This is a genomic window from Staphylococcus equorum (assembly GCF_029024965.1).
Lineage (GTDB): Bacteria > Bacillota > Bacilli > Staphylococcales > Staphylococcaceae > Staphylococcus > Staphylococcus equorum.
The window spans coordinates 1,614,801-1,672,471 of record NZ_CP118982.1; the positions used below are offsets into that span (position 1 = coordinate 1,614,801).

Below are 57,671 nucleotides of genomic sequence, written 5' to 3' on the forward strand. Positions count from 1 at the left end.
TGCGATAGCATTAACCGTGACATTCGTCATAGCTAACTCTTGGCTAAGCGCTTTAACAAAACTAATTTGAGCACCTTTCATAGCTGAATAAACAGTCTCCATGCTGGAGCCAGTTTCACCCCATATAGATGAGATAACGATGATTCTACCATTTGTACTTTGTCTTAATTGATCTGCAAAATATCTACTTGTTCTTATAAATTGACGCACATGTATTTGATAACTCGAATCGATCATTTCGTCTGTCATATCCTGTAGTTGTCCATATAAAGCTGAACCACTAGCATAAATTAAACAATCCAAATTTTTTATGAAAGCAAAAGCTTTGTCCAAGTCATTACACTGAGTTAAATCACATTTTACAAATTGTACTGACTTCTGTTCATAGCGTTTTGTTATAGTTTCTATGTTTGATTTATTATAGTGTACGATGACTTCATACCCATCCGTTAATAAACGATCGACAATTGCAGAACCTATTGTACCAGATCCACCCATGACCAAAGCTTTCATTTTATTTCATCTCCAAACGACTATCTACAACTTGCGTTAGATTTAAACATGTATTTGCTGTTTCGTTCACGCTATCTAAAGTGATACTCTCAACAATGTCTAATAAGTCGAATAAACTTACGCCTTCAAAATAAAGTTTTGTGTATTGGTTAGCAATATACTCTGGAGAATTTAAACCTGAGATAAATTCTCCAATAAATTGTTTTTTTAATAAGTTAAAGGCCTCTGCATCACTTAGTTTACCTTGTGTGTTTTCTAATTCCTCTAATAATAGTGCTTTCAATTTATCAGGGTATTGTGTTGCACTCGTGATAACTGAAAAGCTATAGGTTGGTTCTAAAACAAATTGATAACCAAATGTTTCATCTATTAAATCTTGATTGAGCAACGTTTGATAAAAATCTGTCTCTTCACCAAACACCATTTCATAAAATAGTGTCATTTCTAAATCACGTTTAACATAGGCTTCGTTAGGTTCATTTTTTAAAGTTTCGTTTTTAAAACCAAGCATTAACCTTGGGGATTGAAGTTTCATAGATTCTGTTACATTGAATTCATTAACTTCACTTTTTTCATTTAAAGCATCTCTGACAATTTGTGGTTGATTCACTTTATCTCTTTTATTTTCGTGCTCAGCAATGACTTCATAAATGTGCTCTGCATCTACATCACCTACAACAAATAACACCATGTTCGATGGATGGTAGAATGTTTCGTAACATAGATATAAATCATCTTTAGTTATTTCATAAATGCTTTCAACACTGCCTGCAATATCCACACGAATCGGATGTGTTTCATACATAGCTTTTAATGTATTGAACATTAATTTATAACCAGGTTGTTCTTGATACATTTTAATTTCTTCTTCAATGATTCCTTTTTCTTTATCAACCGTCTCTTTAGTAAAATAAGGCGTTTCTACCATTGTTAATAAGCGTTTGATATTGCGGTCTACATTATCGGTAGCACTGAATAGATAGCTTGTTCGATCGAAGCTCGTAAATGCGTTAACTTGAGCATTGTCTTCTGCAAAAGCAGTAAATAAGTCTTCTTCTTCATTTTCAAATAATTTATGTTCTAAAAAGTGTGCCACGCCATCTGGAACTGTGACATATGTATCACTACCATGTGGTTTAAATTTATTATCTAATGAACCAAATTGTGTTGTATAAGTTACGAAGGTTTTTTGAAATCCTTTTTTCGGAATAATAAATAACTTGAGACCATTATTTAACTCCGCTTCATAAACTTTTTCGTCTATTTGTTTATAATATTTTTCATTCATCAGTCATTACCTCCTTTCGTCAAAATGTAAATCGTATCTAATATTGTTTCTTGTGCTAATTGCTGAATATCTGTTCTAGATACATTTTGTATACCTTCAATAAAACTAGTTTCTGACATATCTTCATCAAGTAATATATTATTATTTAATATTTCAATAATACTTTTCGGTCTATCATGAGATTCTTGACGTTGTGAAATAATCACTTTTTTCGCTAGCTCTAATTTATCGTCATCAAACTCACCATGTTGAAATTTTTCAAATTCAGCTATTATTGTATCTTTAGCTATTTCATATTTATCTGCTGAAACGCCACTAAGTACAAACATAAAACCATTTTTAGCATCCATTTGAGAGTGTATCGAATAAGCTAAACTTTGCTTCTCACGTACTTCATTAAATAATACGGAGGAAGGATCTCCACCAAACATGACATTTAACACGACCATAGCAAAGTATTGTGAATCTCCATATTGTGCTGGGAATTTATATCCCATATTTAGTTTGGCTTGATCCACTATATCTGTTTCAATAATTTCTTGTGGTAAATGATGTGATTTTGGCTTTGGCACTGCATGTGATAATTCAAATTGAAAAGGTTTAAGATCAAAATATGATTGAATTTGTGATTTCACTGCTTGCTCATCTACGTTACCTACTACATAAACCGCGCAGTAGTCATCTTTTAGCATAGATTGATATGTATGATATAAATTTTTAGGTGTTATGCCTGATATGTATTCTACTTGCCCTGACGCTATATGGCGATAAGGTTGGTCTCCAAACATATTTTTCAGTAAGTTTAAAAATGCAATTTGTGATTTATTATCAACTATAGCATCTAATTTTTTTGTTAATAACGATTTTTCTTGTGCAACAAAAGTTTCATCAAATTCACCATCTGTAATTAACGGGTTCCAAATCATTTCTTTTAGTAGATCCAAACCCTTTTCAAATAATGGTGTTTGATCTTTTAAATAACGTTCATTTACGATTTCTAAAGATATTGTAATTACATGCTTGTCTTTGAATTTCGAAATAAAACTGTTAACGTATGCACCATATAATTGTGATAAGTGTTGGTTAAATGCTTTATCCGTTGGCCATTGTTTTGTCGCACGAACGAGTACTTTGCTCAATAGTGAACGTGCTGTCATTGTTTCGCTATCTAATGGCGCCATAAATTTCAATGTGATTGTGGTTGTTTTAAATTTTGTTGTTGGCATTACTTTTATATGCAAGTCATTTTGCTGTTTATCTATCTTCAAATTGTCATGCCTCGCTTTCATAATTTTGTTTTTATATTCTATTTCTAACCGTTTTAAATTTTACTAAACTACTTTTGAAATAATTAAAAGAATAAAGTATTGGATTATCATCATTATCATAATGTATTAATTTCAAAAGCATGAGCCCTTCATGCGGTGATGCATCTAGCACATCCGAGATATGAGGTTCATAACTTATGGCCTCTATTTCTGTATTTGCATAGGCAACTTTTTTATTAGCATAAGCTTCAATCGCATTTAATAAAGATTCATCACTGTTTTGATACTGGGCACACGTTAAATCATCAGCAGGCACTTTATCTAAGCAATATACTACTGGTTGTCGATCTGCGAGTCTCACACGCTCTATAATGGTCACAGAAGCTTTATCAGGAATGTTTAATCTTAATGCATCCAATGAAGTAGCCGGTTTTTCATCTAAGCTTATAAATTCTGTTCTAGCGTTAAAGCCTTGTTGCTCTATCATTTGACTAATACTTACAAGTTCACCTAAAGGATAGAAGAATGGGTGCAGTGATTTAACACTCGCACCTTCCTCTAAATTATTAGATAATACTTGCTCTGTAATCAATTCATCCACAGCATCGTAAACGTCATCTGTTTTAACATTTAGTGTTCTAGCCACTGCTAAATTACTTGGCAATGGCTCTCCAGGACTCAATTTACCTTCTTTAATTTGTTGAATCATCCACTCTTTAACTTTATACACAGAAGTAAGTTCCATAATTACACCTCATCACTATCTAAATCCACAAGTATCTGTCTAGGTTTGCTACCTTTTTGTGGTCCAATAACTTGATTCCGTTCTAAATCATCCATCAATCTTGAAGCTCGATTATAACCAATTCTAAACTGTCTTTGTAACAAGGATGTACTTGCTTTTTGTTGTTCAATTATAAATATATATGCTTCATCATAAAGTGAATCTTCACTCTTCATTTCTGATTTTTCAACTGGTGCATCTGGTTCCATTTCTTTAACATAGTTCGCTTTTTGTTGTTCAACCACATAATTAACAATATCTTGTACCTCTTGATCGCTTAAAAATGCACCTTGCACACGTGTTCTCGTAGAACCACCATTTGCAACATATAACATATCACCTTTACCTAGTAACTTGTCTGCACCGCCACTATCTATAATCGTTCTAGAGTCAATTTGTGAACTCACAGCGAAAGCGATTCTTGATGGAATATTATTTTTGATTATACCAGTTATAACATCTACAGATGGGCGTTGCGTTGCAATAATTAAATGAATACCTGCTGCACGTGCCATTTGAGTAATACGTTGGATTGCATTTTCCACATCTTTACCTGCAACCATCATTAGATCTGCTAATTCATCAACAATCACCACTATATACGGTAACTCAGATTTTTTCTCTTCTAGTTCCTTATTTTGTCGTTTAATTGCTTCGTTGTAGCCTTCAATGTTTCTAGTTGAAGAATGTTGGAATAGATCGTAACGTCTTTCCATTTCAGCAACTACTTTTTCTAGTGCTTGTGATGCTTTATGTGGATTTGTCACAACAGGTATAAGCAAATGAGGTATACCATTATATACATTCAACTCTACCATTTTTGGATCAATTAACATAAGTTTTACTTCATGTGGCTTAGCATTAAGTAAAATACTTGTAATAATACCGTTAATACAAACTGACTTACCACTACCAGTTGAACCTGCTACGAGTAAGTGAGGCATTTTATTTAATTCAACTGTAATTGGATCACCCGAAATATCTCTACCTAATCCAACTTCTAATTTGTTTTTAGCAGGAAACTTCTCATCTAATACTTCTTTTAATGAAACAAGCGAGACCTTGTCATTCGGCACTTCTATACCGACAGCTGACCGTCCAGGTATTGGCGCTTCTATACGGATATCTTTCGCAGCAAGTGCTAAAGCAATATCATTATGTAAATTAACGATTTTACTTACTTTCACACCTTGCGCAGGTTGTATTTCATATTGCGTGACTGCTGGACCAATTTTTATTTGAGTCACCCTTGCATTCACACCAAAGTTTTTGAGTGTTGTTTCTAGTAACTGTCCTTTTTTTTGTACTTCTGCCTTAGATGTAGCTTTTTGCTTGGCAGGTTGATTAAGCAAAGAAAGCGGCGGTATTGTATATGCTTCGTTTTCAACTTCACCTGCTTCAGATATGGAATTTGCACCATCTTCATCTAATGGTTGTTCAGATTCATCTATCAACTGATCTAATGAAGCTTGTTCCTCTTTAGAATTTTGTTGTGATGATATTTGTCCATTGGTGTCTTCTTGATTTAGATTACGTTGGCTACGTTTATAATTTTTATTTTCGGTAGGTTGAGCGCTATCATCATCGTTATCACCATGTCCATATATAGGTATGGATTGTTGCTGTTCTGCAGTTAAATTTGAAACTTCAGGTAAATCACTTACATCTTTAACTTCATTATTGGCTTTATCCTGAGTAGCAGCTTGTTGTGCTTGTAATTCAGCTTTTTTCTCTGCTTTCACACGCGCTTTAGCATCTTTCTTAATTCTATTTTGTTTTCTTTTTTCTTTTAAGTTTACTGAAGCATCTTGACCTTTAACTTTCATCTTTTCAAATACGATTTTCGACACATCACGATGACTTTGTTTTAAAAGTAAAATTGCACTTGAAGCCATCAATAAAATTGTCACAATAATAATACCAATAATAGAAATTAAAGGCGTGAATAAAGTTAATAAGTAATATCCTATTAATCCTCCACCAAAATCAGGAAAGTTTGTCTGTTCATAAGCCTTATAGACAAATGACAATACTGGTTCCCGTTGAGCTTGTGCATTATTAGTAAAGTAAAAAAAGATTTGCGTCACTAATAGTAGTGCTAATTGTAATATAAAAGCACCAACTGTACGTCTTGTCTTTGGTAAAGCTTTATAATAAGTAATAAATATTGTACCTATAAATAGTAATATATAAGTTAAGTAACGGCTATTACCAAATAAATAATTCAAGAAACTATCTATCATTGTTCCAATAATACCAAGCTGAAACGCGCCTAGTACAATTAATACAAAGACGATAATAGCAAAAACATATCTTATAGGACTGTCGCTTTGTTTTTTCTTTTTATTTGTTGTTTTTTTTCTTGTATTTGTTGGTTTTCTCTTAGTTGTAGTTCTCTTTTTTGTTTGTGCCACGTTCCACACCTACTTTTCTAACTCTGATTTCAATTTCATTTTAATTATATACCCATTGATTCTTATGTGAATCACTTTTATTTATCGTAAATAATATGTATTTAGCTTTTATTATATAAGTATGATTGTATAATAAAAGTTTATTTGTATTCTATAATAACACAAAAGAGGTAAGACAATATTCGCTTTGAGTGGATTTAAAGGTTGCTTGCATGTCATATTTAAGATATAACAATCAACTGCAATCTACTTTTAAATATGTTTACCTAAGCGTTTGTCTTAACCTCTTTGTTTAGTATGGAAACTATTAAATTTCAGAAATAACTGGAATGATCATTGGACGACGTTTCGTGTTTTCAAATAATAATTTGCTAATTTGATCACGCATACTTTGTTTGATTTCAGACCATTCAATTCGTTTCTCTTGTAGTCCTAGTTCAACGATTTCACGTACTTTTTCTTCAGCTTCATTTAATAAAGCTTCACTTTCTCTAACATAAACGAAACCTCTAGATTGAATTTCTGGTCCGGCTGCAATTCGTCTATTTTTCGGATCAAGTGTTACGACCGCAATAAAGATACCATCTTCTGCTAATAAATGACGATCTCTCAGAACGATATTTCCTACGTCTCCAACACCTATACCATCGATAAGTACATTACCAAAATTTACTTTTTCATTTAAAATCATTTCGTCACCATCATAGTTAACGACATCACCTTTTTCCACAAGGAAGATTTTCTCAGGTTGTACACCTGATTCATTCGCTAATTTTGCATGAGCAATTTGCATTTTAAACTCACCATTTACTGGTATAAAGTATTCTGGTTTCATAATATTAATCATCATCTTCAATTCTTCCATGCAACCATGACTTGAAGTGTGTATTTTTTTACTACTAGGTAAGATTTCTGCACCAGCACGCGCTAATTCATTTAGCGTGTTACCAACGATAACTTCCATACTTGCAGAAGCAGTAATTGCTAGGAAAACAGAATCCCCTTGTTCAATATTCATTATTTTATGTTTCTTTTGAGCCATTTGACTTAATGCTTCTACTGGTTCACCTTGCATACCAGTTGCAATAATAATAACTTCATTTTTAGGATAATTTTCAACTTCATTAATTGGAATTAATAAGTCCTTAGAAATATCAAAATAGCCCATCTTTCTAGCAATATTAAATGAACTCTCTAATGAACGGCCTAGGAAAGAAACTTTTCTATTCAACCTCTGAGCCAAATTCAATACTTGCTGAATGCGGATAAAGTTCGATGCGTAACAAGAAACAATCAATCTGCCTTTTACTTTAGTAAATGCATCATACATATGTGATTCAATTACATTTTCTGGTGTATTATAACCTGGTTTTTCTGCCTCAGTCGAATCACTGATAAGCGCAAACACACCCGCTTCGCCTATTTCAGTCATTTTTTTCAAGTCTGGTGCGTAATGACCTTGTAGACTTTGATCAAATTTAAATTCGCCTGTATAAACGATAGCACCATATGATGTATGAATACATACGCCTAAACTGTCTGGAATACTATGCGTTGTATTGAAAAATGTAATGTTTACTCCTTTAAAACGCATAACTGATTCATTATTCACTGTATAATATCTTACTTTTTTATTAACATTACGTGCTTTCATATTTTCTTTAATTAACGCAATTGTCAGTTTAGAACCATACACAGGCGCATCTACTTGTTCTAATACATATGTGACAGCTCCGATAGCGTGTTCGTGCCCGTGCGTTAAAAATATACCTTTTAATTTATCTTTATTCTCAATCACATATTGAATGTCAGGAATTACAATGTCCACACCTAGCATTTCATCTTCTGGGAACATCAGTCCTGCATCTAACATAAACATTTCATCGTCTACTTCAACGACATACATATTTTTCGCAATTTCTCCAACTCCGCCAAGTGGAATTATACGAATATTTTTATTTTTTTTCTTTATTAAACTCAAAATGTTACCTCCTATTTAAATTCCCGTCCATATATAAACTCATAGTATATTATAAGTTAAAATAGGCTTTATGTACACTATTAAAGTAATTACTATAAATAGTTTGGGATTGATATCAATAAATAAACAATTACTTATAAATCTTCGATATTTTCATATTCACGCTTTTACTACAATAGACACTATGAATTTACCAAAAATTAAACTTTAGTCTTATAAACTTATGTATTCCATTATTCATGGAATGATTCTAACTACTATTTGCATTGGAATTAAATAAAAAAAGAAACCAGTATACTCTAATATGAAAACCGATTAAAATAGAACAGGAAACATTCTATCGTAACGCGATTCATATCATTTACTAGTTTCTAATAAAATTCGATTTTTTATTTTATATTAATTTGATAAAAGTACTTTATGAGACGCATTCACGCGACCTTGTTTATCAATTTCTGTTACTTTTATTTTAAATGTATCTCCAATTTTCAATACATCTTCTACTTTATCAATACGTTCATTTGCAATTTGTGAAATATGAACTAAAGCATCTTTACCAGGGAATAATTCAACAAATGCACCGTATTTTTCGATACGTTTTACTTTGCCTTCATATACTTGGCCAACTTCAGCTTCACGTGTAATGTCTTCTATGATACTACGCGCTTCGGCGATTGCATCTTTATCAACAGCACCTATAAAGATTGTACCATCTTGTTCAATATCAAGTTTCACACCTGTTTGATCAATGATTTCATTGATTTTCTTACCACCAGGACCAATAACATCTCTGATTTTTTCAGGTTTGATTGTCATCGTAACGACTTTAGGTGCAAATGCACTTAACTCACTGCGTGTTGTATCAATTGTCTGTAACATATGATCTAAAATAGCTAAACGACCTTCTCGTGCTTGATCTAAAGCTTCTCTAATAATCTCTTTTGTTAAACCATCAATTTTAATATCCATTTGTATTGCAGTGATGCCTTCAGGCGTACCTGCTACTTTAAAGTCCATGTCACCTAAAGCATCTTCCATACCTTGAATATCCGTTAAAATAGTATAACTATCATCACGTGTTACTAATCCCATAGCAATACCTGCTACTGGAGCTTTAATAGGAACACCTGCATCCATTAACGCTAACGTAGAACCACAAATTGACGCTTGTGAAGATGAACCATTTGATTCTAATACTTCACTCACAATTCTTACAGTATAAGGGAAATCTTTAGTATCTGGAATCACATGACTCAATGCACGTTCACCTAAAGCACCGTGTCCAATTTCACGACGTCCTGGAGAACGAACTGGACCTGTCTCACCAACTGAATAATTAGGGAAATTGTAATGATGCATGAAACGTTTTTGTTGTTCCTCACCAAGACCATCAAGAATTTGATATTCGCTCATTGAACCTAATGTTAACACAGATAGTGCTTGTGTTTGACCTCGTGTAAATAAACCAGAACCATGTACTCGTGGTAAGACGCCAACTTCTGATTCTAGTGGACGAATTTCATTTGATTTACGGCCATCAGGTCTGATTTTTTCTTCAGCGATTAATCTTCTTACTTCTTCTTTTACTAAACTATTTAAAATGCCATGAACATCTTTAATTAGTTCAGCATTATTAGCATCTTCTTCATCAATAAATTCTGCAACGACTTTTTCTTTTAATGTGTCAAGATTGATATCACGTTGTTGTTTGTCAAACGTTAATACAGCTTCTTTTAAACCATTGGCTTCAGTAAGCTGTTTCACTTTGTCTTCAAGCTTTTCGTCTTGTTCAACGGGTGTAAATGGTTTTTTCACTGGTTGGATGTGATCAACAATTTCTTGCTGGAAATTAACTAAACGTTGTATTTCATTATGACCAAAGAAGATTCCCTCAAGCATTTCACTTTCAGTAATTTCACTTGCCCCTGCTTCAACCATATTTACAGCATCTTTGTGTCCAGCTACTTCTAAGTCAAGACGCGACACTTCTTTCTGTGCAACAGTTGGGTTAATCACGTATTCACCATCAACATAACCTACGTTTACACCAGCAATTGGCCCATGGAATGGAATGTCCGAGACACTAAGTGCCATAGATGAACCTATCATTGCTGCCATTTCTGGAGAACAGTCAGGATCAGCACTTAATACGGTATTCATGATTTGTACATCATGTTTATATCCTTTAGGGAAAAGTGGACGAATTGGTCTGTCGATTAAGCGCGCAGTTAATGTTGCTTCGTCACTTGGACGTCCCTCACGTTTTTTAAACCCACCAGGAATTTTACCTGCTGCATACATTTTTTCTTCATAATTTACCATTAATGGGAAAAAGTCAACATCGCGTGGTTCTTTTGAAGCTACTGCAGTAGATAATACTACTGTATCACCATAACGAACTAACACAGCACCGTTAGCTTGTTTAGCAAGTTGCCCTGTTTCAATCGTTAATGATCTATTTGCCCATTCAGTTTTAAAAACTTTTTTCTCTTGAGACATTACGAATCTCCTCTCATATATCTATTAGTTATATCATATCATTTCTCAGAAAAATTTTATATTAGTATATTACTTTTTAAATAATATGCTTTCTAGATTATAAAAAAGGGAAAGGACCCTAAAGGTTCTTTCCCTATCAATATCCATATTAAAATTAACGACGGATACCTAATGATTTAATTAATTCACGGTAACGTTGTACATCTTTGTCACGTAAATAGTTAAGTAAATGTCTACGACGACCTACCATTTTTAATAGTCCACGACGTGAATGGTGATCTTTCGTGTGTTGACGTAAATGTTCGTTTAATGTAGTGATTTCTTCAGTTAACACAGCGATTTGTACTTCTGGTGACCCAGTATCCGCTTCGTGTGTACGATATTCTTTAATTAGTTCATTTTTACGTTCTTGTGAAATTGCCATAGTCAATTTCCTCCTTTTATTTTTATGCGCCTTTAACCGAGCGAACCGTTGGAGACTCGGACTGCCAAGATAAAGGTGCCTTAAATGTGTAAAACACATTCGACTTAAATATTATATGATATTTCGTCTCCAAAATCAACCGATAATAAGTATTTTGCTTTTTCTTTATCTTTATTCATTTGTTCTACTAAAGGATCTATCCCATCAAATTTAATTTCTGGTCTTAAATAATGATGCCAAAATACAGTGACACGCTCGCCGTAAATATTTTCGTTAAAATCAAATAAATTCACTTCTATAACTACTTGTGCTTTAGAAGGATCATGAAATGTAGGTTTTACACCCACATTGGCCACACCTCTATAAACTTTTTTATTTGCCCCGATTTCCATACTAACTGCGTAAACACCATTTTTAGGCAATACATAATCACCACTAGGTTGAACGTTTGCTGTTGGAAATCCAATTGTTCTGCCACGTTTTTCACCTTGTACTACTGTTCCTTTAATGCGGTAGAGATAGTCTAATTCTTCATTAGCCTTTTGCAAGTCGCCTGTTTTAAGCGATTTTCTAATTTCCGTCGTGGAAATTTTTTCGGATTCTATTTCTTGTTTACTTACAACTGTCGTATTAAATTCAGTCATTTCATTTAATATCATCATATTACCTTTTCCAAATTTACCAAATGTAAAATCAAAACCAGCTATTACTTCTTTTACATTATTTTTTATAATATATTCTTCTATAAAAGTTTCAGCGGGTACATTGGCAAATTTTGAAGAAAAGTTAATAACAATACAATAATCTATGCCATAAGACTCTAATATTTCAACTTTATCTTGTATTGGTGTTAAATAATCAGTACGTTTCCGTTCAGGATTTAGAACTACCGAAGGATGAGGATCAAACGTCATCACAGCTTTTTTTAAATTGGATGATTTTGCTTTTTGCTCTAGAGTATCAAATACTTTCGCATGTCCCTTATGCATGCCATCAAAAAAACCAAAAGCCATGGCAACGTCTTCCGTTATATATTGATCTTCTTGAATTGGATGAGCTACTTCTATCACTTTCATGCGTATTTCTCCTTTAGTTAAATACCTTCTTAGGCTTAATTTCGTCATTTTTTTCAGGATGTGGTGCATAAATTGCTAAGACTTTATTGTCTGTAACATCTACTAATGCCACTATCGTATCTATTGCTTCTGTGAATTCTTTTTTATAAAATTTTTGGCCGTTTAAAATTTTGCTTTTTACTATTTCATCTGAAATCAAAATTTGTTTTAAACCTTTTAACCCATATTCTATAGGAAATAACTTTTCTTGTAACGTGTCATGCTCATGTAATTCTGCAACGTCATTGAGTGTGAGACTCTCCTCTAAATCAAACCCACCACTTTGAATTCTAGTTAATTTTGACATATGGGCTGGAAATGCTAAGGCTTTTCCAATATCTGTCGCTAAAGTTCTGATGTATGTTCCTTTGCCACATTCAACTAAAATATCGAAATGGCAACTTTCGTCTTCAAAGCGAAGTTCTGATGTGCGTTTAATTTGTATAATATTAACTTGTCGCTCTGGTCTTTCTACTTCTTCATTATTCCTTGCATATTCGTATAATTTTTTCCCATTCACTTTTACTGATGAGTACATCGGTGGTATTTGAGTAATCGTTCCTTCAAATTGATTCAATATTTGATCAATGTCCTGAGCTATAATTTCATCTTGAGCAATAGTTGTTTGCTCAAGGATTTCACCAGTTTGATCTTCAGTAGTTGTACTGCTTCCAAGTGTAACAGTCGCTTTATAAGATTTTCCCATATCCATGATGTAATCACTAACTTTTGTTGCACCACCAATACATATAGGTAAAACGCCTGATACTTCAGGGTCTAAAGTACCAGTATGTCCAACTTTTTTTGTTTTTAAAATTTTCCTCAATTTAAATACTACATCGTGGCTTGTTAAACCACGTTCTTTATACACAGGCAAAATACCATTATACATTTCCACGCCACCTTTAATGCTCTTTTTTTACATTACTTACATATTAACATGACTCAGCTTACTTTGTGTTACGTAAAAAAGCTGAAACATAAAATCTAAAGAGATTTTGTTCCAGCTTGTTATAATAATTAATCTTTTTTGTGTAAATCTTGAATCATTCTTTCAATTTTATTTCCGTAATCAATTGATTCATCATATTCAAAATTCAATTCAGGAATAATTCGTAATCTCATTCTTGAACCTAGTTCAGATTTAATAAAACCTTTTGCCTTTTCTAACCCTTTAAAAGTATCTTCTTTTTGTTTTTCATTACCTAATACTGTTAAATAGATTGTTGCAATTGATAAATCATTTGTTAATTGCACATCTGTAATCGTTAAAAATCCGATTCTTGGGTCTTTGACTTTGTTATTAGCGATATCCATAATTTCTTGCTTCATCTGTTCGCCAACACGTTCAGCTCTCATATTCATTATATTCACCTCACACGATTTATTTGTCCGGGAAATGTTTCCTTACTTAAAGATTATATGACAGTTCATTTCATAACGTCAAACAAATTTATTATTTCAGTAACTACTATTTTCAAAAGTTTTGTTCGAGTCCTGTACACTTTATATTGTACATTATTAACAAAAAATAAACATTTTATGACACTTAGGCATTATTTTAATTCCTAACTGTTATATTATGAAACATTTTTTCATTAATAGTCAATAAAATCTATTTTAAATTTCTTAAGTGTTTAATATTATGCCCAACTGTTATTTTAAGTGGATTTTCTGACGTACAAATGCATTTCCTTTGTCTATAAATATTTTTTATATAGTTTCACACATTATATAAACTATAATGTTATACTATAAGACAACTTAATAATTAATTTTATTTATTTTAGGAGTTGTAAATGATTGGAAAAACCAGAAAGACTTTTATATATTTATACCCGCTTTTTAAACGGAAAGAAACTCAATAAAGAAGAACTCGCCCAGCGACTAAATGTCAATGTTCGTTCCATACAGCGAGATTTTAGTGATATTAATAATTTTTTATACGAAGATAATGAATGGCATGGCCTTGATGGTGAAATAATATATGATAATAACTTTGAAAAACATTGTTTAAGAATCGACAGATATAAATTTAAAAATAATAGATTACTTAACTTGCTCTTTAGATTGAAAAATTTCACACCGATAATACATGAAGATACTTATAATCTCATTAGAGGGCTGAACGCAAACTCTAATCTTGCTGAAAAAATATTGTCTAACAAACTCTTAAGCCAGTTCAAAGTGACTCGTGAGATGAGCAAAACCACGTTAATTTTTAGACTCCAACTAGCAATTGAAAATAATAACTTTGTTGCAATTCATATAAGTCATGATTTGACTATAAAAGTAATACCTATATATACTAGATATTTTTCAAACAAATATTGGTTTACTTATTTGTATCAAGGAAAGATACAAATATTAAATTTGTCATCAATTATAAATATCGATCAACTTGACGAAGTGTTTGATAAAGCTATTTTTTCAGATATTCAGGCTGTAAAAATACTTATTAAAGATCCTCTTTGGTCCGAAATACAAAGACAGTTCATTATTATTGACACAACTAAAAGTGATTATGGAACTATCGCTAATATTATTATTTCAAAAAAAGAAAGCCTACAAATTGCATATGAATATCCACAGTATATTACAATCATAGAACCTCAATATTATGTAGATGAATTCAAAACACATATCCAGACTATATTTAAAAACTATGACATTTAAAATTAGCCTATACTCGCCTTAGATATCTTCTATGCTGAATATAGGCTTTTTTATAATTTATATTTTAGTGTTGATGTTCTACATCTTTTTGCATTGTGCTAATTTTTCTATAAAAATCTGAATTACCTTTTTCTCGTTTTTCTCTTTGTTCTTTATTCCAATTGTAGTATTCTATTTTACTCAATTCTTGTTTTTTTCTTAAACGTATTTTGTGTTCTTGGTAACTTAGCACATTGCATAAAGTAACATGCCGATTTTGTTTTGAAGCAAGTACAAATAAATGATCAATTAGATAGTCACATAAAGAACTATGAGCAAAGTTCTTTAAAATCGAAATATATAGTTCTTCCTCACTAACAAGATATATACGATGCTTATCATCGTTTAAAAGTTTCAACAACAAATCAAAACTCATTCGCTGAGAAGGTAAGCCATGTTTAAATGTTAAAAAATCTTTAGGTATTCCTGCAGTATGACCCGATTGATAAGGGAAAAAGTTAAGTACCATAACTCTGTTTGGATCAATATTAAAACGTTTTAAAGTCGAAGAAGCGTTATATAAATATTTCATAAACCATCTATGTTTATCGATATAGGGTAAAAACAGTTTCTCTCCATTAAATGTTAATCTACCTTGTATATCCAATAATATTCTTTGGCGATAATCTATCACTACAGATTCTGGTATATCGGGTTCATACATTTTAAAATCATTTTCGGGCTGTTTTTTTAATATAACAATATCTGCTAAATCAGGGTTTCCAAAATATGGTCTAGCTATAGCAGGGTTTATTTCTGCATTTTCAAATAAAATTCTTTGTCTATTTTTATCAATAATTACTTTTCCATTTGCAAAGTCTATCATTTTTTTAAATCTAGGTATTTCAGTAAAGTTATTCCCAAAATGTTCTTTAAAATACGCTAAATCCTGTGGATGTAAAAATGCTGTTGTATCATCATTTTTTATAATTTGTTCTAAAGTATTTTGATCATAAATAGAGTTATATTGCTTTAAATATTCTTGCCAAAATTCATTGATTTCCCTTAAATATTCACTCATCATTTATAACCTCCTATTTCATTTAATTGTAATTAAGTACATAGACAACTAGTGTCAATAAAATAGTTATCCCCAAATTTTACTACAATATTTTTACTTATTCGCAACCAAATAAGTACATATGATGTTGAAAAACATATGTTACCCTTTTAATATAAGATTTAATTGTTGTGAAAATTGTTTCGTTAAGGCGTTTTTTAATTTGATATTTAAAGTAAGCTACATTATTACGAGGTGTTAAAATTTCTATTTCTAGTTGAAGTTGTATAGTTGAGTCGTGTTATATTTTAATCTATAAACTAAATTGTTAGATTTTTATGTAATAATATCATTATACTTATATATTTCACTTTTGGATAGCACTTTAATTCTAATAATTACATTAAAAAATCCACTCATATTTTCAACATAAAATTATAAATTGAAGTGATTATCTGCCATATATACAAATCTGAAGTCAATATAAAAAGCCTCCAAATTATTGGAGGCTTTCTTGTCATTAAATTGGATTAATCTCCAATTACTTATCTTTTTATTTCAACCATTTCGAAAGCTTCGATAATGTCGCCTTCTTTTAAGTCATTGTATTTCTCAACTGTGATACCACATTCGTAACCTTTAGCAACTTCTTTAGCATCATCTTTAAAACGTTTTAGTGTATCTAATTCACCTTCAAATTGTACAATATTGTCTCTAATGACACGAACGCCAGCATTACGCGTGATTTTACCATCAATAACATAACTACCTGCGATTGTACCAACTTTAGAAACTTTGAACGTTTGACGAACTTCTGCTTGTCCAATAATTTGTTCTTCGAATTCTGGATCTAGCATACCTTTCATTGCGAATTCAATTTCTTCTATAACACTATAAATAACGCGGTGTAGACGCATATCAACGCCTTCAGTTTCAGCAGCACGTTTCGCACCTGTATCAGGACGAACGTTAAAGCCAATAATGATACCATTTGAAGCGTTAGCTAGTGTAACGTCAGATTCGTTGATTGCACCCACAGCAGTGTGAATGATACGTACATTTACGCCTTCAACGTCTATCTTCATTAGAGATGCAGCAAGCGCTTCTACTGAACCTTGCACATCGCCTTTAATAATGACATTTAAATCTTTCATTTCACCTTGTTTCATTTGTTCAAACAAGTTATCTAATGAAACACTCTTACTTTCATGACGTTGTTGAATTACGTTCGCTTCATGGCGAGATTCACCAATACGTCTTGCTTGTTTTTCATCTTTGAAAACAACAAATCGATCGCCTGCTTTTGGCACATCATGAATACCAGTAATTTCAACTGGTGTAGATGGTCCTGCAGTTTTTATACGTTGACCTAAGTCATTGACCATAGCACGAATTCTACCATACGTATTTCCAACTACTAAAGAGTCACCAACGTTAAGTGTACCGTTTTGTACTAATAATGAGGCTGATGGTCCACGTGATTTATCTAATTCAGCTTCGATTACTGTACCAACAGCTTTTTTGCTTGGATTAGCTTTTAATTCTTGTACTTCAGAAGTAAGTACAATCATTTCTATTAAATCATCAATGCCATCTCCACTTAATGCTGAGAGTGGAACAAAGATTGTATCGCCGCCCCAATCCTCAGGTACTAAACCATATTCAGTTAATTCTTGCATTACACGATCTGGATTTGATGTCGGTTTATCAATCTTGTTAACAGCAACAATCGTAGGTACATTTGCTTCTTTAGCATGATTGATTGCTTCAATTGTTTGAGGCATAACACCATCATCAGCTGCTACAACTAAAATAGTTATATCCGTTACTTGTGCACCACGCGCGCGCATTGTTGTAAATGCTGCGTGACCTGGAGTATCTAGGAATGTAATTTTTTTACCATCATTTTCAATTTGGTAAGCACCAATATGTTGTGTAATACCACCAGCTTCTCCAGCTGTTACTTTTGTATGACGAATAGAATCTAGTAACGTTGTTTTACCATGGTCAACATGTCCCATGATTGTAACAACTGCTGGACGTTCAACAGCATCTTCATCTTCAGTTTCATCATCGAAGTAAATTGATAAATCTTCTTCATCAATAACAATTTCTTTTTCAGCTTCAACACCGTAATCATCAACGATTAACTCTAGTGTTTCTTCATCTAATGATTGATTAATATTAGCCATAATACCAAGTAAGAATAGTTTTTTAACAATACCTGAAGACTCTACGTTTAATTTCTCCGCAAGTTCACCTACTGTAATACCTTCTTGATAAGTGATTTTTTCTGGAATTTCTTTAGGTTCTTCTTGTTTGATTTGTTTTGATTTTTTATTATTCTTTTTGTTATTCGGTTTATTGTTGTTTGATTTATTATTTTGGTTACCTTTATTATTTTGATTATTCTTGTTGTTTTGGTTACCTTTATTATTTGATGATTGTTGCTTGTTTTGAGCAGTTTTTTGTTGTTTTTTCTCTGCTTCTTTTGCTTTTTCAGGTTTGTAAATTTTATCTAATGCGTGAATTTGATTATCTTCTAACGTTTGCATATGACTTGTTACCTCAACGTCCATCTTCTGCAATTCGTCGATAATATCTCTACTCTTTAATTTTAAATCTTTAGCGTATTCGTAAATTCTTTGTTTACTCATATAGTCACTCCTTACGATATTCATCAATCATTGACAATAACTTTTTAGCAAAGCCTTGATCAGTGATTCCAATGTTTACACGTTCTGCTTTACCTAAAGCTTGTCCTAATTCAGCTCTTGTTCCAAATATACGTAATGATATATGGTAACTTTCACATTTGTTCTGCATCACTTTCATTGTGTTGTCAGAAGCATCTGTTGCAATGATTACGAGCTTTAATTTATTATTCTTCAAATCATTTATAATGACTGATTCGCCTGTTTTAACTTTTCCTGCACGCATTGCTAAACCTAAAAAATTCACGATTTTTTCTTTTGTCATTTAGGTATCTCTTCACGATAAATAAGACGTATAATCTCTTTATAAACAGGCTCTAACGTTTCAGCATCAGATTTGAAATATCTTTCTAATGTTTCTTTTTGTTGCGCTTCTTCTACTAATTTAACATTTTTAGATACATAAGCGCCACGGCCTTGTTGTTTGCCAGTTGCATCAGCAAAAATTTGTCCGTCTTTATTAATTACAACTCTAATCATGTCATTCTTAGGGTACATTTCATTTGAAAGTATACATTTACGCATTGGAATTTTTTTCTTTTTCATAAAGTTATCACCCCAAGTTATTTTTCAGCGTCTTCTTCTTCAGTTACTGTTTCAGAGTCTTCATTGACTGTGTCTTCCAAATCAACATTCTCTTCGTCAACAACATCATTAAGTTGATCTTCTGTGCCTTCAACATCTGTCGGGTAGACACCTGCTTCTCTAGCATCTGTTTCTGATTTAATATCAATTTTCCAACCAGTTAATTTAGCAGCTAAACGGGCGTTTTGTCCGCGTTTACCTATAGCTAATGATAATTGATAATCTGGCACTACAACTACAGTTGATTGATTTTCTTCATCAACAATAACTTGTAATACTTGTGACGGGCTTAAAGCATTTTTTACAAACACTTTAGGATCTTCATCCCATTGCACAATATCAATTTTCTCGCCGCCAAGTTCTTCAACAACAGCTTCAACACGACTACCTTTAGAACCTACACAAGCACCTACTGCATCGATGTCAAGGTTGTCTGAGTGTACACTGATTTTTGAGCGATCGCCAGCTTCGCGAGCTACAGATTTAACTACTACTGTACCGTCAAAGATTTCTGGTACTTCTTGTTCAAATAAACGTTTTAATAGACCTGGATGGCTTCTTGAAACGTATATTTGTGGTCCTTTTGTAGTTTGTTCAACTTTGTTCACATACACTCTTATTCTTTCATTTGGAATATAGCTTTCATTTGGGCTTCTTTCTGCTTCGGACAATACAGCTTCAGTACGCCCTAAATTCACATATACATAACGATGATCTACTCTGTCAATAAGACCAGTAACAATATCATCTTCTTTGTCGATGAATTCATCATATAGTATTTCACGTTCAGCATCACGTAAACGTTGCATAACAGCTTGTTTAGCTGCTTGCGCCCCTACGCGTCCGAAATCACTTGGTGTTACGTCTTCTTCGTAGATATCACCAATTTCATAAGCAGGGTTTTTTACTAGTGCCGTACTTAAGTCGATTTCTTCTCTGTTATCAAATGATTCTTCAACCACTTCTTTACGTGCGATAACATTAAATGTACCTTCGTCCATGTTTAATTCAACACGAACGTTTCTTGCACTTTCATAGTTCTTTTTATAAGCAGTAATTAATGCCGCTTCGATAGCATCAATTAATACTTCTCTAGGAATTTTCTTTTCTTTTTCTAAGTACTCAGTAGCTAATAATAATTCATTACTTGACACGATTTATCATCCTCCTCGTCACGTTATATAATTACTGCATGACGTGCTTTAGCGATTTTACTTCTTGGTATTTCAACTTGTTTTGTTTTTGATTTCTCTTTAACTTCCATAACTATTGTTTCATCATCAACTGATTGCAATATACCTAACCATTCTTTTGCGCCTTCGATTGGAGCATATAAAGAAACAAATACTGGTTTAGTCACAGCGTTGCGATATTCTTTTTCTTTTTTAATTGGTCTTTCAGCACCAGGTGAGGCAACATCTAAATAATACATCTGTTCGATAGGATCTTCTGAATCCATTACTTCACTTATTTTTTCAGAAGCAAGCGCACAATCATTTAAATCTACGCCACCTTCTTTATCGATAGATACTCTTAAAAAATGATCGTTTCCTTCTTTTGTAAACTCAACTTCTACTAATTCAAAATTTAAGTCGTCAAGGACAGGTTGAATTATTGCTTCAACTTGCTCAGTTATTTTACTCATGCTGACCTCCTGTTTTGGCAAATAGAAAAGAGCGGGTATTATGCCCACTCTTTCTGCCTGAGTCTAATTTTTTAAGCACTGTTATTATATCATATGTTTATTTGGTAGACAAATAACTATATTTGTAAAAAGCCTATAATGACAAGTTAATTCATGCTTTTTGTTATTTATTAAGTCTTTTTGTTTATTACATATCAAAAATTGATAATTGCGCTTTATCAGGTAAATTAGGTAAAGAACCTAATTCATCTAAGTATTCTATTACTTTTTGTGATAATCCAGCTTTTTTATTTAAATCTTCTTTAGATAAAAATGGACCTTCTTCACGAGCTTCTACAATTCTTTGTGCAACGTTTTCACCTAAACCTGGAACAGATATAAATGGTGGAATCAAAGTATCGCCTTCAATAATAAATTCAAATGATTTACTTTTTTCTAAACTGATTGGCTGCATACGGAAACCACGTTGTGCCATTTCATTCATTATTTCAAGCACTGTTAAAGTATCTTTTTCTTTTTTAGCTAAATCCATATAACGTGAGTACATATCATTAACAGTATTACGAATACTTTCTTTATCTTTAATCATTGTAATTAAATCAAAGTCAGATGCGCGTACTGTGAAATAACTTGCATAATAATATAGTGGATAATGTACTTTAAAGTAAGCAATTCTTACCGCCATTAACACATAAGCTGCGGCATGGGCTTTAGGGAACATGTATTTTATTTTTCTACATGAATCTAAATACCAATCAGGTACTTCATTGTCTACCATTGCTTCGACCATATCGTCAGTCAACCCTTTACCTTTACGCACAAATTCCATTGTCTTAAAGGCAAGTGACGGCTCTAAACCATTATACATTAAATAAACCATAATATCATCACGACAACATATTACACTCGCTAAATCACATTTACCTGAACGTATTAAATCTTGAGCGTTCCCTAACCATACATCTGTACCATGTGATAATCCTGATATTCTAACAAGTTCTGAAAATGTTGTTGGTTTTGTGTCTTCTAACATTTGTCTAACAAAGCCAGTACCAAATTCTGGTACACCAAACGTGCCAGTTTTACATAAAATTTCCTCTTGTGTAACACCTAAAGGTTCAGGCGAACTAAAGATGCCCATCGTTTCTTTATCATCCACTGGAATTGTTTTGGGATCTATTCCTGATAAGTCTTGTAACATGCGAATCATTGTTGGATCATCGTGTCCAAGTATATCTAACTTTAGAACGTTATCATGTATGGAGTGGAAATCAAAATGCGTTGTCATCCAAGATGAAGACTGATCGTCCGCTGGGAACTGTACAGGTGTGAAATCATATATATCCATATAATCAGGTACTACAATAATACCACCTGGATGTTGTCCAGATGTACGTTTAACGCCTGTACAACCTTTAACAAGTCTATCTACTTCTGCGCCACGTTTATGGATACCTTGGTCATTTAAATAACCCTTCACATAACCAAAAGCTGTTTTCTCTGCGACTGTACCAATTGTTCCAGCACGGAATACTTTATCATCACCAAATAATTCTTTTGTATAATTATGTGCATTCGGTTGATATTCTCCACTAAAGTTCAAGTCAATATCTGGTACCTTATCGCCTTTAAAGCCTAAGAATGTTTCGAAAGGAATATCTTGACCTTCTTTAATAAGGTCGCTGCCACAAGTTTCACATTTTTTATCTGCTAAATCAAAACCAGAGCCAACAGAGCCATCATCAAAGAATTCACTCGTTTTACATTTTGGACAAATGTAATGTGGTGGCAATGGATTAACTTCTGTGATTTCTGTCATAGTTGCTACAAAACTTGATCCTACAGAACCACGTGAACCAACGAGATATCCGTCATTTAAAGATTTTTTAACAAGTCGTTGTGAAATGAGGTATATAACAGAGAAGCCATTACCTATAATACTCTCTAATTCTTTTTCAAGACGATCAATTACAATTTGTGGTAAATCATCACCGTAGAGGTCTTTTGCATTAGAATAGCTCATTTCTCGAATTTCTTCATTTGCGCCTTCCATTCTTGGTGTATATAGCTCATCTTTAATTGGAACAACACGCTCTATACGATCTGCTAGCTCATTAGTATTCTTAATGACAAGTTCATAGGCTTTTTCTTCACCCAAGAAGTGCAATTCGTCTAACATTTCGTCTGTAGTTCTAAAATGCGCCTTTGGCAATGTAGAACGGTTTAATGGATTACCAGGTTGTGCAGCAATCAATATTTTACGCGCAATCGAATCATGTTCATTCAAATAGTGTGCATTTCCTGTAGCTATAACGGGAATATCGTTGACTTCACCCGCACGAATTAAACGATTATATATTTCATATAATGTTTCATTATCACGTATCAGTTCTCTATCAATTAAGCCTTGGTATAAAGCAGGCGGTTGAATTTCTATGAAATCATAGTATTGAGCTATACGTTCAACTTGAGACTGATCTTTTTGCATTACTGCAGTAAATACTTCTCCTTCGTCACATGCAGAACCAACGAGAATACCTTCACGATATTCATCTAATAATGAACGTGGAATTCTAGGTGTTCTATAATAATATTGGACTAAGGACGCACTTACAATCTTGAATAAGTTTTTAAGACCTTGTTGATTTTGAACAATAAGCGTGACGTGATTCGGACGTGCACGTTTGTATGCATCTTCATTTGATAACGATGTATTAATATCTTGGTGATTATGAACGTCAAGTTCTTCTAATTGTTTAAGCATTTTAATAAACATATAAGCTGTTGCTTCCGTATCATAAATTGCTCTATGGTGTTGTGTTAACTCTACGCCGTATTTTTTGGCTAAGAAGTTCAATCCATGTTTACCGTATTCAGTATTGATTGTTCTTGATAATTCAAGTGTATCTATTACAGCGTTTGTAGACGCACCAATACCGACATGTTCATATCCAGTATCTATAAAGCCCATATCAAAGGATGCGTTATGAGCAACGAAAATAGCGTCCCCTACCCATGCTTTAAACTCAGTAAGAACTTCTTCTATCTCTGGAGCATCAACTAACATATCATCCGTAATATGTGTCAAATTAATAATAACATCGGATAAACGTTCATGTGGATTACTAAAACGTTCAAACTTATCAATGATTTCCCCGTCTTTAACTTTGACTGCAGCGAGCTCGATAATTTTATCGTATTGATTGGATAAACCGGTCGTTTCAACGTCGAATACAACATATGTTGCGGTTTTCAAATCACGGTCCATAGGTTTGTATGCAATAGGTACACCATCGTCAACCAACATACCTTCCATTCCGTAAATCATTTTAATACCATTTTTTTCAGCTGCCGCATGTGCGTCTGGAAAGGCTTGTACACCATTATGGTCAGTCACTGCAATAGCTTTATGACCCCACTTTGCTGCTTGATCTACGTACGCTGAAATATTAGGTATGCCATCCATTTGACTCATTGCCGTATGCAAATGGAATTCTACTCGTTTTTCTTCAGATTTATCTTGTTTCGTAGCTTTTTTAATTTCTTCAATATCTGACATCATCATCACTAAATCACGAACAAATGAATCTTCTTCTATGCGTCCTTGTGCGCGAACCCATTTACCGACGCTCAATGCCTTAAAGTTATCTAAATCATCTTTGTTTTTACGAGTGAACATTTTTAATACGAGCGAATCTGTATAGTCAGTTACCTTCAACTCTACAATGTGTCGCCCACTCTTCAACTCTTTTAAGTTAATATCAAAAATAACACCTTCAACTGCTACTTTGAATTCTTCTTCAATAATAGAATCTATAGGTTTAATATTATCAATTGGGATTGGTTTACCAATTTGACACTTAGTTACCGAACTTTCATTATTATCTTGTTGTTTTGCCTTCTCGGCTTTCATTTTTTCTAATTTTTCAGTAGCTTCACGTGCACTCTTTTCATCTTCTTCTTGAATATGTGCTTCTAATGATGCTAAATCATCTTCGTTTCCAACGCTATCCGTTTCAAAAACTATCTTACTAATATCGAATCCACACTGTTGAAATGCTTTAACTAAGCTACCATTACAGGCTTTATCAAAATGATCTCTCTCGATATCATTTTGACAAGTTACTTTTAGCACATCTCCCGACATAATTAAGCGTTTTTGCTTTAATTGTCCTTTTACTTTAGGTGAAAGTTGTGTTTGATCAATACAATGATTAAAATACTTTATCGCATATTCATCTTGGTTTGATTTATTATTTATCGTAATATTACATTCTACATTTGCAATTGATTTAAACTCTTCTGTAATTGCACCTGTAAAAAGCAAATAATCTTCTATTGATAGAAAGTGTGGTAATGTGATTTGAAACACCCATGTACGATCTGTTGTCTTAACATCCACACGCGTTAGTTCACTTTGTTCCAAAATTTCTGGTTCCAAATGGTTTGTTATTTTAATTTGGTCAGCTAGGATTTTAAATTTTTCCTGATTTGTCATTGCCATGACGATAACCACCTTACTATTAATTACACTGCTTTACTTGTATATGCTTACTTACATTAAATGACGGTGTATGTATTATTATTCCATTCTCTATATTATAACGGATATGTGTGAAATTCTAATAGTTAAACTTAATAAATTAAATTCATATTTTTGTGAATAATAAATGGGAGCGGAACAGAAATCAAACTTTAAAATTTGATTTCGTATTCCCGCCCCCTCCTTAAAAGTTTGAGTCAAACATATCTAAAAATGAGACAGCTAGTGTATATTTTTTAATTTACACTCACAAATATAGATTGTTGAATTTGTGCGTCAGCCTTATGATTTTATATAAGTAACATCTAGCAATTCCCTTATAGATTATAAATTTGTATATAATTCATTTACATAATTGATTAAATTATCGATATGCACATCTTCACTGTCACCAGTATCGCGACGTTTAACTTCTACAATGCCTTCTGCAGCATTTTTGCCTACGACAATACGTATTGGTAAACCGATTAAATCAGCATCATTAAATTTCACACCAGCACGTTCTTTACGGTCATCATAAAGTACATCATAATTTTCTTTTAATTGCGTATATAATTGATCCGCTAATTCACGTTGGTCATCTTTTTTAGGATTGATTGTGATTAAATGTAATTCAAATGGTGTGACTGATTTTGGCCAAATAATACCATTTTCATCGTTATTTTGTTCAACGATTGCACTTAATGTTCTTGAAATACCAATGCCATAACATCCCATTAATAATGGTTGTGCTCTACCTTGGTCATTTAAGAACGTAGCGTTCATTGATTCAGAGTATTTTGTTCCAAGTTTAAAGACTTGGCCTACTTCAATACCTTCTGCAAAGTGCGCTTTGTCTGAGCTATCTGCTAATAATTCACCTTCTAAAATGAATCTAAAATCTCCATAGGCTTCTACTTCAAAGTCACGATCGACATTTGCGTTTAACAAGTGATATCCATCTTCATTCGCACCAACGACGATATTATTCAAATCTTGAATGAAATTATCTGCATAAATTTTAATGTCTTTATCGAAAACTGGACCCAGTGAACCTGGTTTTGCACCTAAAATATTAATAATTTCATCTTCAGTTGCTAACTCCACATTGTCAGTACCAAAATAAGCTTTTAATTTAATATCATTAATTTCATGGTGACCTCGAACTAATACTAATATAAATTCACCATCGACATTAAATATCATAGATTTAGTAATTTCGTCTAATGGTTTGTTTAAAAATGTCGCAAGATCTTGTGCTGTATGCACATTTGGCGTTTCAATTTTTGTTAACGGTTGTACATCTTCATGTTTTTTATTAGGATGGTAAACCACTTCAGCTTTTTCAATATTTGCAGCGTAATCACTTTGCTCACTGTACACAATCGTGTCTTCACCGATTTCGCTTAACGCCATAAATTCATGTGTATGACTACCACCAATTGCACCTGAATCAGCAACAACAGGTCTCGCGTTAATACCTACACGATTAAAGATGCGACCATATGCATGGTACATATCTTCATATGCTTCATCTAGTGACGCTTCATCAGCATGAAAAGAATAAGCATCTTTCATTATAAATTCTCTACCACGTAATAGACCGAAACGTGGACGCTTTTCATCTCTAAATTTAGATTGTATTTGGAAAAGTGTCATTGGCAGTTGTTTATATGATTTCAATTCATCACGAACAATTGAAGTCACAACTTCTTCATGTGTTGGTCCAAGCGCAAATTGACGGCCATTACGATCTTGTAAACGCATAAGTTCTGGACCATATGCACTCCAACGTCCTGATTCTTCCCATAATTCTGATGGTTGCAATGCTGGCATTAATATTTCAACCGCATCAATACGCTCCATCTCTTCGCGTACGATAGCTTCAATATTATTTAATACTCTCGCTGCAATTGGTAAGTAACTGTAAATTCCACTTGTACTTTGTTTGATTAAGCCTGCTTTTAATAATAGTCGATGGCTTAATGCCTCAGCACCAGCTGGCACTTCTTTCATAGTTGGTATAAATACTTTTGATTGTTTCATTTAAATGCTTCTCTCCCTCTTATAAGAAATAACGCTGAATATCGTTCCAAGTCACTAATACCATAACGATTAATACAAATACGGCACCAATGGCGATAATTGTAGTTTCTGCTTTTTTATTTACTGGTTTTCTAAAGATTGCTTCATAAATGACAAATAAAATTCGTCCACCATCTAACGCTGGTACTGGTAGTAAATTCATTAATCCTAAGTTAACGCTTAGCAAAGCAGTCCATGAAATCAAGTTAATTATACCAGTTTTAACGACAGAGTCGACAGTATGATATATACCTACTGGACCATTCAACATATCAAATGAGAATTCTCCAGTGAAAATGCTTGCAATCATACTTACAATTGCAGTGAAAATAATTTTACCTGCACTAAGTGTTTGTTCCACACCCGCTGCAATTGGTTTGAAAATAGTGTGTTCAGTCGCTGCACTATAACCTAATAAATATTTTGTTTCTGAGTGTGTTTTCGTTACTTTTTGTTCAACCTTTTTAGGTTTAATATCAAATGTTTGCTTGTTGCCATTACGTTCGACGACTAATTTTGTCTTGTTATCTTTAATTTCTTTTACTGCTTTATCAATATCATCTTTACCATCAATATTATGGTTTCCTACTTTAACAATCGTGTCACCAGATTTAAGACCTGCTTGTTCAGCAGGTGAATCTTTAACAACTTCATCAACTGAATTTGTTGCTGTACCTTGATAATATGCTAGACCAATAAATAATACTAATGTAAGTAAGAAATTAAACAATGGTCCTGCGAATAAAGTTAAGAATTTTTGATAAGGCTTTTTATACGTGAATTGACGATCTCTAGGTGCAATTTGAATTAAACTACCATTCTCTACAAAGTAAGACGTTTTAGCTATTGCATAGCGTTGTCTTTCTTGATTATATGATGTTACCCCTTCAATGAATAAGCCATCTTTAAAATCACATTGTTTTACTTCTATTGCTTCAATTTGTTGAAATTTGTGTTGATCATCTAAAATGATGTGCGTAATTTCATCTTTGTCATTTAATTTTATTTTTACATGCATACCTGGTTGAACTGGTGGTTCTTCTAAACCATCACCAGCCATGCGTACGTAACCTCCGACAGGTAATAATCGAATCGTATATAACGTTTCATTCTTTCTGAAACTAAATATTTTAGGTCCCATACCAATTGCAAATTCCGGACACATAATGCCTGCGCGTTTTGCAAAAAACATATGTCCATACTCATGAACTGTGACAAGGACACCAAAAACGATTATAAATGAAATAATTGTTACTAGAAAACTCACTTTGCTACACCTCATATTTTCGAAATAAATTGTTTGCTCATACTTCATATATTAATTCATATGATTCATTTTCTTATGACTAACTGCTTACTTTAGATTATAAAAGTATAACACAACAATGCTGAGTGACACACGTAACTTTAATATGTCTTCTAGTCACTCGCTTACATTATTCTTATCATTGTACAGTCGTAATTACACAAAGTATTTTTGCTTGTGAAAAGGAGTTAATAAATAAAATAACTGCATTGAAGCACTCAGTTATTTTATCTCATTAACTCCTTATTTTTGTTTATATAATTGTATAGTATCACTTTGAATTTGTAGTTAAGCTTGTATTAACAAGATGTTTAATAGTGGCAATACAAACATAAAACTGTCAAAGCGATCTAAAATACCACCATGACCAGGCAAAATTCGACCAGAGTCTTTCACACCAAAATGGCGTTTGAAACCTGATTCAACAAGGTCACCAAGTTGTCCAAACATACTTAAAATGATCGTAACAATTAATAATATCCACGTTGCAATATTAAAGTCTACAAACATAATCATAACAAGTGGAATAATTAAACTACAAATCAATCCACCAACAAAACCTTCTATTGTTTTATTAGGACTAATCACAGGCCATAATTTATGTTTGCCCATTAAACGACCAAAAATATATGCCCCTGTATCTGTTGACCATACGATTAGAAATGCAAATAGTATGTAGTGTAAGCCTTCAGATCGTGTTTCATAAAGATACATGAAACCAATACCAACATACGCAATCGTCATTAAACAAAATGCAGCGTCCATAAAACTAAATCTATTTTTAGAAAGCACTGTATAACTTAATAAAATAAAACTCATTGCTATTAATGACTTTAATTGTAAATCATTAACCCAGTTACCCGCACCTTGAGGTAACATAATAATTAAAATTCCTAACGCACTTATGATACCTGGCACCGATAAAAACTTAATCATATTCATATTCAGCAATTCTTTCAATGCTATGAACGCTAATAAATACGAAAACAGCATTAATATAACTCCGCCCTTTAGTAAGACCGGGAGGAAAATGATAAGTCCTATGATTGCCGTCAAAGTTCTAACTTTCATACTATTCTCCTAACTACTTATAATCCCCCAAAACGCCTTTGACGAGATTGATAAATTTTAATACAGTTTATTAATTCTTCTTTATCAAAATCTGGCCATAATTTTTCATTAAATAAAAATTCACTGTAAGATACTTGCCAGATTAGGAAATTACTAATACGTTGCTCTCCTGATGTTCTAATCAAAAGATCTGGGTCAGGGTAGCAATGAGTCATTAAATGCTCATTAATCATTTCTTCAGTGATTGCTTCACTTGTTAAACCTTCAGCAGTCAATTTGTCGTAAATTGATTTCACACTGTGGACAATTTCGGCTCGTCCGCCATAATTTATAGCAAAGACCAATTTTAAGCCCGTATTATTTTTTGTTTCTTCTTTTGCTTTATCTATCGCTTTAAGTGTAGATGTTGGTAAATGCTCAATAAAACCAATCGTCTCTACTTTAACATTATTTTCTATCAACTCTGGTAGAAATGTTCTTAAAAAGTTAACTGGCAAGTTCATGATGTAATTCACTTCATTTTTAGGTCTTGTCCAATTTTCTGTAGAGAAAGTATACAATGTTAAATATTTAATTCCTAAATCACTAGCTGCTTTAGTAATTTTTTTAACAGTTTGCATACCTTGGTAGTGACCTTTTATTCTAGGCAATTTTCTTTGTTTAGCCCAACGACCATTACCATCCATAATTATAGCAACATGTTCGGGTATATTATGTACTTCCAAATCTATATCGGATTGCTTATACTGATTTTCTTTCTTCTTTTTTAACTTTTTAAACATGGTATTTCCTCCGAGCTTGATCATCTCTGTTTATTATAATTAGATTCTAGATGCAATTATCTACCATTTTATCATAATAGATAGGTGCATTGAATAAACAAATAAAAAAACTGTACCAAAGTCTGATTTGATACAGTTCAGATAAATAAATGATATACCTCTTCTTCAAGCTCTAACTATAAGTAATTATATACCTTAATGAGTGAATAGAAGTATAATCATCATTACCATGTTTATACTGACATTATATCTTTTTCTTTTTCTTCTAATAATTTATCAATTTCTTTAATTGAGTTGTCAGTTAATTTTTGTACATCATCTGTTTGTGATCTTAAATCATCTTCAGTGATATCGCCATTTTTTTCTTGTTTTTTAAGTACATCATTTGAATCACGACGAACATTTCTAACTGCTACTTTCGCATCTTCGCCAATTTTCTTAACTTCTTTTACAAGCTCTTTACGGCGGTCTTCAGTTAATGCTGGAATAACAATACGTATAACTTCTCCGTCACTTGAAGGATTCACACCTAAGTTAGCAGCATTGATTGCTTTTTCAATATTACCGACAGATGATTTATCATATGGTGCAATTACTAATAAACGTGCTTCTGGCACATTGATACTAGCAAGTTGTTGAACTGGTGTTGGAGCACCATAATAATCAACATTTACGCCATTTAATAAATTGGAGTTGGCTCTTCCGGCACTAATATTAGCTAATTCTCTTGAAAGATTATCAACAGATTTTTGCATTTTTGATTTCGTATCATTAATAATGTCGCTCATTCTCATACACCTCTAATTATTTTGTTATTATTGTTCCTATTTTTTCACCCATTACTGCACGTTTAATATTACCTTCTTCAGTAATTGAGAATACATTCAACGGAATGTTATTATCCATACAGAATGAAGACGCTGTTGAATCCATTACTTGTAAACCATCTTGTAACATTTGAATATGAGTAAGATGTTCATACTTAATAGCATTAGGGTCTACTTTTGGATCAGCAGAGTAAACGCCATCAACATTATTTTTACCCATTAAGATAACATCGGCTTCAACTTCAGCCGCACGTAGAGCTGCTGTAGTATCAGTTGAGAAGTATGGATTACCAATACCCGCTGCAAAAATAACTACACGTTTTTTCTCTAAGTGTCTAATTGCACGACGACGAATGTATGGTTCTGCAACTTGTTTCATTTCAATTGAAGTTAAAACGCGTGTGTCACATTCTAATTGTTCAAGGCTATCTTGTAGCGCTAAAGCATTCATTACTGTAGCTAACATACCCATATAATCAGCAGTACCACGATCCATGCCTAGGTCACTACCCGTTTTACCTCTCCAAATATTACCTCCGCCAACGATAACTGCAATTTCGCAATCCATCTTTGCAACTTCGGCTACTTGTTCAGCCACACTTTTAATCGTAATTGGATTAATTCCAAATCCATCGTTACCTGCTAGTGCTTCGCCACTTAATTTTAAAACAACACGATCGTATTTAGAAGTTTGAGCCATTGTCTTTTCCTCTCTATTGTAAAAATATGTAATTGATACAAGTAAAGAAGACACAATAGGTCTTCCAATACAAAAGTAAATCTTTCATACGGAGCACAAAGGTGTCTTCTTTCTTGTTTTAACTATGAAAAATTATTTCATTTGTCCTTTTACTTCGTCAGCAAAGTTTTCTTCGCGTTTCTCCATGCCTTCGCCTACTTCATAACGTAAGAAGTCAACAAGTTTTCCACCTTTTGATTTCAAGAAAGCTTCAACTGTTTGATCAGGATCTTTTACAAAGTTTTGGTCAACTGCACAAATTTCTTGTAAATATTTACGTAAACGACCTTCAACCATTTTTTCTACAATTTTCTCTGGTTTGCCTTCGTTTAGTGCTTGTTGTTTTAAAACTTCTCTTTCGTGATTGATTTCATCTTCGCTTACTTGTTCAGATGAAACATATTTAGGGTTGATTGCAGCAATGTGCATAGCTACGTCTTTAGCTGCTTGGACATCAGTTGAACCTTCAACTACAGTTAACACACCGATACGTCCGCCCATGTGTAAATAAGAACCAAAAGCATCATTGTCTGATTTTGTTCTAATAGCAAAACGACGGATACTTAATTTTTCTCCGATAGTTGAGATAGATTCTTTAACACGTTGGTCTACTGATTTACCATCAGCTAATGTAGTTTCTAATAAGGCTTCTACTGTTTCAGCCTTTGTTTCTAATACTTGATTAGCAATTTCTTTCACTAATTCTTGGAAACCTTCGTTACGAGCTACGAAATCAGTTTCTGAATTAATTTCTACAATTGCTGCTTCATTGCCTTTTTCTTCAACATGAACTAAACCTTCTGCCGCAATACGGTCAGATTTTTTAGCAGCTTTTGCAATACCGTTTTCACGTAAGTAATCAATAGCTTTGTCGATGTCACCATCAGTTTCTGTTAAAGCTTTTTTACAGTCCATCATACCTGCACCAGTTTTTTCACGTAATTCTTTTACAAGTTTAGCTGAAATTGCCATTTCATATTCCTCCATTATTTAATGAATTTTAATATATTTGTTTTTAAAAAAGGGTGATAAGCTTGAATATCTTATCACCCATTTTACATTATTCTTAGTTTGATTCAACAGAAGTGTTTTCTTCAGTTGTTCCTGCTTCAGTAGCTTCTTTTGATTCTTTTAAATCAATATTTTGTTCTGCTGCTACTTCTTCATTAGATACACCTTGTTGACCTTCTAAGATCGCATCTGCCATTTTACCAGTTAATAATTTAACGGCACGAATAGCATCGTCGTTTGCTGGGATAACGTAATCAATTTCATCTGGATCACAGTTAGTATCCACAATACCAACGATAGGGATGTGTAATTTGCGTGCTTCAGCAATTGCGTTGCGCTCTTTACGAGGGTCAACTACAAATAATGCTTGAGGCATTGATTTCATATCACGAATTCCGCCTAAGAATTTGATTAAACGGTCGTATTCTTTTTTAAGTTCTACAACTTCTTTTTTAGGTAATACTTCGAATAAGCCATCTTCTTCCATTTTTTCAATCTCAGAGATGCGTTTGATACGTTTAGAAATTGTTTTATAGTTAGTTAAGATTCCACCTAACCATCTTTGGTTTACATAGAATTGACCCGCACGTTCTGCTTCAGCTTTCACTGAGTCTTGTGCTTGTTTTTTCGTACCAACGAATAAAACTTTTCCGCCATCTTCTGATACTTGTTTAATGAAGTTATAAGCTTCTTCTACTTTTTTCACTGTTTTTTGTAGATCGATAATGTAAATACCGTTTCTTTCAGTGAAAATGTATCTTTTCATTTTTGGGTTCCAACGACGTGTTTGGTGACCAAAGTGAACGCCTGCTTCTAGTAATTGTTTCATTGAAATTACTGCCATAATTAAAATCCTCCTATTGGTTTATTACCTCCACAAAAAGCTCATATAAACACGATAACTAAATATCGCACCCTTTATACTTGCACTTTTTGTGTGCGTATTGGCTTCATAGCCGTGAGTAAATATATCATATTTGTATTTATAAAGCAATACTTTCACATTACTATTTCACACATTAAAAGAACATCTAAAAGTCTTATGATTTAGACGCTCTTTTTGATGATATATTTTTAAATTAATTTACGTATCGATTATTTAATTCTTTCTAGCTCATCTAAGAATTTTTCTTTTTTCACTTTAATAAATGTACCTTTCATTCCTAAAGAACGTGATTCAATAACACCAGCACTTTCAAGTTTACGCAAAGCGTTAACAATAACTGAACGTGTGATACCTACTCTATCAGCAACTTTTGATGCAATAAGTAATCCTTCTTTACCGCCTAATTCTTCAAAGATATGCTCGATTGCTTCACTTTCAGAATATGATAAAGAATTAATTGCCATGCTAATAGAAGCTTTGTCTCTTGCTTCTTGTTCAACTTCACTATGTTTTTCACGTAATATTTCCATACCAATAACTGTGGCAGCATATTCACCAAGAACTAAATCATTCTCAGAGAAATCTTCTTGAACACGTCCAAGTACTAAAGTACCTAATCTTTCACCGCCACCTAAAATTGGAAAAATTGTAGTTCGGCTAATTTTGAATAAATCTTTATTTTCTGGTGGGAACACAGATAATACGTTTTCTATATCAATATTAGATTGTGTTTCTCTAACATCCATTAGTTTATCCGTATATTCTTTAGGGATATGTCTATTTTCAAGCATTTGTATAATACGATCATTTTTCAACAATTCGTTTAAGCTTGACCCTAAAATCTTTCCTTTTCTAGACACAATAAATACATTTGTTACTGTTACACTACTTATTGTTTGTGCTACATCCTTAAAATCAACGGCAATACCTTTGTGCTTTTGCAAAAGTGTATTTAATTCTCTAGTTTTCGATAATAAGCTCATATTCCTTCTCCTTTTTATTTATATTATAAAATAAATGCACTTAAATCTTTGTTTGTTGAAATTGATTTCAACTTATCATCAACATATTGTGGTGTGATGTCTACAACCGCATTGGGCATACTTGGTGCTTCAAATGATAAATCTTCAAGCATTTTTTCAAGTATAGTATGCAAACGACGTGCGCCAATGTTATCAGTATCTTGGTTTACCTGGAACGCAATTTCTGCCAGACGTTTAATCGAGTCATCGGTAAAGTTGACTGTCACTTCTTCTGTTTGAAGTAGCGCTTCATATTGTTTGATAAGTGATAATTTCGGTTCAGTCAAGATTCGTACAAAATCTTCTACTGAAAGACTTTCTAATTCAACACGAATTGGGAAACGACCTTGCAACTCAGGAATTAAATCACTTGGTTTAGCCACGTGGAATGCTCCAGCACCAATAAATAGCATATGTTCAGTGTTAACAGTACCATATTTCGTTTGTACCATGCTACCTTCAAGTATTGGTAAAATATCTCTCTGAACGCCTTGTCGAGACACATCTTGACCTGAATTTTGATTATTTGTTGCAACTTTATCGATTTCATCAATAAATATAATACCCATTTGCTCGGCAAGTTCAATTGCTTGTTGATTTGCTGATTCTTGATCAATCAGTTCGTCGGCAAATTGGTCAGTTAATATTTTACGCGCTGTTTGTACAGGAACTTCTCGTTCAACTTTTTTCTTAGGCATGAGTTGTTTCATCATATCTTGCATTTGTTCATTTTGATTTGTGCCTAACATGCCCATAGCACCTGGGTCTTGTTCTACTTTTAATCTTACTTTTTCTTCTTCTAGTTCACCATTCAACAATTGTTGTTTAATTTCAGAACGTTTTGTGTTGATTTCTTCTGTAGGTGTATCCTCTTCTTCATCATTATTCTGACCAAAGTTTGGCATCGAACCACCAAATAGTGATTCTAGAGGGTTATTCTCACCGTTATTCGTATTATTTGCTTTTTGCTTCATGCTAGGTACTAAAAGTTTTACTAATTTTTCATTTGCTTTTTGTTTCGCTTCTTCTTCAACTAAAGCTTTCTTTTGTTCTTTAACTAGTCTAATAGCTACGTCAACTAAATCTCTTACCATGCTCTCAACATCTCGACCTACGTAGCCTACTTCTGTAAATTTAGTTGCTTCGACCTTTATAAAAGGTGCACCTACAACTTTAGCCATTCTTCTTGCTATTTCCGTCTTACCTACACCTGTTGGTCCGATCATCAAAATATTTTTGGGTGCAATCTCTTGTTTAGCTTCTTCAGCTAAAAGACTTCGTCTATATCTATTTCTTAATGCAATTGCTACTTTGCGCTTTGCATCATCTTGCCCAACAATGTATTCATTCAATTTTGAAACGATATCTTTTGGTGTTAATTTAATGCCAGTCGTTTCCATAAGATAAATTACCTCCGTAATTTTGATTTCAATTATTCTAAAAATTATTTGTAAATTTATTTATTATTACTATATCCTAAATTTTTACGATTATACATTTTTATTTTTCATTGTGCTTTTTTAGTTTCAATTTTTATAATTTTTCAACTACGATTTGATCATTTGTAAATACACAAATATCAGACGCAACTTTTAAACTTTCATAAGCCATTTCTTCTGCAGTTAAATTTGTGGCATGACGTTTCAAGGCTCTTCCTGCACTCAATGCGTAATTGCCTCCTGAACCAATTGCTATTAAAGCATCGTCTGGTGCGATTACTTCTCCTGTACCACTTACTACAAGGATTGAATCCTCATCCATAACGATTAGCATTGCTTCTAGTTGACGCAGTTGTTTGTCACCTCTCCATTCCTGAGCTAATTCAACTGCGGCTCTTTCTAAATTACCACCGAATTGTTGTAATTTAGTTTCGAATTTTTCGAATAATGTAAATGCATCTGCAACGCTTCCTGCAAATCCGGCTAAAACTTTATCATTGTATAAGCGTCTAACCTTTCGTGCTGTTTGTTTCATAATCACTTGTTCACCAAGTGTTACTTGTCCATCACCTGCCATTGCTGAATGGCCGTTATGTTGCACTGCAAAAATCGTTGTCGCGTGAATAGATGTACTCATAATCTAATTCTCCTTTTTTGCACGAGGATGTGCGTTTAAATATACTTTTCTTAATTGTTCATTTGTAACATGTGTGTAACGACCTGTAGTTGATAAATTCACATGACCTAACAAGGATTGAACGGTACGTAAATCAGCACCCTGATTAAGCATGTGTGTTGCAAATGTATGTCTTAATTTATGTGGGTGAATATCCGTTACGCCAGCTGTACGTTTTACAACATCGTTTAACACATAACGAACGCCACGCTCTGTGATAGGCGCACCGTTCATATTTACTAATAAATAATTATGATCATTTTTAATTTTAGGTTTAAATAATTCTAAATATCGTTCTATACTTTGCTTGCAAAATTCTCCAAATGGAATAAAGCGTTCTTTACCACCTTTACCTAACACCTTCACACCAGGTAAATTCATATCTAAATCAGACTCTTTTATATGGACTAACTCCGAAACCCTTATGCCTGTTGCATAAAGAAGTTCCAAAATCACTCTATCTCTCAAACCTTTTTTCGGGTCTTTTTCAACAGTGTCAAATAAAGCTTCCATTTCTTCTTCATAAAAAAAGTGTGGTAAATATTGTTCTTTCTTGGGATGCACTAATTGAATAAATGGATTTATAACTTTTTCATCTTGTGTCATCCAATATTCGTAAAAACTTCTCAGCGTAGAAATTTTACGAGAAACTGAGGTTCTTTTCAAGTTTTTCGAATATAAATAACTTAGATAGTTTCTTGCATCTTTATATTCGAATGCAGATAGCTCTAAATATTCTTGTTTTAAAAATACATTGAACTGTTCTAAATCATCGTGGTATGACTTTAAAGTATGCTCTGAAAACTGTCGTTCAACTTTTAACATAAATAAATATGCCTGTTGGATTTCTTCCAATAAAAACCCCTCCATCAATATGAATTGTAGCATATTGATGAAGGGGACTGCGAAAAATAACTATTAAATTGAGTCAAACTTACAAAATTTTTAGAAAATGGTTATATCTACGAATATTTTATAAAGTTTGCTTATAATTATCTAAATATGATAACGCGCGGTCTGCAAGTTTTTCGTAACGTAATTTTTTATCTTTAACACGTTTTTCTAAAGTTGGCAGTAAACCAAAATTCGCATTCATTGGTTGGAAATTTTTCTCGTTTTTAGCATGAGAAATATAATAAGCCATACTTCCAATCATTGTTTCTCTTGGAAATACTACGCCGCCTCTATCTTTAATTTTATGAGCTACATTGATGCCTGCTACTAAACCACTTGCTGCACTTTCAACATAACCTTCAACGCCAGTCATTTGACCAGCAAAATGAACTTCTTCTCTACCTATCAACTCATACTTTTCTGTCAACACATCTGGCGAGTTAATAAATGTATTTCGATGCATCACACCATATCTTACGATTTCTACATTTTCTAAACCAGGGATTAAACGTATAACGTCTTTTTGTGCCCCCCATTTTAAATGTGTTTGGAAACCTACAAGATTATATAATGTACCTGCAGCATCATCTTGTCTCAATTGTACAACTGCATATGGACGTTCACCTGTTTTAGGATCTTCTAACCCTACTGGTTTCATAGGTCCAAACAATAAAGTTTTACGTCCACGTTCTGCCATAACTTCAAAGGGCATACACCCTTCAAAATACTTTTCCTTCTCAAATTCATTTACTGGTGCAACTTCTGCTTCCATTAATGCATCATAAAATATATTGAATTCTTCTTCAGTCATTGGGCAGTTCAGATATGCTGCTTCACCTTTGTCATAACGAGATTTCAAATATACCTTATTCATATCTATACTTTCTTTTTCAATTATTGGAGCTGCGGCATCATAAAAATACAATTGATCTTCACCAGTAGCTTCAACAATTTCAGCAGCCAATTTTTCTGTAGTTAATGGACCTGTAGCAATGATAGTGTAACCATCAGGTATGCTGTTAATTTCTTCATTTAACACTGTTACATTGGGATGATTTTTCAAAGTTTCTGTAACGTAACCAGCAAAATCATGTCGATCTACTGCTAACGCACCACCAGCAGGTACTCTTGCTTTATCTGCTGCACTAATAATAAGTGAATCAAGGCGTCTCATCTCTTCCTTAAGAACACCAACTGCATTTGTTAATGCATTGCCACGTAATGAGTTTGAACAAACTAACTCTGCAAATTGATCAGTATGATGTGCTGGTGTTTGCTTCACTGGCCTCATCTCTATTAAATTAACTTTTATCCCTCTTTGAGCTAATTGATATGCTGCTTCTGAACCGGCTAGACCAGCCCCTATAACATTGACAGTTTGAGTCATTTAATTTCCTCCAATACATTAAAAATAGCAACTACGACATCATATCATAATTATAGATATATGCGTCTACATTATAAATATGTGTCGTTAGTTGCTTATAGAATTATTAACAATATTCGTAATGTACGTTTGAATTACGCAATAATTAATAAATGATATGATTGTTTATTTTTGCAGTTCTTCTTTATAATCACAGTTTGAACAAATAACCTGACTTTTACGTCCTTGTTTTTTCTCAACAAGATATTGTTCACATTTAGGACAATCACGACCTACAGGTTTATCCCATGTAACAAAGTCACACTCAGGATATTTTGAACAGCCGAAGAAAATACGGTTCTTTTTAGATTTGCGTTCAACGACATCGCCCTCTTTACATTTAGGACAAGTCACGCCAATCGTTTTGATAATTGCTTTCGTGTTACGACAGTCTGGGAAGTTAGAACATGCCATGAATTTACCATAGCGTCCCATTTTAATTACCATTGGTGATCCACATAGTTCACAATCTTCTCCAGCTGGTTCATCTTTAATTTCAATTTTTTCCATTTCTTCTTCTGCACGTTCAACATCTTGGCTAAAGCTACTATAAAAATCACGAATTACTTTTTTCCAAGGAATTTCGCCATCAGCTACTTTATCCAATAATGTCTCCATGTTTACAGTAAAGTCGACATCAATGATTTCAGGGAAATAATCCTTCACTTGTTCATGAACGATTTCACCTAGTTCAGTTGGAACAAATCGCTTACTTTCATTTTTTACATAATTTCTCTTTTGTATTGTATCTATTGTCGGTGCATACGTAGATGGTCGTCCAATTTTCAATTCTTCCATTGTTTTTACTAAACGCGCTTCAGTATAACGCGGTGGTGGTTGTGTGTAATGTTGAGAAGGTTCAATATTAGTTGCTGTAACCATTTCGCCTTCTTCAATTTTAGGTAATTTATTTTCTTTACCGCCTTCATCGTCGTCTGTAGTTTCAATGTATAATGTCATGAACCCTTTAAACTTAATCGTTTGTCCGTTCGCACGGAATTTCAAATCATTTTGTGTTAAATCCATAGCAACAGTATCTAGAATCGCAGGTGCCATTTGACTTGCTACAAAACGTTCCCAAATTAATTTGTATAATCTGTGTTGATCACGTGTTAAATAATTTTTCATTTCATTTGGTGTACGCAATGTTCCAGTTGGTCTGATTGCTTCATGGGCATCTTGATCGCCTTGTTGTCCTTTAGCTTTACGATTTGACAAATAGTTATTACCATATATTTCTTCAATATAACTTTTCGCTTCAGATTTAGCTTGATCAGATACTCTTGTTGAATCTGTACGCATATATGTGATTAAACCGACTGTACCTTGTCGTTTCAAATCAATACCTTCATACAATTGTTGCGCTAGCATCATTGTTTTTCGGGCTTTGAAGTTCAATTTACGCGCAGCTTCTTGTTGCAATGTTGATGTTGTAAATGGATTAGCTGGATAACGTGTTTTTTCTTTTTTCGTTACTTTCGTTACCTCAAACTGATCTCCATCTAACTGTGCTGTAATTTTTTCTACATCATCTTTATTCGTTAACTTAAATGGCTTGTTTTTTAAATGAAGGAATTTGGCATTGAATTTGGATTTCTTGTATCTAAATTCACCATCAATTTTCCAATATTCTTCAGGTTTAAAGTTTCTGATTTCATTTTCACGATCAATAACTAATCTAAGTGCTACAGATTGGACACGTCCAGCCGACAAACCTTTTTTAACTTTTTTCCACAATACTGGTGAAATATTATAACCAACTAAACGGTCTAATATACGTCTCGCTTGCTGAGCGTCAACAAGATTCATTTCTATGCCTCTAGGATGTTTAAAGCTATCTTTCACGGCATCTTTTGTTATTTCATTAAATACTACTCTATTTTCTACTGATTCTTCTAAATTTAATATGTTCGCCAAATGCCAAGCAATTGCCTCACCTTCACGGTCAGGGTCACTCGCTAAGAATATTTTTTTTGCTTTCTTAGCATGTTTTTTAAGTTCTTTAACAACTGGACCTTTGCCGCGTATCGTAATATATTTTGGCTCAAAATCATTTTCATCATCTACGCCCATTTGGCTACGTGGCAAGTCTCTAACATGCCCCATAGATGCGATAACTTTATATTTTTTACCTAAATATTTTTCAATGGTTTTAGCTTTTGCAGGCGATTCAACTATGACTAAATTTTCTGTCAAAGTAGTTACCCCCTTGCATTTCTAATTACAAAGATAAATGATAAACGGTCTATTTTGTTTTTGTCAATGTTTTTAATTTTAAGTTACCTGGATTTCTCAGAATATTGACTAAAAAAACAAAACAAATGTCATCGTAATTTCATAATTATAAAATGCCTTTTCTTTCATTAATAAACTTCCATTTAATGTCCATTAGATTCAAATAAATTTCAATTATAATCTATTAATATATCACTTGCTTTTAATACAATTTTTGCTCCTTCTTGAGCACTTAATAAATTCCCTTCAGTCATCGGATTAAAAATAGAACCTGGTAGTATGTATACTTCTCTATTTTGTTCTAAGGCAAAATTTGTTGTAATACATGTTCCACTATTTGCTTTAGATTCTGTAATCAATATACCTTTTGACAATCCACTTATTATTCTATTACGCTCAGGAAAATGATGCTTTTTCGGTCTCTGAAAAGGAATGTATTCACTTACTACAAGTCCTTCGATTTCTAATCGTTTTCTAATTTCAAATGTTTCTTTTGGATAATGTTGTAAATGGCCGAAACCTAGTACTGCAATTGCAGACATGTTCATTGATAGAGCGAGTTCGTGTGCCATTTTATCTGCGCCTTTAGCTAAGCCAGAGATTATAGTTAAGTTTTCTTTTTTAAATGAAGGAAAAAGAATGTTCAATGCTTTTTGACTATATTCTGTCGCATGCCTTGACCCTATAATAGCAAGAGTTTGAGGAGATTGCATTAAAGATATCTTTCCTTTATAGAAAAGGATGAGTGGTGGTTCATAGATTTCACGAAGTAATATGGGATATGAAGACTGCTCTATTGAAATGTACTTTAAATTCCATTGTCGTAACGTTGTTAATATGTTTTTAACTTCTATATTTAGATATTGCTCATAAATTTCTGTTTTTCTCTTTGTTTTTAATGTACTTAAAAATTGTTTGAGTAGTTGATTTTGTTCCACTTGCTTATAGTCTAAAAAATTAGAATTATACCTTAACAGTTGATGTATTTGGTGGGTCGTTAAACCTGAAAAACGTAGTTTTAAATATTGGTGTTCTCTCATAATGATTCTCCTTTTCACCTCAATTATAATGGAAAACAGCAATGGTTTAGATTACAAAACCACATCTTTTTCTAGTGAAAAGTAACAAGGTTTTAAGGAGTAATTCTCTATTTTAAATTCACTTCAAACTAGAATTTCCTTATATTTTAATGACTAAAATAAAATTTATACACGTATTACTTTTAGCTAAGCTCTACAAATTTTCAATCGTTTTTCTTCTATTATAAAAGTAGACATAACAAATGTTATAAAATTAAGATTATTCAACATAAAACATCTCTTCTACAAATTGAATCTTTCAGTTTTATAAATCATAAAAATTTCATACAACAAAAAACGGTTGATAAGAAAAGAACATCTATCCCTATCAACCGCAAGTATTATTTTATCTAAAATGTTTGAATACTTAAAATAGCACAAACTCCGACATATTTTCGGAATTTGTGCTGGGTTTTTACAATACAATTATTGTTTTACAGTTAATAATTGCTCATAGATGCCTGCTTCTTTAGCGGCATCTATTAATGTTGTACCAATTTCTGATGGTGTATCTGCAGTTTTAACACCACAATTATTAAGTGTTTTAACTTTTTCTTCAGCAGTACCTTTACCACCTGAAATAATCGCACCGGCATGGCCCATACGTTTACCTGGAGGGGCTGTTTGTCCTCCGACGAAACCTACTACAGGTTTAGTCATGTTAGCTTTAATCCATTCAGCAGCTTCTTCTTCTGCTGTTCCACCGATTTCACCAATCATAACGACTGCTTTTGTTTCATCATCTTCATTAAATGCTTTTAGCACATCAATAAAGTTTGTACCATTGACTGGATCGCCACCGATACCTACAGCTGTTGTTTGACCAATACCTTCTTCAGTTAATTGGTGTACAGCTTCATAAGTTAAAGTACCTGAACGAGAAACTACGCCTACGTGACCTTTTTTATGAATATAGCCTGGCATGATACCAATTTTAGATTCATCAGCAGTAATAACACCCGGACAGTTAGGTCCAATAACACGTGTTTCTTTACCTTCTGAGTAACGTTTAACTTTAACCATATCAATTACTGGAATATGTTCTGTAATACAGATAGCTAAATCTAATTCTGCATCTATACATTCTAAAATTGCATCTGCTGCGAATGGCGCAGGTACATAGATAACAGATACTGTAGCACCTGTTTCTTTTTGTGCTTCTTCAACTGTGTTGAATACTGGTACACCTTCTACTACTTGTCCGCCTTTACCTGGTGTTACCCCAGCAACAATTTGTGTACCATATTCAAGCATCTGTTTTGTATGGAAAAGGGCAGTTGACCCTGTGATACCTTGTACAATTACTTTTGTATTTTTATCAATAAATACGCTCATCTTAGTGCTCCCATCCTTTCCTACGCTTCTTTAACAAGTTTTACGATTTTTTGTGCGCCTTCTGCCATAGTTGCAGCTGATTCAATTGCTAAGCCAGAATCTTTAAGAATTTCTTTACCTTTTTCAACATTTGTACCTTCTAAACGTACAACAAGCGGTAAAGTAAGTTCTACTTCTTTAACTGCAGCAACGATACCTTCAGCAATAATGTCACATTTCATGATTCCACCAAAGATATTAACAAAAATACCTTTTACGTTGTCATCACCTAAAATGATTTTAAATGCTTCAGTAACTTTTTCTTTAGTTGCACCGCCCCCTACATCTAGGAAGTTTGCCGGGTTGCCGCCAAAGTGGTTAATTGTATCCATAGTTGCCATAGCTAAACCAGCACCATTTACCATACAACCGATATCTCCATCTAATGCAATATATGATAAATCGTACTTAGAAGCTTCGATTTCTTTTGGATCTTCTTCTTCTAAATCGCGTAATTCTTGGATATCTTTATGTTTAAATAATGCATTATCATCAAAGTTAACTTTTGCATCTAATGCTAAAACATCACCATCATTAGTTGTTACTAATGGGTTGATTTCTACAATAGAACAGTCTTTTTCGATGAAAACATTATAAAGTGAAACTAAAAATTTAGCTGCTTTATTAATTGATTCTTTTGGAATATTAATATTAAAAGCGATTCTTCTAGCTTGATATGGTGCTAAACCAACAATAGGATCAATAGTTTCTTTGAATATTTTTTCAGGTGATTCAGCAGCAACTTCTTCAATTTCAGTTCCGCCTTCTTCTGATGCCATCAAAGTAACACTGTCAGTCGCACGATCAATTACAAATCCAACATAATATTCTTTTTGAATATCGCAGCCCTCTTCTATGTAAAGGCGTTTAATTTCTTTACCTTCAGGACCAGTTTGATGTGTTACAAGCGTCTTACCTAATAATTCTTTAGCGTAAGTTTCAACTTCAGATAGTGATTTAGCAATTTTAACTCCACCTGCTTTACCTCTACCCCCAGCGTGAATCTGTGCTTTTACCACATATACTTTTGAATTTAATTCTTTTGCTTTTTCTACCGCTTCGTCAGCAGTGAACGCTACGCGTCCTTCTGGGACAGCAACGCCCATAGTACGAAATAATGCTTTACCTTGATACTCGTGGATATTCATTCTCCATCCTCCTGTTTCTTAGGTTAAGTTCATAACTAATTATATGAAATGTAAGCGCTGTTGTAAACTCATTTAGCCCAGTTATTTAAATCTTTTGTTTTTTACCATTAATTTGAAAGTGATTTAATTGGTTCAAAAGTTTTTCTGTGTTCATTTATTATGCCGTGTTGACTAATACCATCTAAATGTTGTTGAGTACCATACCCAACATTTTTTTCGAAACCATAACCTGGGTGTTTAACTGCAAGTTCGCGCATATATCTATCTCTATGTTCTTTGGCTAATACACTTGCTGCTGCTATAGATACGCTTTTAGCATCTCCTTTAACTAAGGATGTTTGAGGAATATCTACATCTAGTGTCATCGCATCTATCAGTAAATGTGTAGGCTTAACAGATAAAGCCTCAACTGCTCTTATCATTGCCAATTTAGTTGCTTCATAAATATTAATTTGATCTATTTCCTCAACTGTTGCCACACCATACGCATATGCATATACTTCTGATAGCAATTGTTCTTCCAAAATATTTCTTTTCTTTGCAGAGAGTTGTTTTGAGTCATTTAAACCTGTGAAATGGTGATCTTTATTTAAAATAACTGCGCAAGTAACAACAGGACCAGCTAATGGCCCTCTTCCCACCTCATCTATGCCACAAACTAACGCTTTGTCATCATCAGACAGTATTTCATTTTCATAATGAGACATCTCTTTATAATTTTCTAGTAATTTTTGAACTTTTTCCAATTGTTTTCTTCTAGAAACAATTGCGTTTTGTACACCTTTACGATCATCGTCATTAACAGAATGATTTTTTAAAGTTTCTAACGAATGAATATCTTGTAACAATAATTTAATTTGTTGAATGGTTTGACTCATAATATATTTACACGTCCATTTCACTAGCGATATCAAAAGTGTAAGTGCCGATTCTGGCATTTCTCACTTCATGTATAACTAGATCAATAACCGCTTCATAATCAACTTCATTACCACGTCTTAATAATCCACGACGGCGCCCTATAGCATCAAACCACTCTAGGTTCTCTGCATCGATTGGCACATCGACTTTGTAATGTTCTTTTAACCCTTCGTAGTCGTGTTCTTTCATAAATTCTAAACCATAAATTGCTACTTCATCTAAATGCACAATACTATCTTTGATAGCTCCAGTGATACTTAATTTTTTTCCAACTAATTGGTCTTCAAATTTAGGCCATAAAATACCTGGCGTATCTAACAATTGCAATGATTTCCCTACTTTAATCCATTGTTGTTGTTTTGTTACACCTGGCGTATTACCTGTTTTAGTGACAGATTTATTTGCTAATTTATTAATTAATGTTGATTTTCCAACGTTAGGAATACCAACAATCATCGCTCTAATAGCACGTGGTTTTAATCCTTTTTGCTTTTCTTTTTCGAATTTCTCTGTTGTTGCTTTTATTGCTGCTTGCTCTACGAGTTTTAAACCCTTGCCGTGTTTTGCATCAATTGCTACAGGATAAAAACCTTTCCCTTTAAAATAGTTTTCCCATTTTACTAGCTCTTTTAAATTTGCCATATCTTTTTTATTTAAAATGACTACACGTGGTTTTTGTTGTATTACTTCATCTATCATTGGATTTCTTGAACTGTAAGGGATACGTGCATCTACAAGTTCAAACACTACATCTACTTTCTTTAACTCTTCGGATACTTCTCTTTTTGCTTTAGCCATGTGTCCTGGATACCATTGAATTACCATATATATCACCTTTCTCTATTTACGCTCTATTTAATTAAAAGTTTTAATTTTACACTTGTGCTTTTATTTCATTTTCTGTTCTTTGACTTTAAAATCATAACACGTCACCTATAACGATATAAATAAAATAATGTCATTAACTTTAATTTTACAACATTATTTAGTAATATACTTCAATTTATTTTAGACACCACGTTTAGATCTCTAAAAACGATTAAAATTCGTTTATTTTTTATTTATCCTCTTTAACTTTTAAAACGTTTAAGACTTAATGAATTATATTTTTCTAAATAAATAATAGTTATTTTTATCTTAATTCATAAAATATCGTTACAATGGAATTATATTTATTACATATACAGGAGTCGTTTATGAAGCGTAAATTTTTGTACACATGTTTATTCTTATTACTAGCTGTTATTGGACACAGTTATGTTATTTATAGATTTATCCATGATGGCGTTTTATTTACAGGGCCTAATGATGGTATGGAACAAATGGTGCCAATTCAAATGTATTTGTTTGATAATTGGAGTCATGACAATTGGTTTTATGCTTCTGACTTTGGTCTAGGCGGAGACTTTTTTACTGACTTAAGTTATTACTTTTCGACAAATATTATATTTATTTTGAACGTCATTATCATTGTCTTACTTAAAGTAGTCATACCGATGGATACCTCTGATGTGATGTTTTGGATGACAAATGCCTTAGTCGTTTCTATAATTAAATCTTCTATAGCAATGATAGCAACATTTATCTATGTTCAATATGTTTCACACAATCGCAAAATAGCCGTATTATCAGCATTTATTTTTGTAATGTCACCACTTTATTTTAGGTTCACAGTTTATTGGCCATTTTTTAGTGACGTTTTTATATGGTTACCGTTACTACTATGGTCCATCGAACGCTTCTTAAAAAGTGGCAAACCAGGTTTCTTTATAATTATCGTAACCATTTCATTAATTAATAATTTTTATTTTGCCTATTATCAATTAATAACAGGTCTTTTATATTTTATGTCTAGGATGGTTTTCAAACATAAGAATGATCTCGTAACTAGATTCAACGCATTAATGACATTATGCATTTCAGCATTATTTGCACTAGGTTGCAGTTTGTTTTTCTTTTTCCCAGCAATACAAAGTTACTTTAATAATAGACGTATCCCTTTTGATGGAGATGTAGACTTATTTGAACCTTTTAACCAAAATACAAATATATTTTATGACAATTATTTAATCGTCATACTTTTCTTAACGATTCAAGCATTGCTATCATTCAAATTATATAAGCATTTTTATTTCAAATTATTCGCAATTTTTACTTTGATTTCAATTTGTGCTAGCTTTCTACCTTTTGTAGATCAGTTATTTAATGGCTTTTCAGCACCACAAAAACGCTGGCACTATCTCATTGCTTTTAATTCGGCCATTTTAATAGGATTTTATGTAAAATATTTCCGAACATTACCTTTAAAAACGTATATATTATCTTCTATAGTCGCTCTAGGGTTTATCTTTGCAAGTGCTTGGCAATATGACAAGTTTGTTTCGTGGCTATGGTATATGCCTATAGTTAGTGTGATTGGTTTACTCATACTTTTCGTTAAAGAACCTAAAATAAGAACGAAATTAACGCATCTCTTTATATTGTCTATTATGATACTTTCTGTTTTAGTGTCTGTCGTATTTATACGCAACCAAATTTATTTTGATGATCATGTTCAACGCGCAAATAGTTATTATGTTAATGCCAGTCTCTTTAACACACCGCTTCAGCAGCAGTTAGTTACTAATATGAAAAAAGAAAAATCTGAAGATGAGCGGATTGATTGGCGCGTTAATGAGCAAGATAATACACCGATGTATCAGCATTTTAAGGGAATGAGTCTTTATTCAAGTATTTTTGACCACAATATACTTGATTATTATTACGATGATTTGAAAATTAATATGAAAGAAGAATCTGTAAGTAGATACCAATCAACGAATGGTAGACAAAACATTAATAGTTTATTATCTGTTCGTTATTTAATGTTAAAAGATTACCAAAATAGCGTGCCTGCACATTTCAAAAAAGTTAAAAAAGATGGACAATACCAAATCTATGAAAATACTTTAAACTTGCCTTCCGTGCGTGTTTCAGATCAAGTCTTTGATGCACAAGAACTTAAAGAACCTATAGATAGAGAACATGCAATGATTGATGGAATAATTTTAAATAATGAGGGTAAAACATACACAGATAAAGCTGAAAACTTATTAAATCAAACCAAAATCACCTATCAAAATATGAATCGTAAAACAGATAAAAAAATATATATTCCTAACAATAATAAACAGGGACAAGTACAAATCCATGTTCCAAAAAACATTAGATCACAATATAAAGATTTTTACGTGACGCTAAAAGTTAAAAGAGGCAAACCTGATAGTAATTTTTCTGTAAATATAAACGGTTATTCGAACAATCGGTTATTCAACAATTCTACTTATCGTACTGGGGTTGATACACAACTTTATAGAACACAACCAGATAAAAATGGTGATATAAACATTGCACTTAGCCCTAGTGGTAATTATGAATTTGAATTACAAAGTTTACATGGAGAAAATTATAAAAAGCTTGAAACCGCACATAGCACACAGAACAATGTGGGGCATTATCAAGATATCAAAAATGGCGTTAAAGTAATATTAGGTCCCCATAAGAAAGGTATTGCTTCTATTAATATTCCTTATAGAAAAGGTATGACTGCATACGTAGATGGTAAAAAAGTAAAACCATTAAAAGTAAATTATATGATGACAGGTGTGCCTGTAAATAAGGATAGCAGTGAAATTACAATTAAATACAAACCACAATATTGGTATACTATGATCGCACTTTCAGTCATTAGTATCATCTTGAGTGTAGTTTGGTGCATTCACATAAATAAAAAAACACAGCGCAATTTAAATTAATATTTAAAAGGAGTTTGTCAGAGATGAGGTATGACGATGTTTCGTAAACTTTGGGCCCACAAAGTTACAAGATTTATTTGTATTGTTGCGCTGGGTATAGGCGTTGCTTTACTAACATTCACACCATATATCTTTCGTTATTTAACTGAAGGGATTGTTTTTAGCGGGAGTGGTGATGGCTATAGACAAATGATGCCATTTCAAATGTATTTGTATGAACATTTTAGCCAATTCAAAAGTTTTTATGATCATTCATTTGGTTTAGGTGGCGATTATGTAAAAGATTTAGCTTATTATTATGCTACTTCGCCATTTACTTTGATTAATTTTATTTTTGTCTGGCTATCAGAAGTATTATTTAATAGTAATCCAAGTAACATCACGTATTGGGCAAGTAACCAACTGATTGTTGCTTTTGTAAAAGGTGTAGTAACGTTCGTACTAGCCTTTTACTATTTTAGATATATAAAATTTAATCGTCATGCTGTTTTTTTGGCTTCTATGTTATATGGTGCCTCAACAGTAGTAATTTATTTTAATTTTACTTGGTCATATTACGGAGACTTGCTTATTTTTCTTCCACTCTCCTTATTGGCTATTGAACGATTTTATAGAGAAAAGAAAATAGGGTTATTTATTTTTGCTGTAGCTCTAACTTTATTTTCAAATTTCTATTTTAGTTATTATGAATCGCTTGTACTATTTGCATATTACTTTTATAGATTAGTATTCCCTCACCCGAGTGATATCGTCACTCGCAAGCAAAAATTATGGATTATTCCTGTAGCAATAGTATTAAGTACACTAGTCAGTATTTGGGGATTCTATACCGGGGTTACTTCGTTTTTCAACAATGATCGAGTAAGCAATCCACATTTTAAAATAAATATGTTTACAGATTTTGCACGACAAAAACACTTTTTTAGTAATGGGTTTTATATCACTGTTTCGATTATCGCTATAGTAGCATTGCTATCATTTAAGTTATATAAACATTATTATTATAGATTTTTTGCAATTATGATTTGGATTATGTTGGTTGGTTCATTGACACCCTATTTTGATAGTATGTTTAATGGCTTTTCGACACCCGAACGCAGATGGGTTTACATATTTGCTTTCACCACAGCAGGATTAATTGCATTGTTTATTCAACACATTTCAGAATTAAAACTCAAGCCATATATCTTAGCATGTGCCCCCGCCTTGCTTTTCATGTCAATCATGACAATTATAGTTGAAAAAGAAAAAATGACATGGATGCTCGCTTGTCTCATTATTATGATTTTTATCGGGATACTTTTATTTAAAAGGTCTCTACTAAAAAAACGTTGGCCTTTAGCAGTATTATTAGTATTATTTATTGTTCAACAAAGTATGATTCTTTCTAATCATCACTACAATAATGTAAGGAATTATGAATCAACCAAATCAGCTATGCATGCTTCAAAATATAAAAGTCCTGCTTTATCTAAGAAAATAGACGAGATTAATCAACGGCATAATGATGATCCACTGAGTAGAATTGATTATATGTCGCAATATGGTCTTAATTCACCAATGATTTATCATTTTAATGGTATTGCTTTATATTCAAGTATTTTTGATGGTGACATATTAAAATATTATGATCAGACATTACAAATTAATATGCATACTGATAAAAATAGTACTTATCGATTATTATCAAATAGAGCGAATTTAATGGCATTATGGAACGTTAATGATCGTATACGTCGACCAGATGATTCGAATATGTCTTTCGGTTTTGAACCTAAAGATACGATTCATCATTCAAAAAAAGAGTCATTTATTCATTCAACAAACGAAATTAAATATCCAAGTGCTCATATAACCAACAAGGTGTATGATTCGAAAGATCTTAAATCACCGCTTGATAAAGAACAAGCAATGTTACAAGGTGTCGTGTTCAACGATAAAGATGCTAAACCAAACAGCCAAATTAAGTCTAATGAAAATTTATTAGACAAAACCTCTACCTCATTAAATAATGCGCATAGAGATAAAGACGGAAAGCTTACAGTGACAAAAGACAAAGGTGGCATAACTTACACCCTACCATCCTCCATTGCAAATAAATACAAAGACATGTATATAGAAATGGATGTTGAACTATTAAGCCCTGACAAGCAACATGACGTCGGTGTGAACGAATACAATCAAAGTCGTAATGAATTGACTTATAAATATCGTCGGTTTGTCACGCCTGTTACAATGCGTGTAAAAGCAGATGAAAAACTACAAGTTAAATTATCACAAGGTAAATATCGCTTTAATATTAAAGGCATTTACGGTGAAAACTATGAAACTTTAAATAAAGCGTCTAAAGCGTTAGATAATGTACAAGTGTCTGAACAACGTTCTGGTTATACAATTAAAAAAGACAAAAATGACGAAGGCTATCTTGTCTTACCAATGGCATATCGTGATGGTATGAAGGCATATGCCAATGATAAAACACTCCCTGTAAAACAAGGCAATGGCATAATGACCGTAATCCCCGTTGAAAAGGGGCAAGAAAAAATAGAACTCAAGTATACGCCACCACATACAACTATCTTGGTAGTTTTAAGTGTTCTAGGTATTATATTGAGTATTGGATTCACGAAATGGATTAAACCAAAAAATTAAGCATAATATTAAAGTGCTAAATCTGTTATTTTCTTATACGCTAAAGGTAATGAGACAGAAATCTAATTTTTCTAACAAGATTTCGTCGTCTCACACCGGCAAAGCTGGCTAGAAAATGGAATACAAGCGCTTTAGCTCTTGCATAAGAACTACTTATCTTCATAAATGAAGTAGTAGTTCTTTAAAAGCTTGATATAAACGCATTTTCAGTTCAGTCAGCCACTGCCAATATAATAATTGAGGCTGAGAACATGTATTTTATCTCAACCTCTTTAATGAGCTACTTAGGTTTGCTAGAAACTTCGACTAAATTTATTTTTCTAGCAAGACAACCTAATGTAGCTTATATTATATATATGCATCAAAAAAAGCGACTCCCATTGGGGAATCGCTTTTTTTATGTCTAATTTGCTGATTAACGAATTTCTTTAATTCTAGCAGCTTTACCACGTAATTCACGTAGGTAGTATAATTTAGCACGACGTACTTTACCACGGCGTTTAACTTCAATTTTTTCGATTTTTGGAGTGTGTAATGGGAATGTACGTTCCACACCAACACCTGAAGATATTTTACGTACAGTGAAAGATTCTGAAACTCCTCCACCACGGCGTTTAATAACTACACCTTCGAATAATTGGATACGTTCGCGAGTACCTTCAACAATACGTACGTGAACTTTTAAAGTGTCACCTGGACGGAATGAAGGTATATCTGTGCGTAATTGCGATTGAGTTACTGCTTCGATTAATTTGTGATTACTCATTATTTTTCTCTCCTTCAACCTATGTTCTTGCCTAGACAAAATATAGCAGCGGATCATAGTGATTTTCGTGTGTCGCACACTTAAAATATATTAGCATACTACTAATCTTTTTTCAATTGCTTTTTATATCTTTCTATAATTTCTTGGTCTTTTTTAGTCAACGGATACTGTTCTAATAAATCCGGACGTTTTTCCCATGTTCTTAAAATTTTCTGTTCATAACGCCAGTTATCAATGTGGGCATGGTTACCTGATAATAAAACGTCTGGTACATTCAAATCTTTGTATATACGTGGTCGTGTATATTGTGGAAACTCTAATAAACCATCTTGAAAGGAATCATCCATGTGAGATTGTTGATTACCTAAAACACCAGGTAAAAGTCTAACTACCGCATCTGTCATTACCATCGCCGGTAGTTCACCACCAGTCAATACATAGTCCCCCATTGAAATTTCATCAGTGACTAAATATTCACGGATTCTTTCATCGTAGCCTTCATAATGCCCGCAAATAAATACTAAGTGCTCTGCCTGACTGAGTTCATTAGCAATTGCTTGAGTAAAGGGACGACCTTGAGGGCACATTAAAATGACCCTTGTGTCTTCTGTTCGCTCAATACTATCCATTGCATTGAATATCGGTTCCGGCTTTAACACCATCCCCTGACCGCCTCCAAATGGGTAGTCATCCACTTGATTATGTTTGTTTTCAGCAAAGTGTCTAAAATCCACTGTATTTACTTGTAGCAAATCTTTTTCTTGGGCTCGTTTTAAAATAGATTGGTTTAAAACACCTTCAAACATGCCAGGAAATAATGTTAAATAGTCGATTCTCATTAATCTAATAATCCTTCCATAGGCGTGATTTGAATACGTCTACCTTCTACATCAATCTCTTTGACCACATCCGCGATATAAGGAATGAGGTATTCTTTGTCGCCTTTGACTACCCACACATCGTTTGCACCTGTTTCAAATATCTCAATCACACGACCAATTGGAGTATCTTCATTAAAAACGGTACAGCCAATGATATCTGAATAATAAAATTCATGTTCTCCAAGTTCTATTTCTTCATGATCACGTTCTTGTAAAAGTGTTTCACCTTTTAGGTACTCGATATCATTAATGTTATTGATACCTTCAAACGTAAGCATATGCAGTCCTTTATGCATACGATATGAAGCAATTTTAAATTCAAGTGGCGCTTTATCTTTACGTGCTATTTCAACTATTTCTCCTGGTTGAAAACGTTTATCTGTAAAATCAGAATTAGACTTTATTTTCACTTCACCTTTAATGCCATGTGTATTAACAATTTTTCCAACTTCAACTTTCATATATGTGCCTCCGATAAATGTATCTTATAAGTGTTGTGTAATTTTTATGTATTATTTAATTATTATAACATGTATAAATCTAACATAGTAATACATTCCTCAATAGAAAATTTTCTTATTCTCAACTATGTTAAAGCACTGATTATAATATTTTCCATTAAAAAAAGAGCACCTAAACGGTACTCTTACAAACACTATATTTGTTTAATAAGTTTAAAACTTATTTTTGGTCGTCGAATTTTTTCAAAATACCTTCTCTTGATAAGATATTGTGAACTGTATCAGTCGGTTTAGCACCGTCTTTTAACCATTTAAGTGCTGATTCTTCGTCGATTTTAACTTCTGCTGCATTTACATTGTTAGGGTTGTAAGTACCGATTTGTTCGATAATACGACCGTCACGTGGTGCACGAGCATCTGCAACTACGATACGATAGAATGGATTTCTTTTTGAGCCTAAACGTGTTAAACGAATTTTAACTGCCATTTATATTCTCTCCTTTTAATTTCATAAGTATTTATTTTCTACAAGAAATAATGATACCAGTTCTTCTAATATTTGTAAAGAGGTTATCCTTTACCAATTTTAAAAAATCATTTTTTCTCATCAATTACCTATTAAATAACGCGCTTTTGTCAATTTCCTCTTTTCACGCACTTTACACCACTATGATATGCCTTGTCTTATATTAAGTCTCTTGACATCTATATTTAAAAGCTATACATTGAGATTAAATTAAATAAGCACATGCACTAGGGGTGTTTTTAACTGAGATGAGTACAACTCAAACCCTTTGAACCTGATCTAGCTGAAACTAGCGGAGGAAAGTGTGAAAGATTTTATATCCTATATTCAAGGGGCAATCTTGCCTTTTTGCAATATTACTATTCTATCATTTCTAATACACAACTTTCTATAGTGAGGGTTGTGTATTTTTTTAATTTTACTTTTTAAAATTTTAGGAGTGAAAGTTATGAATAAAACTATTTTAGTAACTGGTAGTAGTAGAGGCTTAGGTGCAACGATTGCAAAAACATTATCGCAACAAGGGTACAATATTATAATCAATTATTACAAAAATAAATCGTTAGCAGAAGATCTTGTTTCTGACATCGGCTCTGACCATGCAATTGCCATTCAAGCTGATGTCACAAATAGAAATGATATTGACCACTTAATTGAACAAGCTACCCAATATTTCGGGAAAATTGATGTCGTGATTAACAATGCATTAGTAGGTTTTAAGTTTGATCCTACACAGCAGAAATCATTTGCAGAGTTAGCATGGGATGATTATCAACAACAGATAGATGGCACTTTAAAAGCTGCCTTCAATGTAACACAAAGTGTCATGCCCCAATTTTTGGAAAGACAGCAAGGCATTATTATTTCTATCGGGACAAATTTATATCAAAATCCCGTTGTACCTTATCATGAATATACAACTGCAAAAGCAGGATTAATTGGCTTTACTCGTAATATTGCTGCCGAGCTTGGTAAATTTGGTATTAGAGCTAATGTCGTGTCAGGAGGTCTGTTAAAAACAACTGACGCAAGTGCTACAACCACGACTGAAGTATTTGACATGATTGCACAAACAACACCGCTTAAACGAGTGACTTCGCCACAAGACATTGCAAACATGGTTGCATACTTAGCTTCTGAACAAGCTAATGGTATAACAGGACAAAATTTCACAGTTGATGGTGGCTTAACAATGAATTAACAAATTAAAATTAGGAAGTGCTTTCTATGTCTGATAAAAATCAAAAACAACTTAATATTGGCGTTTTATTATATGCTTGTGGTCATCACCAAGCTGCGTGGTTAATGCCGAACTCTAGTGTGTCACGTATCGGTGAAATTACTTATTATCAGGAATTAGCTCAACTTGCTGAAAAGGGACTATTCGACGCAGTATTTTTCGCGGACAATCAATCTTTTCCTGCGAAATCTTCTACTGATATGCCGGCATTTTGGTTCGATCCTATCGTCAGTTTATCTGCTATTGCTCATGTGACAACACATATTGGACTTGTCGCAACAATTTCAAGTACATTCTCAAATCCTTTTACCGCATCTAGACAGTTGCTCAGTCTAGATCATCTTTCAAATGGACGTATAGGTTGGAATCTTGTCACCTCTATGACAGATTTAGAAGCTTTAAATCACAGTATGGAAATGCTCCCTGATCATAATGAACGCTATGAAATTGCTGCTGAATTTGCAAAAGTGATGAATCGGTTATTCACATCTTGGGATAAAAAACATTTTTTACATGATCGAAAGAATAAAAAAATTATTAATGATGATGACATTAATGCTATTAATCATCATGGTAAACATTTCAAAGTTAAAGGACCATCAACAACGCCAAGTAGTCCACAAGGTCGTCCAGTAGCTATGCAAGCTGGTGCATCTTCACAAGGTATTGCTTTAGCAACTCAATATGCAGATGCAGTGTATTCAGTATCCTGGAACTTTAAACAAGCACAAGCTTTTCGAGAAAAGCTCGATCAACAATTACAATTATCAAAAAACAATAGTAGATATATCAAAATTTTTCCCGGTCTAGTTACATATGTCGCTGAAACTTATGAAAAAGCCTATGCTAAGAAAGAAAAGTTAGACAAAGCCTTACCGGTGGAAACCGCATTAAAACAATTAAGTTTCTTTATTCAACAAGATTGTCAAAACTGGGAGTTAGATGAACCCGTGCCACCCCTGC

At 33.0% G+C, this 57,671-nt stretch carries 45 protein-coding genes, 2 pseudogenes and 1 riboswitch (2 of these 48 cut by a window edge); of the genes and pseudogenes, 5 read left to right on the top strand and 42 right to left on the bottom strand.

All coding sequences use genetic code 11. The features are described 5' to 3' along the window. The 12 genes and pseudogenes from ymfI to rbfA all read right to left on the bottom strand — a co-directional run. On the bottom strand, positions 1–513 hold the 5' portion of the coding sequence (gene ymfI / locus PYW44_RS07850; RefSeq protein WP_021338752.1) for an elongation factor P 5-aminopentanone reductase. Its footprint begins 192 nt before the window's first position; 513 of the gene's 705 nt are visible here — the first part of the coding sequence; the start codon lies at positions 511–513; its stop codon lies off the left edge, out of view. Position 514: 1 nt separating this feature from the next. Then, positions 515–1,801 (bottom strand): EF-P 5-aminopentanol modification-associated protein YfmH, encoded by a 1,287-nt coding sequence (yfmH, locus tag PYW44_RS07855; RefSeq protein ID WP_021338751.1) that lies wholly within the window; start codon positions 1,799–1,801, stop codon positions 515–517. After that, entirely contained in the window at positions 1,801–3,090 is a 1,290-nt protein-coding gene (gene yfmF / locus PYW44_RS07860) for an EF-P 5-aminopentanol modification-associated protein YfmF (RefSeq protein WP_031265898.1), read from the bottom strand. Before yfmF ends, yfmH begins: the two co-directional genes overlap by 1 nt. 10 nt (positions 3,091–3,100) lie before the next feature. After that, a complete protein-coding gene (locus PYW44_RS07865; RefSeq protein ID WP_021338749.1) occupies positions 3,101–3,814 on the bottom strand; it encodes a GntR family transcriptional regulator in 714 nt (237 codons plus the stop codon). 2 nt (positions 3,815–3,816) lie between these two features. Then, positions 3,817–5,262: pseudogene (locus PYW44_RS13390) on the bottom strand (DNA translocase FtsK); the annotation flags it as partial. A gap of 179 nt (positions 5,263–5,441) precedes the next feature. Next, positions 5,442–6,267 (bottom strand): annotated as a pseudogene (locus PYW44_RS13395) (DNA translocase FtsK 4TM domain-containing protein); the annotation flags it as partial. Positions 6,268–6,574: 307 nt separating this feature from the next. Further along, positions 6,575–8,248, bottom strand: a complete 1,674-nt coding sequence (gene rnjB, locus PYW44_RS07875) for a ribonuclease J2 (RefSeq protein WP_046465284.1) — start codon at positions 8,246–8,248, stop codon at positions 6,575–6,577. 399 nt (positions 8,249–8,647) lie between these two features. Next, positions 8,648–10,747, bottom strand: a complete 2,100-nt coding sequence (gene pnp, locus PYW44_RS07880) for a polyribonucleotide nucleotidyltransferase (protein WP_021338746.1) — start codon at positions 10,745–10,747, stop codon at positions 8,648–8,650. Positions 10,748–10,901: 154 nt separating this feature from the next. Beyond that, positions 10,902–11,171: a 30S ribosomal protein S15 gene (gene rpsO / locus PYW44_RS07885; protein WP_021338745.1), complete on the bottom strand. Its 270-nt coding sequence runs from the start codon at positions 11,169–11,171 to the stop codon at positions 10,902–10,904. A gap of 104 nt (positions 11,172–11,275) precedes the next feature. Then, a complete protein-coding gene (gene ribF / locus PYW44_RS07890; protein WP_002507840.1) occupies positions 11,276–12,247 on the bottom strand; it encodes a riboflavin biosynthesis protein RibF in 972 nt (323 codons plus the stop codon). Between the two features lie 13 nt (positions 12,248–12,260). After that, positions 12,261–13,178 (bottom strand): tRNA pseudouridine(55) synthase TruB, encoded by a 918-nt coding sequence (truB, locus tag PYW44_RS07895; RefSeq protein WP_002507841.1) that lies wholly within the window; start codon positions 13,176–13,178, stop codon positions 12,261–12,263. A 128-nt stretch (positions 13,179–13,306) separates the two neighbouring features. Further along, positions 13,307–13,654: a 30S ribosome-binding factor RbfA gene (rbfA, locus tag PYW44_RS07900; protein ID WP_031265894.1), complete on the bottom strand. Its 348-nt coding sequence runs from the start codon at positions 13,652–13,654 to the stop codon at positions 13,307–13,309. A 435-nt stretch (positions 13,655–14,089) separates the two neighbouring features. On the opposite strand from rbfA, the gene PYW44_RS07905 reads away from it, so the two are divergent. Then, positions 14,090–14,962, top strand: coding sequence for an HTH domain-containing protein (locus PYW44_RS07905; RefSeq protein ID WP_021338744.1), 873 nt, complete (start codon positions 14,090–14,092; stop codon positions 14,960–14,962). 64 nt (positions 14,963–15,026) lie between these two features. Here the strand turns inward: PYW44_RS07905 and PYW44_RS07910 are convergent, their stop codons facing one another. The 26 genes from PYW44_RS07910 to ylqF all read right to left on the bottom strand — a co-directional run bounded on the left by PYW44_RS07910 (position 15,027) and on the right by ylqF (position 47,213). Further along, complete coding sequence (locus PYW44_RS07910; RefSeq protein WP_232621049.1) at positions 15,027–16,022, bottom strand: hypothetical protein; 996 nt, start codon at positions 16,020–16,022, stop codon at positions 15,027–15,029. Between the two features lie 524 nt (positions 16,023–16,546). Further along, positions 16,547–18,658, bottom strand: a complete 2,112-nt coding sequence (gene infB / locus PYW44_RS07915; protein WP_021338742.1) for a translation initiation factor IF-2 — start codon at positions 18,656–18,658, stop codon at positions 16,547–16,549. A gap of 4 nt (positions 18,659–18,662) precedes the next feature. Then, on the bottom strand, positions 18,663–18,980 hold the full coding sequence (locus PYW44_RS07920; protein ID WP_002507846.1) for a L7Ae/L30e/S12e/Gadd45 family ribosomal protein: 318 nt from the start codon (positions 18,978–18,980) through the stop codon (positions 18,663–18,665). Further along, positions 18,977–19,261, bottom strand: a complete 285-nt coding sequence (gene rnpM, locus PYW44_RS07925) for an RNase P modulator RnpM (RefSeq protein ID WP_002507847.1) — start codon at positions 19,259–19,261, stop codon at positions 18,977–18,979. Before rnpM ends, PYW44_RS07920 begins: the two co-directional genes overlap by 4 nt. A gap of 17 nt (positions 19,262–19,278) precedes the next feature. Next, positions 19,279–20,454, bottom strand: a complete 1,176-nt coding sequence (gene nusA / locus PYW44_RS07930; RefSeq protein ID WP_002507848.1) for a transcription termination factor NusA — start codon at positions 20,452–20,454, stop codon at positions 19,279–19,281. A gap of 23 nt (positions 20,455–20,477) precedes the next feature. Continuing rightward, positions 20,478–20,945, bottom strand: a complete 468-nt coding sequence (gene rimP / locus PYW44_RS07935; RefSeq protein ID WP_021338741.1) for a ribosome maturation factor RimP — start codon at positions 20,943–20,945, stop codon at positions 20,478–20,480. A gap of 187 nt (positions 20,946–21,132) precedes the next feature. Beyond that, complete coding sequence (locus PYW44_RS07940) at positions 21,133–25,449, bottom strand: PolC-type DNA polymerase III (protein WP_021338740.1); 4,317 nt, start codon at positions 25,447–25,449, stop codon at positions 21,133–21,135. Between the two features lie 363 nt (positions 25,450–25,812). After that, positions 25,813–27,513, bottom strand: a complete 1,701-nt coding sequence (locus PYW44_RS07945) for a proline--tRNA ligase (RefSeq protein ID WP_002512313.1) — start codon at positions 27,511–27,513, stop codon at positions 25,813–25,815. Positions 27,514–27,532: 19 nt separating this feature from the next. Continuing rightward, on the bottom strand, positions 27,533–28,819 hold the full coding sequence (gene rseP / locus PYW44_RS07950) for an RIP metalloprotease RseP (protein WP_021338739.1): 1,287 nt from the start codon (positions 28,817–28,819) through the stop codon (positions 27,533–27,535). A 327-nt stretch (positions 28,820–29,146) separates the two neighbouring features. Further along, positions 29,147–29,929: a phosphatidate cytidylyltransferase gene (locus tag PYW44_RS07955; protein ID WP_002507853.1), complete on the bottom strand. Its 783-nt coding sequence runs from the start codon at positions 29,927–29,929 to the stop codon at positions 29,147–29,149. A gap of 17 nt (positions 29,930–29,946) precedes the next feature. After that, a complete protein-coding gene (locus PYW44_RS07960) occupies positions 29,947–30,711 on the bottom strand; it encodes an undecaprenyl pyrophosphate synthase (RefSeq protein WP_002507854.1) in 765 nt (254 codons plus the stop codon). 233 nt (positions 30,712–30,944) lie between these two features. Next, positions 30,945–31,499 (bottom strand): ribosome recycling factor, encoded by a 555-nt coding sequence (gene frr, locus PYW44_RS07965; protein ID WP_002507855.1) that lies wholly within the window; start codon positions 31,497–31,499, stop codon positions 30,945–30,947. Between the two features lie 16 nt (positions 31,500–31,515). Continuing rightward, on the bottom strand, positions 31,516–32,238 hold the full coding sequence (pyrH, locus tag PYW44_RS07970; RefSeq protein WP_021338738.1) for a UMP kinase: 723 nt from the start codon (positions 32,236–32,238) through the stop codon (positions 31,516–31,518). A 132-nt stretch (positions 32,239–32,370) separates the two neighbouring features. Next, entirely contained in the window at positions 32,371–33,249 is an 879-nt protein-coding gene (tsf, locus tag PYW44_RS07975) for a translation elongation factor Ts (protein WP_002507857.1), read from the bottom strand. 94 nt (positions 33,250–33,343) lie between these two features. Beyond that, the gene (gene rpsB / locus PYW44_RS07980) at positions 33,344–34,132 is read right to left on the bottom strand and encodes a 30S ribosomal protein S2 (protein WP_002507858.1); all 789 of its coding nucleotides are present in this window, start codon (positions 34,130–34,132) and stop codon (positions 33,344–33,346) included. A gap of 251 nt (positions 34,133–34,383) precedes the next feature. Next, positions 34,384–35,157, bottom strand: coding sequence for a GTP-sensing pleiotropic transcriptional regulator CodY (gene codY / locus PYW44_RS07985; protein ID WP_002507859.1), 774 nt, complete (start codon positions 35,155–35,157; stop codon positions 34,384–34,386). A 23-nt stretch (positions 35,158–35,180) separates the two neighbouring features. Beyond that, positions 35,181–36,596: an ATP-dependent protease ATPase subunit HslU gene (gene hslU / locus PYW44_RS07990; RefSeq protein WP_115076011.1), complete on the bottom strand. Its 1,416-nt coding sequence runs from the start codon at positions 36,594–36,596 to the stop codon at positions 35,181–35,183. 133 nt (positions 36,597–36,729) lie between these two features. Further along, positions 36,730–37,272 (bottom strand): ATP-dependent protease subunit HslV, encoded by a 543-nt coding sequence (gene hslV, locus PYW44_RS07995; RefSeq protein WP_002507861.1) that lies wholly within the window; start codon positions 37,270–37,272, stop codon positions 36,730–36,732. A 3-nt stretch (positions 37,273–37,275) separates the two neighbouring features. Next, positions 37,276–38,166 (bottom strand): tyrosine recombinase XerC, encoded by an 891-nt coding sequence (gene xerC, locus PYW44_RS08000; RefSeq protein ID WP_002507862.1) that lies wholly within the window; start codon positions 38,164–38,166, stop codon positions 37,276–37,278. 118 nt (positions 38,167–38,284) lie between these two features. Then, complete coding sequence (trmFO, locus tag PYW44_RS08005; protein ID WP_002507863.1) at positions 38,285–39,592, bottom strand: FADH(2)-oxidizing methylenetetrahydrofolate--tRNA-(uracil(54)-C(5))-methyltransferase TrmFO; 1,308 nt, start codon at positions 39,590–39,592, stop codon at positions 38,285–38,287. Positions 39,593–39,757: 165 nt separating this feature from the next. Next, entirely contained in the window at positions 39,758–41,827 is a 2,070-nt protein-coding gene (topA, locus tag PYW44_RS08010; protein WP_064782959.1) for a type I DNA topoisomerase, read from the bottom strand. 209 nt (positions 41,828–42,036) lie between these two features. Then, positions 42,037–42,906 carry a DNA-processing protein DprA gene (gene dprA / locus PYW44_RS08015; protein WP_115076012.1) on the bottom strand — a complete coding sequence of 290 codons (870 nt, stop codon included), beginning with the start codon at positions 42,904–42,906 and terminating at the stop codon, positions 42,037–42,039. 465 nt (positions 42,907–43,371) lie between these two features. After that, positions 43,372–44,280 carry a succinate--CoA ligase subunit alpha gene (sucD, locus tag PYW44_RS08020; RefSeq protein WP_065367410.1) on the bottom strand — a complete coding sequence of 303 codons (909 nt, stop codon included), beginning with the start codon at positions 44,278–44,280 and terminating at the stop codon, positions 43,372–43,374. Between the two features lie 20 nt (positions 44,281–44,300). Then, positions 44,301–45,467: an ADP-forming succinate--CoA ligase subunit beta gene (gene sucC / locus PYW44_RS08025; RefSeq protein WP_021338735.1), complete on the bottom strand. Its 1,167-nt coding sequence runs from the start codon at positions 45,465–45,467 to the stop codon at positions 44,301–44,303. Between the two features lie 107 nt (positions 45,468–45,574). Further along, positions 45,575–46,345, bottom strand: a complete 771-nt coding sequence (locus PYW44_RS08030) for a ribonuclease HII (protein WP_021338734.1) — start codon at positions 46,343–46,345, stop codon at positions 45,575–45,577. 7 nt (positions 46,346–46,352) lie between these two features. Continuing rightward, a complete protein-coding gene (gene ylqF, locus PYW44_RS08035; protein WP_021338733.1) occupies positions 46,353–47,213 on the bottom strand; it encodes a ribosome biogenesis GTPase YlqF in 861 nt (286 codons plus the stop codon). Positions 47,214–47,584: 371 nt separating this feature from the next. On the opposite strand from ylqF, the gene PYW44_RS08040 reads away from it, so the two are divergent. Then, positions 47,585–50,182, top strand: coding sequence for a YfhO family protein (locus PYW44_RS08040; protein WP_021338732.1), 2,598 nt, complete (start codon positions 47,585–47,587; stop codon positions 50,180–50,182). 36 nt (positions 50,183–50,218) lie between these two features. Next, positions 50,219–52,834 (top strand): YfhO family protein, encoded by a 2,616-nt coding sequence (locus PYW44_RS08045; RefSeq protein ID WP_046465280.1) that lies wholly within the window; start codon positions 50,219–50,221, stop codon positions 52,832–52,834. A 415-nt stretch (positions 52,835–53,249) separates the two neighbouring features. Here the strand turns inward: PYW44_RS08045 and rplS are convergent, their stop codons facing one another. The 4 genes from rplS to rpsP all read right to left on the bottom strand — a co-directional run bounded on the left by rplS (position 53,250) and on the right by rpsP (position 55,429). Further along, a complete protein-coding gene (gene rplS / locus PYW44_RS08050) occupies positions 53,250–53,600 on the bottom strand; it encodes a 50S ribosomal protein L19 (protein ID WP_002507872.1) in 351 nt (116 codons plus the stop codon). Positions 53,601–53,701: 101 nt separating this feature from the next. Next, on the bottom strand, positions 53,702–54,439 hold the full coding sequence (gene trmD, locus PYW44_RS08055) for a tRNA (guanosine(37)-N1)-methyltransferase TrmD (RefSeq protein ID WP_021338730.1): 738 nt from the start codon (positions 54,437–54,439) through the stop codon (positions 53,702–53,704). Further along, positions 54,439–54,942: a ribosome maturation factor RimM gene (rimM, locus tag PYW44_RS08060; RefSeq protein ID WP_021338729.1), complete on the bottom strand. Its 504-nt coding sequence runs from the start codon at positions 54,940–54,942 to the stop codon at positions 54,439–54,441. The genes trmD and rimM overlap by 1 nt, the downstream gene beginning before the upstream one ends. Before the next feature lie 220 nt (positions 54,943–55,162). Further along, entirely contained in the window at positions 55,163–55,429 is a 267-nt protein-coding gene (gene rpsP / locus PYW44_RS08065) for a 30S ribosomal protein S16 (protein WP_002507875.1), read from the bottom strand. 258 nt (positions 55,430–55,687) lie between these two features. After that, a riboswitch (TPP riboswitch) is annotated at positions 55,688–55,786 on the top strand. Between the two features lie 130 nt (positions 55,787–55,916). Here rpsP and PYW44_RS08070 point away from each other — a divergent pair. Both PYW44_RS08070 and PYW44_RS08075 read left to right on the top strand, forming a co-directional pair. Next, entirely contained in the window at positions 55,917–56,669 is a 753-nt protein-coding gene (locus PYW44_RS08070) for a 3-oxoacyl-ACP reductase (protein WP_021338728.1), read from the top strand. Positions 56,670–56,695: 26 nt separating this feature from the next. Then, positions 56,696–57,671, top strand: partial view of an NtaA/DmoA family FMN-dependent monooxygenase gene (locus PYW44_RS08075; protein WP_021338727.1) — the 5' portion only. 338 nt of this gene lie beyond the right edge of the window; 976 of the gene's 1,314 nt are visible here — the first part of the coding sequence; its start codon is at positions 56,696–56,698; its stop codon lies beyond the right edge, outside the window.

Excerpts from the sequence above, each read along its gene's own strand:
- yfmH (WP_021338751.1), bottom strand. The coding sequence starts at position 1,801 with ATGAATGAAAAATATTATAAACAAATAGACGAAAAAGTTTATGAAGCG.
- yfmF (WP_031265898.1), bottom strand. The coding sequence starts at position 3,090 with ATGAAAGCGAGGCATGACAATTTGAAGATAGATAAACAGCAAAATGAC.
- PYW44_RS07865 (WP_021338749.1), bottom strand. The coding sequence starts at position 3,814 with ATGGAACTTACTTCTGTGTATAAAGTTAAAGAGTGGATGATTCAACAA.
- pnp (WP_021338746.1), bottom strand. The coding sequence starts at position 10,747 with ATGTCTCAAGAGAAAAAAGTTTTTAAAACTGAATGGGCAAATAGATCA.
- rpsO (WP_021338745.1), bottom strand. The coding sequence starts at position 11,171 with ATGGCAATTTCACAAGAACGTAAAAATGAACTAATTAAAGAATATCGT.
- ribF (WP_002507840.1), bottom strand. The coding sequence starts at position 12,247 with ATGAAAGTGATAGAAGTAGCTCATCCAATTCAAGAAGATCAATATATA.
- truB (WP_002507841.1), bottom strand. The coding sequence starts at position 13,178 with ATGTATAATGGTATTTTGCCTGTGTATAAAGAACGTGGTTTAACAAGC.
- PYW44_RS07910 (WP_232621049.1), bottom strand. The coding sequence starts at position 16,022 with ATGAGTGAATATTTAAGGGAAATCAATGAATTTTGGCAAGAATATTTA.
- infB (WP_021338742.1), bottom strand. The coding sequence starts at position 18,658 with ATGAGTAAACAAAGAATTTACGAATACGCTAAAGATTTAAAATTAAAG.
- PYW44_RS07920 (WP_002507846.1), bottom strand. The coding sequence starts at position 18,980 with ATGACAAAAGAAAAAATCGTGAATTTTTTAGGTTTAGCAATGCGTGCA.
- rnpM (WP_002507847.1), bottom strand. The coding sequence starts at position 19,261 with ATGAAAAAGAAAAAAATTCCAATGCGTAAATGTATACTTTCAAATGAA.
- rimP (WP_021338741.1), bottom strand. The coding sequence starts at position 20,945 with ATGAGTAAAATAACTGAGCAAGTTGAAGCAATAATTCAACCTGTCCTT.
- PYW44_RS07940 (WP_021338740.1), bottom strand. The coding sequence starts at position 25,449 with ATGGCAATGACAAATCAGGAAAAATTTAAAATCCTAGCTGACCAAATT.
- PYW44_RS07945 (WP_002512313.1), bottom strand. The coding sequence starts at position 27,513 with ATGAAACAATCAAAAGTATTTATACCAACTATGAAAGAAGTGCCAGCT.
- PYW44_RS07955 (WP_002507853.1), bottom strand. The coding sequence starts at position 29,929 with ATGAAAGTTAGAACTTTGACGGCAATCATAGGACTTATCATTTTCCTC.
- PYW44_RS07960 (WP_002507854.1), bottom strand. The coding sequence starts at position 30,711 with ATGTTTAAAAAGTTAAAAAAGAAGAAAGAAAATCAGTATAAGCAATCC.
- frr (WP_002507855.1), bottom strand. The coding sequence starts at position 31,499 with ATGAGCGACATTATTAATGATACGAAATCAAAAATGCAAAAATCTGTT.
- pyrH (WP_021338738.1), bottom strand. The coding sequence starts at position 32,238 with ATGGCTCAAACTTCTAAATACGATCGTGTTGTTTTAAAATTAAGTGGC.
- tsf (WP_002507857.1), bottom strand. The coding sequence starts at position 33,249 with ATGGCAATTTCAGCTAAACTTGTAAAAGAATTACGTGAAAAAACTGGT.
- rpsB (WP_002507858.1), bottom strand. The coding sequence starts at position 34,132 with ATGGCAGTAATTTCAATGAAACAATTACTAGAAGCAGGCGTTCACTTT.
- codY (WP_002507859.1), bottom strand. The coding sequence starts at position 35,157 with ATGAGCTTATTATCGAAAACTAGAGAATTAAATACACTTTTGCAAAAG.
- hslU (WP_115076011.1), bottom strand. The coding sequence starts at position 36,596 with ATGGAAACGACTGGCATTAAATTAACACCAAAAGATATCGTTTCAAAA.
- hslV (WP_002507861.1), bottom strand. The coding sequence starts at position 37,272 with ATGAGTACATCTATTCACGCGACAACGATTTTTGCAGTGCAACATAAC.
- trmFO (WP_002507863.1), bottom strand. The coding sequence starts at position 39,592 with ATGACTCAAACTGTCAATGTTATAGGGGCTGGTCTAGCCGGTTCAGAA.
- dprA (WP_115076012.1), bottom strand. The coding sequence starts at position 42,906 with ATGAGAGAACACCAATATTTAAAACTACGTTTTTCAGGTTTAACGACC.
- sucD (WP_065367410.1), bottom strand. The coding sequence starts at position 44,280 with ATGAGCGTATTTATTGATAAAAATACAAAAGTAATTGTACAAGGTATC.
- sucC (WP_021338735.1), bottom strand. The coding sequence starts at position 45,467 with ATGAATATCCACGAGTATCAAGGTAAAGCATTATTTCGTACTATGGGC.
- PYW44_RS08030 (WP_021338734.1), bottom strand. The coding sequence starts at position 46,345 with ATGAGTCAAACCATTCAACAAATTAAATTATTGTTACAAGATATTCAT.
- ylqF (WP_021338733.1), bottom strand. The coding sequence starts at position 47,213 with ATGGTAATTCAATGGTATCCAGGACACATGGCTAAAGCAAAAAGAGAA.
- PYW44_RS08040 (WP_021338732.1), top strand. The coding sequence starts at position 47,585 with ATGAAGCGTAAATTTTTGTACACATGTTTATTCTTATTACTAGCTGTT.
- PYW44_RS08045 (WP_046465280.1), top strand. The coding sequence starts at position 50,219 with ATGTTTCGTAAACTTTGGGCCCACAAAGTTACAAGATTTATTTGTATT.
- rplS (WP_002507872.1), bottom strand. The coding sequence starts at position 53,600 with ATGAGTAATCACAAATTAATCGAAGCAGTAACTCAATCGCAATTACGC.
- trmD (WP_021338730.1), bottom strand. The coding sequence starts at position 54,439 with ATGAGAATCGACTATTTAACATTATTTCCTGGCATGTTTGAAGGTGTT.
- rimM (WP_021338729.1), bottom strand. The coding sequence starts at position 54,942 with ATGAAAGTTGAAGTTGGAAAAATTGTTAATACACATGGCATTAAAGGT.
- rpsP (WP_002507875.1), bottom strand. The coding sequence starts at position 55,429 with ATGGCAGTTAAAATTCGTTTAACACGTTTAGGCTCAAAAAGAAATCCA.
- PYW44_RS08070 (WP_021338728.1), top strand. The coding sequence starts at position 55,917 with ATGAATAAAACTATTTTAGTAACTGGTAGTAGTAGAGGCTTAGGTGCA.